Below are 57,671 nucleotides of genomic sequence, written 5' to 3' on the forward strand. Positions count from 1 at the left end.
ATTCAGCAGCAGGACCCGCCACGAGAGCGCGTCGATCTGGAGCCGTCGGCGGGTCCTGCTGCTGAATTCCACCTACGAGCCGCTGACCGCCCTGCCGATGCGCCGCGCGATCGTCATGGTGATCTGCGGCAAGGCCGACGTCGTGCACCACGATCCGGCCGGGCCCGTGATCCACTCGGCGACCAGGTCAATCGTGGTGCCGTCGGTCATCCAGTTGCGCACCTACGTCCGGGTGCCATACCGCGCCCGCGTCCCGATGACCCGCGCGGCGCTCATGCACCGCGACCGTTTCTGCTGCGCCTATTGCGGGGCGAAGGCCGACACCGTCGACCATGTGGTGCCACGCAGCCGCGGCGGCGACCACTCCTGGGAAAACTGCGTCGCGTGCTGCTCGACGTGCAACCACCGCAAGGGCGACAAGCTGCTCACCGAACTCGGCTGGGCACTGCGGCGGGCGCCGGTGCCGCCCACGGGACAGCACTGGCGATTGCTGTCCACCGTCAAGGAATTGGATCCCGCCTGGGCTCGATACCTCGGTGAAGGCGCCGCCTGACCCGACTTGGGTCCTGAATGCGTCGGTTCGTCGCGCCGTGGGATACGGTTTGCGTCGTGAACGTTATGCAGATCCATCTGTTGTTCATTGGGATCCCGTTATCGCTGGTGATCGTGCTTGTGGGGCTGATCTGGAGGCACAAGGGCCCACACCCGGCGACCTACAAGATGTCGGAGCCCTGGACACATCCGCCCATCCTGTGGGCCGCCACCGACGAAGCCGTCGGCGGCGAGCACGGCGGGCACGGCACATCGGAGTTCTCGGTTGGGGGTGGCGCCAGTGGCACGTGGTGAGGTAGCGACGATCGAGCCTGCCGAGCTGCCCAAGGGCTCGGTGATCACCACCAGCGGACGCATCTCGGGGGTGATCGAGCCCGGGACGGTATCGGTGCACTACCCGTTCCCGATCAAAGACCTCGTTGCCATCGACGACGCGCTGAAATACGCGTCGCGGTCCTCGATGGCGCGGTTCGCCATCTATCTCGGCGACCTGGGCAGCGACACCGCCGCGCGGGCCCGCGAAATTCTGGCCAAGGTGCCCACGCCCAACAACGCGGTCTTGCTCGCGGTCTCGCCCGACCAGTCCGTCATCGAGGTCGTCTACGGCGCGCAGGTCCGCGGTCGCGGCGCCGAGTCGGCCGCACCGCTGGGGGTGGCCGCCGCGGCGTCGGCATTCAAGCAGGGGAACCTGGTCGACGGGCTCGTCAGCGCCATCCGCGTACTCAGCGCCGGGATATCGCCGGCCTGACGCGCGTTCGACTAGCCCGCCGAGCCGTCGAAGCGGCGGGCCCTCAGTGACCGCTTGATCCCCGCCTGGCCCTCCAGCACCAGCCGGCGCAGCGCGGGCGGCACTTCGGACTCCGGGGATTGCAGGAATCGGTCGGCGGCCGCAACACCCTCCTCGCTGATATCCCAGTGCGGGTACAGCCCGATCACCACAGTTTGGGCGACCTCGCTGGACCGTCGCGTCCAAACTCCGGGGATGGCGTCGAAGTAGCGCTCGGTGAACGGCTTGAGCAGCGCGTGCTGGCCCGGCGGCGCGATGCCCGCGATGATCGAGCGGGCCGTGATGTTGGCCAGCGTGTCGTCGTCGACCACCGTCGTCCACGCCTGCTCCTTGACCTGCGTTTGGGGCCGGGCGGCGGCAGCCTGGGCGCCGTGGCGCTTACCGGCCGCGGTGGGGTCGCGCTGAACCTCCGTGTCGATGAACGGTGTCGCCGGCCCGTCGGCGTCGATCTTGCCGGCGGTGGCCAACGCGATCACGATGCGCCAGCGCAGGTCGGTGTCGATCTGCAGGCCCGCCAACCCCAATTCGGCGGGGTCGTGATCGAGCAGCTCGGCCAGCGTCTCGACGTGCCGGGAGGACAGCACCGACGTGCACAGCGCGTTGAGGAACGCGAGCTGGTGATCCGATCCGGGCTCCGCAGCACGGGCCAGCTCCAGCAGCCGATCGGCGAACTGCGCCCAGCCGTCCTCGTGGGCCCAGGCCGGGTCGGCGTAGGAGGCCAGCGCCGTCTGCGCCTGCATCAGCAGTCGTTGCAACACCGCGACCTCCGTTTCGGCGTGCACGCCGCGCGACACCAGTGCGACGAAGTCACGGGCCCGCAGTTCGGCCTCGCGGGTCATCTCCCACGCTGCCGACCACACGAGTGAGCGCGGCAGCGGCTCGGTGATGTCGGCGATGCGTTCCAGCGCGGTCCGCAGCGACTGCGGGTCCAGCCGCAGCGAGCAGTAGGTCAGGTCGTCGTCGTTGACCAGAATCAGCTTGCCGCGCGAAACACCAACCAGCGCAGCAACTTCCGTGTCCGGACCATCGACGTCGAGTTCCTCCCGGTGTACCCGGATCAGCTTGCCGGCCCCGCTGGGATCACTGTCGTCATAGATGCCTACCGCCAGCCGATGCACCCGCGTCTCGCCCGCACCCGGCGCCGCACCGCCTTGCTGCAGCGTGAACCGGGTGAATTTGCCGTCGGCGTCCAGGTCGAAATCCGCGCGCAGCGTGTTCAGCCCGGTGGTTTTCAGCCACTGCTGGCCCCAGGTCGACAGGTCGCGGCCGGACGCCTTCTCCAGCGCGGCGATCAGATCGCCGAACGTGGCATTGCCGTACGCATGGGTGCGGAAGTAGTCGCGCAGCCCGGCCAGGAAGTGCTCCAGCCCGACGTAGGCCACCAGCTGCTTGAGCACCGAAGCGCCCTTGGCGTAGGTGATTCCGTCGAAGTTGATCTCGACCGCGGCCAGGTCGGGGATGTCGGCGGCGATCGGGTGCGTCGAGGGCAGCTGGTCCTGGCGGTAGGCCCACGATTTCTCGACGGTGGCGAAAGTCGTCCAGGCCTCGGTGAATTCGGTTGCCTCGCTTTGACATAACACCGATGCGAACGTCGCGAACGACTCGTTCAGCCACAAGTCGTCCCACCACGTCATGGTGACCAGGTCCCCGAACCACATGTGCGCCATCTCGTGCAGCACCGTCTCGGCGCGCCGCTCGTAGGATGCGCGGGTGACCTTGCTGCGAAAGACATAGTCCTCGAGGAATGTCACCGCGCCGGCGTTTTCCATTGCGCCGGCGTTGAATTCGGGCACGAAGAGCTGGTCGTACTTGCCGAACGCATACGGCAGGCCGAAGTTCTTGTGGTAGAAGCCAAAGCCCTGCTTGGTCTGGGTGAACAACCGCTCGGCGTCCATGTACGGAGCCAGCGAGGCCCGGCAGTAGATGCCCAGCGGAATCTCGCCGTGTTCGTCGGCGTAGGCGTCCTTCCACTCGGCGTACGGCCCGGCGATCAACGCGACCAGATAGGTGCTCATCCGCGGAGTGGTGGCGAAGGTGTGCACGCCGTCGGCGACGCCGGTCGTCGCGCCGTTGGAGATCACCTTCCAATGCTTCGGCGCGGTCACCTGCATGGCGAACGTGGCCTTGAGGTCGGGCTGGTCGAAGCAGGCGAACACGCGCTTGGCGTCGGCGGTTTCGAATTGCGAGTACAGATACGTCTCGTCGTCCACCGGGTCGACGAAGCGATGCAGACCCTCACCGGTGTTGGAGTAGGCGCAGTCGGCATCGACAACGACGACATTGCGGTCGGCCAGTCCGCTCAGCGCTATGCCGGTCGATTCGTCGTAGCCGGATACGTCCAGTTCGCTGCCGTTGAGCGTGGCGCTGTGGATGACCTCTGCGGCGATGTCGATGACCGTGTCGGCGCCCGCGAGCGCGTCGAATACCACGGTGGTGGTGGACCGGAACGTGCGTTTGGCCGGAGGACCCCCAACATCCGAGCCGTCGGTGAGATCGATCTTGATCTGGTAGCTGTCGACGGTGATCAGGGCGGCGCGCTCGACGGCCTGGTCCCGGGTGAGGTTAGGTAGGGCCACGCGTCCAACTTAAAGCGTGCAGGCCCGGCGCCGCAGAGCGGGAACAGGCGGGCGGCGACTACGGTTGTGCTGGACGGTGTTCTAACCGTTGATGAGAGGACTGCGCAATGCCCGAGAAGGCCCCCGTGAAAAACCAAGCCGATTTCTGGTTCGATCCGCTCTGCCCGTGGTGCTGGATCACGTCGCGCTGGATCCTCGAGGTGGAGAAGGTTCGCGACATCGAGGTGAACTTCCACGTCATGAGCCTGGCGATACTCAACGAAAACCGCGAAGGCCTGCCCGACAAATATCGCGAAATGATGAAGCATGCGTGGGGCCCGGTGCGGGTGGCGATCGCCGCCGAGCAGGCCCACGGCGCGGACGCGTTGGGGCGGTTGTACACGGCGATGGGTACTCGGATTCACAACGAGGACAACAAAGAGCTCGAAGAGGTCATCAAGCTGTCCCTTGCCGACGCCGGTCTGCCCGCCGAGCTTGCCAAGGCCGCGCAGAGCGACGCCTACGACGACGCGCTGCGCAAGAGTCACCACGCCGGGATGGACGCGGTCGGTGACGATGTCGGGACACCGACGATCCACGTCAACGGTGTGGCGTTCTTCGGGCCGGTCCTGTCGAAGATCCCGCGCGGCGAGGAGGCCGGCAAGCTGTGGGACGCCTCGGTGACCTTCGCGTCCTATCCACACTTCTTTGAGCTCAAGCGGACCCGCACCGAGCCGCCCCAGTTCGACTGACCCGTGCGTGCGCCTGTGTAAGGATTGCGGGCATGCGCGTTTACCTCGGCTCTGATCACGCGGGATTCGAGCTCAAACAACAGATCATCGCCCACCTCGAGAAGTCCGGGCACGAGCCGATCGACTGCGGTGCCTACACCTACGACGCGGACGACGACTATCCGGCGTTTTGCATCGCCGCCGCGACGCGCACGGTGGCGGACCCCGACAGCCTCGGTATCGTGCTGGGCGGATCGGGCAACGGCGAGCAGATCGCGGCCAACAAGGTCCCCGGGGCACGCTGCGCCCTGGCGTGGAGCGTCGAGACCGCAACGCTGGCGCGGGAACACAACAACGCGCAGTTGATCGGCATCGGTGGCCGCATGCACGCCGTCGCCGAGGCATTGGCCATCGTGGACGCTTTCTTGAACACGCCGTGGTCGAAAGCCGAACGCCACCAACGGCGTATCGACATTCTCGCCGAATACGAACGCACTCACCAAGCGCCGCCGGTGCCCGGCGCCCAGGGCTGAGGGAGTCCGGTGCCCGAAGGGCATACCCTGCACCGGTTGGCCCGGCTGCATCAGCGTCGATTCCGCGGCGCACCCGTGGCGGTGTCCAGCCCGCAGGGCCGATTCGCCGATTCGGCCGCCGTTGTCGACGGCCGGGTGCTGCGCCGCGCCAGCGCCTGGGGCAAGCATCTGTTCCATCACTACGCCGGCGGCCCGATCGTGCACGTGCACCTCGGTCTCTATGGCACCTTCACCGAATGGGAACGCCCCGCCGAAGGCACACTCCCGGAAGCGGTGGGACAGGTGCGGATGCGGATGGTCGGCGCCGACTACGGCACCGACTTGCGCGGCCCGACGGTGTGCGAGTTGATCGACGAAGCACAGGTCGCCGACGTGGTCGCCAAGCTCGGTCCCGACCCGCTGCGTGGCGATGCCGACCCGTCGTGGGCATGGGCCCGGATTGCGAAGTCCCGCAGGCCCATTGGCGCGCTATTGATGGACCAGACGGTTATCGCCGGCGTCGGAAACGTCTACCGCAGCGAGTTGCTGTTCCGCCACCGCATCGACCCGTTCCGGCCCGGCCAGAAGATCGGCGAGGCCGAATTCGGCGCGGCGTGGACCGATTTGGTGGCGCTGATGAAGGTTGGCCTGCGCCGCGGCAAGATCATTGTGGTGCGGCCCGAACACGACCACGGCCCGCCGTCGTATCGGCAAGGGCGGCCGCGGACTTACGTGTACCGGCGCGCCGGCGAACCCTGCCGGGTGAGCGGGGATCCGATCCGCACCGCGGTGCTGGAGGGCCGAAACGTGTTCTGGTGCCCCACTTGTCAAACCTGAGCGGCCTGGGACTGACAGGAAACTGACAGGAGGAAACGCTGGCGTCTCCTGTTTGAGATTCGTGTCCGGTGGGTAAAAGCCGCGTCGTGAAAAATATTCCGCGTTTAACTGCAACGCTTTTCGCGATGAGTATCGGTTTGGGCCTGGCAGGATTGGGCGCCGCAACCGAAGCCCAGGCCCAGCCGGGGCCGTTCCCGCAATGGTGTCCGGGCGAGTTTTGGGACCCGGGCTGGGGCAACAACTGGGACTGGAACAACTGCCACGACTGGCGCAATCAGGGTTGGGGACAGGGCAATCCCGGTTGGGACCGCGACCACCCGGGCGGGCCCGGATGGGATCACGACCACCCGGGCGGCCCTTGGGGTCCGCCGCCACCTCCAGGCTGGCACCCCTGAGTCGTTACACCTGCCCGACACCCCGCCCCGCCGATACAGGTGGGGCGGGGTGTTGATCGACTGCCGAAACGTGTTCTGGTGCCCCACTTGTCAAACATGACGGGGCGGGCGTCTACTGGTTGGAATTCCTCTCGAAAGTGGGTGGCGCCGTGACGACAATTCCGCGGATAACCGCAACGCTTTTCGCGTTGATCGTCGGCCTGGGGCTGGCTGGATTGGGCGCCGCAACCGACGTTCAGGCGCAGCCGGGGCCGTTCCCGCAATGGTGTCCGGGCGAATTCTGGGACCCGGGCTGGGGCAACAACTGGGACTGGAACAACTGCCACGACTGGCGTGCGGCGCCGCCGGACCGTCCGTGGGAAGCGCCACCGCCGCCACCGCCACCTGCCTGGCACCCCTGAGATCACCAAACGCGCCCTGCCGATATCGGCGGGGCGCGTTTTTAGCCTGCGTCAGTCCGCCGTGACTCCCAGCGCGGCGTAGACCTCGTTGCTGAGCGCGAGGCTGCGCGGGTCCGCATTGGACTTGGTGGCGTCGAAGCGATTCGCCACATACGCGTAGCCGATGCGGTGCTCCAGATCGACGAAGCCGAATGAGCCCCCCAGCCCTCCGTGGCCGAAGATCCGACGGTTGGGGCCGTTCACGCCGCGCTGATTGAGCATGTACCCCAGGCCCCACCCGTGGTCGGCGACCCGGGGTCCGAGCACCAGGTCGGTCTCATAGCCGCCCTGGCACACGCGGACCAGGTCCATGTGCTCCCTGCTGAGCAGCTTCTCCTGGGCAAGCGCGTTGTAGAACGTCGCCAGTCCCAGCGCCGACACCTGACCGTTGGTGCCCGGGAACTCGAGCTGGCGCCACAGCTGCAGGTCGTGGGAGCCGAGTTCGTCGTCGGGCGCGAAACCCATCGAGATCGACAACCCCGCCTTGGGGTGTTCGGCCAGGCTGGTCGGGTAGCCGGGGGCTTGCACGTCGGCCAACAGGTCGCGGGCGTGGGGCTTGTTGACCCGCTCGGCGCAGCGGCGTTGTTCGGCGGGGGACAGGCCGATGTGGACGTCGGCGCCGAGCGGTTCGGCGATCTCGGTGCGCAGGTACTGACCGATCGTGCGACCGGTGATCCGCCGGAATACCTCGCCGACGATGAAACCGAAGGTGGTCATGTGGTAGCCCTGGGCGGTGCCCGGCTCCCACCACGGTTCGGCGGCGGCCAACTGCTCGCAGACGAAGTCCCAGTCGGCGACCTGCTCCCAAAGCATTCGGGTGCGCGGTCCGATCACGCCGGACCGATGGCCCATCACCATGGCCAACGTGATGTCCTGCTTGCCCGCCTGCGCGAACTCGGGCCAGTAGCGCGCCACCGGCGCGTGCAGATCCAGCTCGCCGCGGTCGGCAAGCTGATGGACGCACGTGGACGAGAGGCCCTTGGTGCCGGAAAGCACGGTGGTGAGGGTGTCTTGCCGCCACGGGCGCGTGCCCGCCGCGTCGGCTGAGCCGCCCCACAGGTTGACGACGAGGTCGCCGTCGACCCAGACGGCAACGGCCGCGCCGACCTCGTGGCTCGTCGCGAAGTTGCGCGCAAACGCATCGCGTACGCCGGCGAAGTCCGGTGCGCATGAGCCCTTGATGTCGACGTCGCTCATGGCGCCTTTCTGTCGAGCAGTTGCCCAGCAGAGCGGGCGACGGGAATCGAACCCGCGTAGCTAGTTTGGAAGACTAGGGCTCTACCATTGAGCTACGCCCGCATATATAAGTCGAGCGAGACTGTATCTGGCGACGAACATCAAATCTAATCGAAGCGGGTCTGTTATCGCACCGTGAGGTCGTGAGGTCGCTGCGAAGCCGGCGCCGCCGGGCCGTAGGATCGCGAGGTCAGCGCGGGGTGTAGCGCAGCTTGGTAGCGCATCCGCTTTGGGAGCGGAAGGCCGCAGGTTCAAATCCTGTCACCCCGACCAGACCGCAAACGACCACCGAGGAGCACACCCCGTGAAGAGCAGTGTCGAGCAGTTGAGCCCCACCCGGGTGCGCATCAATGTCGAAGTGCCGTTCACCGAGCTCGAACCCGATTTCCAGCGGGCTTACAAGGAGCTGGCCCGGCAGGTGCGGCTACCGGGTTTCCGGCCCGGCAAGGCGCCCGCGAAGTTGCTGGAGGCCCGGTTCGGCCGGGAGGCGATGCTCGACCAGGTCGTCAGCGAGGCGCTGCCCGCCCGGTATGGGCAGGCCGTCGCGGAGTCGGAAGTCCATCCCCTGGGCCAGCCCGACATCGAGGTGACCAAGAAGGAGTACGGGCAGGAGCTGGCGTTCACCGCCGAGGTCGACATCCGTCCCGAGATCACCCTCCCGGACCTGAGCGCGCTGAAGGTCTCGGTCGATCCGATCGAGGTCAGCGACGACGACGTCGACTCCGAACTGCAGTCGCTGCGCGCCCGGTTCGGCACCCTGACCGGGGTGGACCGCCCGGTGGCCGACGGTGACTTCGTTTCGATCGACCTTTCGGCGACCGTCGACGGGAAGGAGGTGCCGGGCGCCGCCGCGCAGGGACTGTCCCACGAGGTCGGCTCCGGCCGGCTGATCGCGGGCCTCGACGAGGCAGTGGTCGGTTTGTCCGTCGACGAGTCCAAGGAGTTCACCGCGAAGCTGGCGACCGGCGAGCATGCCGGGCAGGACGCGCAGGTCACCGTCACCGTCAAGTCCGTCAAGGAACGCGAATTGCCTGAGCCCGACGACGAGTTCGCCCAATTGGCAAGCGAATTCGACACCATCGAGGAGCTGCGGTCCAACCTCCGCGACCAGGTGGCCCGGCTCAAGCGCGCCCAGCAGGCCGACCAGATCCGCAACGCCACGCTGGACGCTTTGCTCGAGCAGGTTGACGTGCCACTGCCGGAGGCGGTCGTCCAGGCCCAGTTCGACAACGCGATGCACGGCGCGCTGCACGGCCTGGACCACGACCAAGCCAAGTTGGACGAGGTGCTCGCCGCCCAGGGCAAGTCGCGTGAGGAGTTCGAGACCGAGACGCGCGACGCCGCGGAGACGGAACTGCGCAAGCAGCTGCTGCTGGATGCGCTGGCCGACGACTTGGAGGTCCAGGTCGGGCAGGTCGACCTGACCGAGCGGCTGGTGATGACGTCACGGCAATACGGCATCGAGCCGCAGCAGCTGTTCGCCTATTTGCAGGAGAACAACCAGCTGCCGGCCATGTTCGCCGATGTGCGGCGCGGGCTGGCCATCGCCGCGGCGGTCGAGGCGGCGACGGTCAGCGATACCGCGGGCAACGCGATCGATACCAGTGAGTTCTTCGGCAAGCGCGGCCAGTCCGCCGAGGAGGCCACGGATGAGGGCGGCGACGACGAGGCGCCGGAGGTGCAGGACGCCTCGGACGAAGCCTCGGACGAAGCCTCGGACGAAGCCGAGAAATGACGCTGTGAGCGAACGCGCCCATTTCAAGGGGTGCGTGGCCAGCGCGCAGTGGGCTCGGTTGGTTAGTGTCGGTGCATACGGATTTCGAGAAAGCAGGTAACCCAGTCGTGACTGACATGCGTTCGAACTCGCAGGGTCTCAACCTCACGGACTCGGTCTATGAGCGCTTGCTCACCGAGCGCATCATCTTCCTGGGTTCGGAGGTGAACGACGAAATCGCCAATCGGCTGTGCGCGCAGATCCTGTTGCTCGCGGCCGAGGACTCCAGCAAGGACATCAATCTCTACATCAACTCGCCGGGCGGATCGATCAGTGCCGGGATGGCGATCTACGACACGATGGTCTTGGCGCCCTGCGACATCGCCACCTACGCGATGGGCATGGCCGCCTCGATGGGGCAGTTCCTGCTCGCCGCGGGCACCAAGGGCAAACGCTATGCGCTGCCGCACGCCCGGATCCTGATGCACCAGCCGCTGGGCGGCGTGACCGGCAGCGCGGCCGACATTGCCATCCAGGCCGAGCAGTTCACGCTGATCAAGCAAGAAATGTTCCGGCTCATCGCCGAATTCACCGGCCAGTCGATAGAGCGGATCGTGACCGACTCCGATCGCGATCGCTGGTTCACAGCGCAGGAAGCCCTGGAATACGGCTTCGTCGACCACATCATCACCCGCGCCGCACACCTCACCAACGGAGAAGTCCAATGAATCCCCAGATCCAGCCGCAGGCGCGCTACATCCTGCCGTCGTTCATCGAGCACTCCAGCTTCGGCGTCAAGGAATCCAACCCCTACAACAAGCTCTTCGAGGAGCGCATCATCTTCCTCGGCGTCCAGGTCGATGACGCGTCGGCGAACGACATCATGGCTCAGCTGCTGGTGCTGGAGTCGCTGGATCCCGACCGCGACATCACCATGTACATCAACTCCCCGGGTGGCGGGTTCACGTCGTTGATGGCGATCTACGACACCATGCAGTACGTGCGTGCCGACATCCAGACGGTGTGCCTGGGCCAGGCCGCTTCGGCGGCGGCGGTGCTGCTGGCGGCGGGAACGCCTGGCAAGCGGATGGCGCTGCCCAACGCGCGGGTGCTGATTCACCAACCGTCCCTTCAGGGCGTGATCCAGGGCCAGTTCTCCGATCTGGAGATCCAGGCCGCCGAGATCGAGCGGATGCGCACGCTGATGGAGACGACGCTGGCTCGTCACACCGGCAAGGACGCCTCGGTGATCCGCAAGGACACCGACCGGGACAAGATCCTGACGGCGGAAGACGCCAAGGACTACGGGATCATCGACACCGTTCTCGAGTACCGGAAGCTCTCGGCTCAAACGGCCTAACGGTCGAGTACGGTCGCCAACTCGGCGATATCGGCCGGCCCCACTCGGCAACATCCGCCGATGATGCGCGCCCCGGCCGCCGCCCACCGCACGGCGCGTTGCGCGGAAAAGCTGCGCGGCCCGGTCCAACCCGTGCCGTCCCAACGCTCGCCGCTGTTCGGGTAGACGATGATCGGCTTGCCGATGTCGGCGATCGCGATGGCGGCGAGAACATCGTCGGGCGCACAGCAATTCACGCCGACCGCGACGATCTCGTCGACGCCTGCCGCCACCGCGAACGCGTCGGCGAGCGGTTGACCGGCGCGGGTCTTCGTCCCGTCGATGGTGTAGCTGAGCCAGGCCGGCACGCCGAGCGAGCGCACCACGTTCACCAGTGCTTCGGCCTCGTCGACGTCGGGCACCGTTTCCAGCGCGAGCACGTCGGCCCCGGCGCTGGCCAATACCTCCAGCCGGGGACGATGCCAGCGCGTCAGCTCCGCGACGGACATGCCGTAGCGGCCGCGATATTCGGACCCGTCGGCCAGCGCCGCGCCGTACGGTCCGACCGAGGCGGCGACGCAAAGGTTCTCGGCACCGGCCGCGTCACGCGCGGTCTTCGCGAGATCGACGCTGCGGCGCAGCAGCGCGACGGCCTCGCCGCGGGCGATCCCGCGGGCCGCGAAACCCTCGAACGAAGCCTGGTAGCTGGCGGTCGTCGCGATCGAGGCGCCTGCGCGAAAGTACGCCGCGTGCACCGCGACGATCTGCTCCGGGTCATCGGCCAGCAGCCGCGCCGACCACAGCGGGTCGGACAGGTCGTGACCGCGCGCTTCCAGCTCGGTGGCCAGGCCGCCATCACTGATCAGCACGGATTCGCTGGGCCAGGTAAATCCCACAGCCAAACCCACACCGCCACTGTAGGGTGGGTTGCCTGGTGGTCAGCCAGAAAACCACCGGGTTCGGGGGCGCACAAGCCTCGGTCGGGTAACGACCGCGACACGCCAAAGACACGCTATGCGCGTCTTTGACGAGTGACAGGCGTCGTCGGGCTATATGTTTCATTCAGACGGACAGGCGTGAATACCACCGACGCGATTCGGCGCTAACGGTCGCGAGGGGCCCGAGCAAGCGGGTAGCGTCGGGGATTACACGCGGCACAGCACGACGAACGGCGAAAAGGAAGTAGGCACTTAAGCACCATGGCGCGCATCGGAGACGGCGGTGACCTGCTGAAGTGCTCGTTCTGCGGGAAGAGCCAAAAGCAAGTCAAGAAGCTCATTGCTGGCCCCGGTGTGTACATCTGCGACGAGTGCATCGATCTGTGTAACGAGATCATCGAAGAGGAACTCGCCGACGCCGACGACGTCAAGCTCGACGAACTGCCCAAGCCCGCCGAGATCCGGGAATTCCTGGAGGGATACGTCATCGGGCAGGACACCGCGAAGCGAACGCTGGCGGTCGCGGTCTACAACCACTACAAGCGGATCCAGGCGGGCGAGAAAGGTCGTGACTCCCGGTACGAGCCGGTCGAGCTGACCAAGTCCAACATCCTGATGCTCGGACCCACCGGGTGCGGCAAGACCTACCTGGCGCAGACGCTGGCCAAGATGCTCAACGTCCCGTTCGCCATCGCCGACGCCACCGCGCTGACCGAAGCCGGTTATGTCGGTGAGGATGTCGAGAACATTCTGCTGAAACTCATCCAGGCCGCCGACTACGACGTCAAGCGCGCCGAGACCGGGATCATCTACATCGACGAGGTCGACAAGATCGCGCGCAAGAGCGAGAACCCGTCGATCACGCGCGACGTCTCCGGGGAGGGTGTGCAGCAGGCCCTGCTGAAAATCCTCGAGGGCACGCAGGCGTCGGTTCCCCCGCAGGGTGGCCGCAAGCACCCACACCAAGAGTTCATCCAGATCGACACCACCAACGTGCTGTTCATCGTCGCGGGTGCGTTCGCCGGCCTGGAGAAGATCATTTACGAGCGGGTCGGCAAGCGGGGCCTGGGCTTCGGTGCCGAGGTTCACTCGAAGGCCGAGATCGACACCACCGATCACTTCGCCGACGTGATGCCCGAGGACCTGATCAAGTTCGGCCTGATTCCCGAATTCATCGGCCGTCTCCCGGTGGTCGCCTCGGTCACCAACCTGGACATGGAGTCGTTGGTGAAGATCCTGTCCGAACCGAAGAACGCTCTGGTGAAGCAGTACACGCGGCTCTTCGAGATGGACGGCGTCGAACTCGAGTTCACTGACGACGCGCTGGAGGCGATCGCCGATCAGGCGATCCACCGCGGCACGGGTGCTCGAGGCCTACGAGCCATCATGGAAGAAGTCCTGCTGCCGGTGATGTATGACATCCCGAGCCGCGACGACGTCGCCAAGGTCGTGGTGACCAAGGAGACCGTGCAGGACAACGTGTTGCCGACGATCGTGCCGCGTAAGGCTTCGCGCTCCGAGCGTCGCGACAAGAGCGCGTAGGCCACAACCCCTCAACATTCATGTCGCCGGCGGTTTGCCGGTAGGGGCTTCGCGGAACCCCACCGACGTGACGAACAACACAGTTTGTGTCGTACCCATCAGTAGCACCCCGCTGACTTCGGCATTGGCCCCAAACCCGCTGCGTGCGAGGGATATGAGACGGTCATACTCGCCGAAAACCAGTGCCATAATTGGTACTACCAGTGACACACAAGCTTCAGGGCGCGGGAGTCACTCCATCGGCGCGTACCCTAAAGCTCCAGTGGAGTGCCTATCCGATTGACAAATGGAGGGCGGAGACGTGGATCCGAACGGCAGCGGAGCCGGATCAGATTCTCATAGCGAGATCCGTCATAACGGGTCCGACCGTCAGCGGCTGGAACAAGTTGTCATCCGCTTCGCCGGAGACTCCGGCGACGGTATGCAGCTGACCGGCGACCGGTTCACGTCGGAGGCAGCGCTTTTCGGCAACGACCTGGCGACGCAGCCGAACTACCCCGCGGAGATCCGCGCCCCCGCAGGCACCCTGCCCGGCGTCTCGTCGTTCCAGATTCAGATTGCCGATTACGACATCTTGACCGCGGGTGACCGACCCGACGTGCTCGTCGCAATGAACCCCGCGGCGTTGAAGGCCAACATCGGCGACCTGCCGCGTGGCGGAATGGTGATCGCGAACTCCGACGAATTCACCAAGCGCAACCTGACGAAGGTCGGTTACATCACCAATCCGCTGGAGTCCGACGAACTCGACGACTACGTCGTGCACTCCGTTGCGATGACCAACCTGACCCTTGGGGCCGTCGAGGCGATCGGCGCGTCGAAGAAGGACGGCCAGCGCGCGAAAAACATGTTCGCCCTTGGCCTTTTGTCGTGGATGTACGGGCGCCCGATCGAAGCCAGCGAGAAATTCATCCGGGAGAAGTTTGCCCGCAAGCCCGACATCGCGGAGACCAACGTGCTCGCCCTCAAGGCGGGCTGGAACTACGGCGAAACGACCGAGGCGTTCGGCACCACCTACGAGGTCTCGCGCGCGACCTTGCCGGCCGGTGAATACCGGCAGATCTCCGGCAACACCGCGCTGGCCTACGGCATCGTGGCTGCCGGGCAGCTGGCCGACATCCCGGTGGTGCTCGGCAGTTACCCCATCACGCCGGCCTCGGACATCCTGCACGAGCTGTCCAAGCACAAGAACTTCAACGTGATCACCTTCCAGGCTGAGGACGAGATCGGCGGCATCTGTGCGGCGATCGGCGCCTCCTACGGCGGGGCGCTGGGCGTCACCAGCACATCGGGGCCGGGGATTTCGCTGAAGTCCGAAGCGCTGGGCCTGGGTGTGATGACCGAGTTGCCATTGCTGGTCATCGATGTGCAGCGAGGCGGACCGTCGACCGGGCTGCCCACCAAGACCGAGCAGGCCGACCTGCTGCAGGCGTTGTACGGCCGCAACGGGGAGTCGCCGGTGGCCGTGCTGGCGCCGCGGTCGCCGTCCGACTGTTTCGAGACCGCCCTCGAGGCGGTGCGCATCGCGGTGTCGTATCACACCCCGGTGATCCTGCTGTCCGACGGTTCGATCGCCAACGGCTCTGAGCCATGGCGGATTCCGGACGTCGGCTCGCTGGAGCCGATCAAGCACATCTTCGCCAAGCCCGACGAGCCCTTCCAGCCGTACAACCGCGACCCGGAAACCCTGGCGCGCCAGTTCGCCGTGCCGGGCACTCCCGGACTGGAACACCGCATCGGCGGTTTGGAAGCGGCGAACGGCAGCGGCAACATCTCCTACGAGCCGATCAACCACGACCTCATGGTCCGGTTGCGCCAGGCCAAGATCGACGGCATCTCCGTTCCCGACCTGGAAGTCGACGATCCGAGCGGAGACGCCGAGCTGCTTTTGATCGGCTGGGGCAGCTCCTATGGCCCGATCGGCGAAGCCTGCCGTCGCGCTCGGCGCAAGGGCATCAAGGTCGCGCACGCCCACCTGCGCTACCTCAGCCCGTTCCCGGCCAACCTCGGCGAAGTGCTGCGGCGCTACCCGAAGGTGGTGGCACCGGAGATGAACCTGGGCCAGCTGGCGCTGATCCTGCGCGGCAAGTATCTGGTCGACGTGCAGTCGGTGACCAAGGTCCAGGGCGTGTCGTTCTTGGCGGACGAGATCGGGCGCGTCATCCGCGCCGCGCTGGGCGGGACATTGGCCGAAATCGAGCACGACAAGACGATGGTCGCCAGAATGGCGGCAGCAACAGTTGGAGCGGGAGCTATCGAATGACAGGCGCGGTGCAGGGCACAGACCTCGGCTTGACGCCGAGGTTGACGAAGAACGACGGCGTGCCCACGACGGATCAGCCGCAGAAGGGCAAGGACTTCACCAGCGACCAAGAGGTCCGCTGGTGCCCGGGCTGCGGCGACTACGTCATCCTCAACACCATCCGCAACTTCCTGCCCGAGCTGGGGCTGCGCCGGGAGAACATCGTCTTCGTCAGCGGTATCGGCTGCTCCAGCCGGTTCCCCTACTACCTGGAGACCTACGGGTTCCACTCGATTCACGGCCGGGCCCCGGCCATCGCGACCGGGCTCGCGCTGGCCCGCGAGGACCTGTCGGTGTGGGTGGTCACCGGCGACGGCGACGCCCTGTCGATCGGTGGTAACCACCTGATCCACGCGCTGCGCCGCAACGTCAACATCACGATTCTGCTGTTCAACAACCGGATCTACGGCCTGACCAAGGGGCAGTACTCGCCGACGTCGGAGGTCGGCAAGATCACCAAGTCGACGCCGATGGGATCGCTGGATCACCCATTCAACCCGGTGTCGTTGGCGCTGGGCGCCGAAGCGACCTTCGTCGGTCGCGCACTGGACTCCGACCGCAACGGGCTGACGGAGGTCCTGCGCGCGGCCGCCCAGCATCGTGGCGCCGCCGTGGTTGAAATCCTGCAGGACTGCCCGATTTTCAACGACGGTTCTTTTGACGCGCTGCGCAAGGAGGGCGCCGAGGAGCGGGTGATCAACGTCCGCCACGGCGAGCCGATTGTCTTCGGCGCCAACGGCGAATACTGCGTGGTGAAATCCGGCTTCAGCCTCGAGGTGGCCAAGACCGCCGACGTGGCGGTCGAAGAGATCGTGGTGCACGACGCGCAGGCCGACGACTCGGCCTACGCGTACGCGCTGTCGCGGTTGTCGGACCAGAACCTGGAGCACACGGTGCTAGGCATCTTCCGCAACATCAACAGGCCGACTTACGACGACGCGGCGCGCTCCCAGGTTCACGCCGCTCAGTCGTCCAAGCCGTTCGACACCGCCGCGCTGCAATCGCTGTTGCGCGGGCGCGACACCTGGACCGTCGACTAAGGTGGCCCAGCTCGTGCCCGACGCAGTCTCACTGGCCGGGGTAGTACTCGCTGGAGGCGAGTCGCGGCGGATGGGCCGCGACAAAGCAACCCTGCCCTTCCCGGGTTCTTCGGGTGCCGGTGCGACCACGATGGTGGAGCACGTGGTCGGCATCCTCGAGCAGCGCTGCGAGCCGGTTTTGGTGATGGCCGCGCAGGGACAACCGCTGCCAGCACTGCAGGCCCGCGTCATCCGCGACGAGTTGGGCGGCCAGGGGCCGTTGCCGGCGACCGCGCGCGCACTGCGCGCCGCCGCCGAGGCGGGCACCCGCCTCGCTTTCATCTGCGCCGTGGACATGCCGCTACTGGGCGCCGACCTGATCGATGACCTCGCCCGCCGCGCGCTGGAGACCAACGCGGAAGTCGTGTTGCCGTGGGACGGCCGGGATCATTTTCTGGCCGCGGTGTACCGGACCGATCTCGCCGCCCGGGCAGAGGCGCTGGTGGCCGCCGGTGAGCGCAAAATGCGTGCCCTGGTTGATGTTTCGGACACGCAGCGGATCGTCACGTCGGATTCGCGTCCGTTGACCAATGTCAACAGCGACGCCGACTTGCGTGCTCTGGTGCGGTCCGGCGCCTGACGCGCGCCGACGGCTCGAAAAACTGCGCCACGTAATCGGTGCGCTTATTTCATTTCGCCGAAACAATTGCTTAACTCGGGTTTGACAAATGGCGTTGAATTCCGAAATCAGCAATATCTGGCGATCAGAAACTATTGCCTCTAGTTAGTGTTTGAACACTTCGAAAAGCCAATCGCCAGGCCATTCCTTAATGCCGCCGTAATACGTTGGCGCAGTGGCGATTTGGGATGACCCCCGACGTACATCGTACCAGGTCGGGTACGGCGTCGCCCGACGCGGCAGTCTGGCGCCGCGAGTTAGGGCGGCAAATTGCGTACCGCAAATTGTCGATCCCAAAACGCGTCTTCTCGGTGGGCCGCGGCGGATCGTCGCCGCGACTGGGCCTCGGATCGCGGAGCGCCCCAAAAGCGTTGGGGCAGTGGATAAGTCGTGTAAACACAGACGGTGCGGCGGCCCGGGCGGTATCCGTGCAAGCGCTTGTCCGTGGCCTTCCGCCGCGCTAACATGAGCCGACCAATTGGGCTGAGACACTTCGGCTTTCGAAGTTACATCACGTCCGAATTTGTCAACTTGCGCGTGTCGGGCGCCTAGTGGGCTCGGGCGCCGTGTACCCTGCGCGGCTCGCCCCGGCGACGCGCGTCTGCGCATCGCCGCAAACCGTGTGCCAGCTCACAAAATGTACGTGATTCGGCTCACGGAAACGGGGTACCGATCGTGGTCGGGCGGGCTCGGATAAACGGTTGCTGACCTGCAAAATTATTTGCGCTATCGCGCCGAGATCGCCTCGTTACCAAACTGAGATGTCCATTCTCTCAAGATGACGAATGCAATCGGTTCTCGTACGGTCCCTGGTAGCCCGAATCGGGTGACGGAAAGTACCGAAAAAATTGAATCCACGGACCCGCGTGTGAGCGGGGCTGCGGTCGGCGACAGCCGGCCCGCCGTCGGTGGGCGCTAGCTCGCCGGCCCAGACCAGTCCCGCTGTCGTGCCTGAACGAGACGGCACGTCCCGAAGCACTTTTCCGCTTGGACAACTGCACCCCAAACCCACGGCTGTGGGTTTGCTTTGGCGCGCGCGCACCGCGAAAGGAACGATATTGAAGAACGTCCGTAAGACGCTCATCCTCGCTGCGATCACAGGCACGCTGGTGACGGTGCCGTCCGCACACGCCGAGCCGATGGGCTTTGACCCGAACGTTCCCCCGGCCGGACAGGGCCCCGACGCGCCCCCGCCTCCGGCTCCCGACGCCGCGGCCCCTGTGGGCTTCAACCCGAACGTTCCGCCGCCGCCTGCGGTGCCGGAGGCCTTGGCGCCCGTTGACGCGCCGGCCGGCTTCGACCCGAACGTTCCGCCGCCGCCTGCGGCACCTGAGGTTCCGCCGCCGCCCGCCCCCGCGGGCTTCGACGGCAACCCGCCGATGCCTCCGGTACCGGACGCACCGCCGCCGCCGGCTCCGGACGCTCCGCCGCCTCCGGCTCCGGACGCGCCCCCGGCCCACAAGGCCTACAGCGTGAACTGGGACGCGATCGCGCAGTGCGAGTCGGGTGGTAACTGGGGCATCAGCACCGGTAACGGCTTCTCCGGTGGGCTGCAGTTCACGTCGAGCACGTGGCACGCCAACGGTGGGTCGGGCTCCCCGTCCAGCGCCAGTCGTGAGGAGCAGATCCGGGTGGCCGAGAACGTTCTGCACTCGCAGGGCATCGGCGCCTGGCCGGTCTGCGGCCGCCGCGGCTGACCAACCGCCGAAAACTGACGGCCTCGCCGTCGCACGTATAAGTAATGCCGGGCCTCGGGCCCGGCATTACTTATCTGCGGGTCGGGGTAGCGTCGGGCCCGTGACCGCAACGCCGCGCGAATTCGACATCGTGTTGTACGGCGCGACGGGCTTTGTGGGGAAGCTGACCGCCGAGTATCTGGCCCGCACCGGCGGTGAGGCCCGGATCGCGCTGGCCGGCAGGTCACCGGACCGGCTGCGCGCCGTCCGGGACACCCTCGGCGCATCCGCGCGGGACTGGCCGATCCTGAGCGCCGACGCCACGTCGCCGTCGTCGCTGGAGGAGATGGCCGCCCGCACACGAGTCGTCGTCACGACCGTCGGGCCCTACACCCGCTACGGGCTGCCGTTGGTGGCCGCGTGCGCCGCGGCCGGCACCGATTACGCCGACCTGACCGGCGAGCCGCCGTTCATGCGACAGAGCATCGACCTGTACCACAAGCAGGCCGCCGACACCGGCGCCCGCATCGTGCACGCCTGCGGCTTCGATTCCATCCCGTCAGATCTGACCGTTTATGCGCTGCATCTCGCGGCCCAGGCCGACGGCACCGGCGAGCTCGGCGACACCCATTTCGTCGTGCGCTCCCTGCGGGGCGGGTTCTCCGGCGGCACCTACGCTTCGCTGCTGGAAGTCCTGCACACCGCCTCGAGCGACCCCGACGCGCGCCGCCAGCTCGCCGACCCCTACACGTTGAGCACCGACCGCGGCGCGGAGCCCGAACTCGGCCGGCAGCCCGACCTGCCGTCGCGCCGTGGCCGAGACCTCGCGCCGGAACTATCCGGCGTGTGGACCGCGGGATTCTTGATGGCGCCCACGAACACCCGGATCGTGCGGCGCAGCAACGCATTGCTGGACTGGGCCTACGGCAGGCGTTTCCGCTACGACGAGAACATGAGCCTCGGGTCGTCAGCCATCGCGCCGGTGGCATCGGCCGTCTTCGGCGGCGTCGGCAACGCCATGTTCGCGGTGGGCAGCCGCTACTTCCGGCTGCTGCCGCGGCGCCTGGTGGAGCGGGTCCTGCCCGAGCCGGGCACCGGCCCCAGCGCGGAGGCCCGGGAGCGCGGCTACTACAAAGTTGAGACGTACACCACAACGACCGGCGGCGCTCGCTATGTGGCCAGAATGGAGCAGCGCGGGGACCCCGGCTACAAGGCGACCTCGGTATTGCTGGGAGAGAGCGCACTTGCGCTCGCGTTCGATCGCGACAAGCTCTCCGACCTGCGGGGCGTGTTGACCCCGGCGGCCGCGATGGGTGATGCCCTGCTGGCGCGGTTTCCGGCCGCCGGTGTGTCGTTGCGCGTCGACCGGCTGGCCGGGTGACCCGCGCCAATCCCTAGAATTGACCGGTGACCGCCAGTCCTAGTTCCGCTGCCGACCTGCCCAAGTCGTGGGAGCCGGGCGCGATGGAGAGCGCGATCTACCAGAAGTGGCTGGACGCCGGTTACTTCGCGGCGGACTCGGCCAGCACCAAACCCGGGTACTCGATCGTGCTGCCGCCGCCGAACGTGACCGGCAGCCTGCACATGGGTCACGCGCTGGAGCACACCATGATGGACGCCCTGACGCGCCGCAAGCGCATGCAGGGCTATGAGGTGCTGTGGCAGCCGGGTATGGATCACGCGGGTATCGCGACCCAGAGCGTGGTGGAAAAACAGCTCGCGGTGGACGGCAAGACCAAGGAGGACTTCGGTCGAGAGCTGTTCATCGACAAGGTCTGGGATTGGAAGCGCGAGTCGGGCGGCGCCATCGGTGGCCAGATGCGCCGTATCGGTGACGGTGTGGACTGGAGTCGCGACCGGTTCACCATGGACGAGGGCCTGTCCCGCGCGGTGCGGACCATCTTCAAGCGGCTCTACGACGCCGGACTGATCTATCGGGCCGAGCGCTTGGTCAACTGGTCGCCGGTCCTGCAGACGGCGATCTCCGACATCGAGGTCGTCTATGACGAGGTCGAGGGCGAGCTGGTGTCGTTCCGCTACGGGTCGCTCGACGACGACGAGCCACACATCGTCGTCGCCACCACCCGCGTCGAGACGATGCTCGGCGACACCGCGATCGCCGTCCACCCCGACGACAAGCGCTACCGGCATCTGGTTGGCACCACATTGCCGCATCCGTTCATCGACCGGCAACTCATCGTCGTCGCCGACGACCACGTCGATCCCGAATTCGGCACGGGTGCGGTCAAAGTCACGCCCGCGCATGATCCCAACGACTTCGAAATCGGACTGCGTCACGAGCTGCCGATGCCAAACATCTTGGACACCAAGGCCTTTATCGTCGACACCGGAACCGAGTTCGACGGCATGGACCGCTTCGACGCGCGGGTCGCGGTGCGGGGGGCGCTCGCCGCGCAGGGCCGCATCGTCGAGGAGAAGCGGCCGTACCTGCACAGCGTCGGGCATTCGGAGCGTAGCGGCGAAATCATCGAACCGCGTCTGTCGCTGCAGTGGTGGGTCAGGGTCGAATCGCTGGCCAAGGCCGCCGGTGACGCGGTGCGCAACGGGGACACCGTGATTCACCCCGCCAGCATGGAACCGCGCTGGTTCGGCTGGGTCGACGACATGCACGACTGGTGTATCTCGCGACAGCTGTGGTGGGGCCACCGCATCCCGATCTGGTACGGGCCCAACGGCGAACAGGTGTGTGTCGGCCCGGACGACACACCCCCGGATGGCTGGGCGCAGGACCCCGACGTGCTGGACACCTGGTTTTCGTCCGCGCTGTGGCCGTTTTCGACACTGGGTTGGCCGGAAAAGACTGCCGAACTGGAAAAGTTCTATCCGACCAGCGTTCTGGTGACGGGCTACGACATCCTGTTCTTCTGGGTGGCGCGGATGATGATGTTCGGCACCTTCGTCGGCGGTGACGACGCGATCACCGTGGACGGCAGCCGCGGCCCGCAGGTGCCGTTCACCGATGTGTTCCTGCACGGGCTGATCCGCGACGAGTTCGGCCGCAAGATGAGCAAGTCGCGGGGCAACGTCGTCGACCCCCTCGATTGGGTGGAAAAGTTCGGGGCCGACGCGCTGCGGTTTACCCTCGCGCGCGGTTCCAGCCCCGGCAGTGACCTGGCCGTCGGCGAGGATCACGTCCGGGCGTCGCGCAGTTTCGTCACCAAGCTCTTCAACGCCACGCGGTTCGCGCTGCTCAACGGCGCGAGCCCGGCGCCGTTGCCCGATCTTGCCGACCTGACCGATGCCGACCGCTGGATCCTGGGAAGGCTGGAAGAGGTTCGCGCCGAAGTCGATTCGGCGTTCGACGGCTACGAGTTCAGCCGGGCCTGCGAGTCGCTCTACCACTTCACCTGGGACGAATTCTGCGACTGGTATGTCGAATTGGCCAAGACGCAGCTATCCGAAGGGCTCGCCCACACCACCGCCGTGCTGGCGGCGGTACTCGACACGCTGCTGCGGTTGCTGCACCCGGTCATCCCATTCGTCACCGAGGCGCTGTGGCAGGCCCTGACCGACCAGGAGTCGCTGGTCATCGCCGAATGGCCGAAGCCCTCGGGTATCGCGCTGGATCCGGTTGCCGCGCAACGGATTAGCGACATGCAGAAGCTCGTCACCGAGATCCGCCGGTTCCGCAGCGATCAGGGCCTGGCCGATCGGCAGAAGGTGTCGGCGCGCTTGAGTGGTGGGGGAGAGCTGAGCGCGCAGGTGATGGCCCTGACCTCGCTGACCGCGCCGGGCCCCGACTTCACCCCGTCGGCGTCGCTGGAGGTCCGCCAAGGATCCGGCACAGACATGCTCGAACTCGACACGTCGGGCACCATCGACGTGGCGGCCGAGCGCCGTCGTCTCGAAAAGGATTTGGCCGCAGCGCAAAAGGAGCTGGCATCCACCGCCGCGAAATTGGGCAACGACGACTTTCTGGCCAAGGCCCCCGAACAGGTCGTCGGCAAGATCCGCGACCGTCAGCGGGTAGCCCAAGAGGAAACCGAACGGATCACCGCCAGGCTGGCCGGGCTGCAATGACCGAGCCGCCGGGACCAGGGCGCTTCGAAACCGACGCCATGGCGCCCACACCGGACGAGATCGCGTCCCTCCTTCAGGTCGAGCACCTGCTGGATCAGCGCTGGCCCGAGACCAAGATCGAGCCGAGCCTGACCCGGATCACCGCGTTGATGGATCTGCTGGGCTCGCCCCAGCGCGGCTACCCGTCGATCCACGTCGCGGGCACCAACGGCAAAACCTCGGTGGTGCGGATGATCGATGCGCTGCTCACCGCGTTGCACCGGCGGACCGGTCGAACCACCAGCCCGCACCTGCAGTCGGCGGTCGAACGCATCGCGATCGACGGCGAACCCATCAGTCCCGCGCGGTATGTGGCGACGTATCGGGAGATCGAACCGTTCGTGCAGATGATCGACGAGCAATCGCAGGCCGCCGGCGGGCCGGCGATGAGCAAGTTCGAAGTGCTGACCGGCATGGCATTCGCGGCGTTCGCCGACGCACCCGTCGAGGTCGCGGTGGTCGAGGTAGGCATGGGCGGACGCTGGGACGCCACCAACGTGATCGACGCGCCCGTGGCCGTCATCACCCCGATCGACATCGACCACGTCGACTATCTGGGCGACGACATCCGCGGAATCGCCGGCGAAAAGGCGGGCGTCATCACCAAAGCACCGGACGGCTCACCCGACACCGTCGCCGTCATCGCGCGCCAGCCGCCCGAGGCGATGGAAGTGCTGTTGGCCCAATCCGTACGCGCCGATGCCGCGGTCGCTAGGGAGGATTCCGAGTTCGCGGTGTTGGATCGCCAGGTGGCGATCGGTGGGCAGGTGTTGCGGCTGCAGGGCCTTGGCGGGGTGTACTCCGACATCTTCCTGCCGCTGCACGGCGAACATCAGGCGCACAATGCGGCCGTCGCACTGGCGGCGGTCGAGGCGTTCTTCGGCGCGGGCGCGCAGCGTCAGCTCGACATCGACGCCGTCCGGGCCGGTTTCGCCGCGGTCAGCAGTCCCGGCCGGCTGGAACGCATGCGCAGCGCGCCGACGGTGTTCATCGACTCCGCGCACAACCCGGCCGGGGCCGCCGCGCTGGCGCAGGCGCTCGCCGACGAGTTCGAATTCCGTTTCGTCGTCGGCGTGCTCAGCGTGCTGACAGGCAAGGATGTGGACGGCATCCTGGCCGCGCTGGAGCCGGTGTTCGACTCCGTCGTGGTGACCCACAACGGGTCGCCGCGGGCGCTGGATGTCGAATCGCTGGCGGTGGCGGCGCGGGCGCGGTTCGGGCCGGAGCGCGTGACGACGGCCGAGGACCTGCGTGACGCCATCGACGTCGCGACCGCCCTCGTCGACGACGCGGCCGCGCACGGGGACGCCGAGGGAGGCGCGTTCTCCGGCACTGGGATCGTCATCACCGGATCGGTCGTCACGGCCGGGGCCGCCCGCACCTTGTTCGGTCGTGATCCGCAATGACCGCCCCAAGCCAGCAGGGACCCGTGCCACCCGCGGATCCGTGGAAGAGTTTCGGTGCGGTGATGGCCGCGACGCTGCTTCTGGAAGCGATCGTGGTGCTGCTGGCGATCCCGGTGGTCGGCGCCGTCGGCGGCGGCCTAAATCCGGTATCGCTGGGCTACCTGATCGGGCTGGCCGCGCTGTTGGTCCTGCTCACCGGGCTGCAGCGCAGGCCGTGGGCGATTTGGGTGAACGTGGGCGTGCAAGCGGTGCTGGTCGCCGGGTTTCTGATCTACCCCGGCGTGGGCTTCATCGGTTTGCTGTTCGCCGGTGTGTGGCTGCTGATCGCCTACCTGCGCGCCGAGGTCAGGCGGCGGCAGCAATATGGACAGGCGCAGGGCCAGCCGCCACCCGACTGATCGCCGCCGCATTCTGTACGCTGTCCGCCGTGACGGAACGGACCCTCGTACTGATCAAGCCGGATGGCGTCGAGCGGCGGCTTGTCGGCGAGATCATCGGCCGCATCGAGCGCAAAGGGCTCGCGATTGCCGCGCTGGAACTTCGCCACATCGACGCGGAGCTGGCGAGTCAGCATTACGCCGAGCACGAGGGCAAACCCTTCTTCGAGTCGTTGCTGCAGTTCATCACCTCGGGTCCGGTGGTGGCAGCAATCGTGGAGGGTCCGCGAGCGATCGCGGCGGTCCGCCAACTCGCCGGAGGGACCGACCCGGTCGACCAGGCCACCCCCGGCACCATCCGCGGCGATTTCGGGCTGGAAACGCAGTTCAATCTGGTGCACGGCTCCGACTCGGCCGATTCGGCCAAGCGCGAGATCGCGCTGTGGTTTCCCGGCGTTTAGCCAGGCGACGATAGCGAGCCACGCGCGAACCGGGGCGGGTTTGCGGAGCGCCGAAGTCGGGTGGGGCTGGAGCCTGGCCGTGATGTGGGATACTTATAGTTGGGTGAACGTCGCCGGACCGGCGTCGGACACCCGAATGAAGACTTAGACAAGCGCGACCATCGCGAACCCGTGGTGTTGCGCGGCATGTCAGGCCGACATTCAGCACGGCGCCGAGTGAGTTCTACCTGAGCCGCCCGGGGCGAGACCATCACAAGTCCGGGGGAAGTGGACCCGGGCCCATAGCGAAGCCCTCGCGTGGCCGCGTCGAAAGGACGCGCCCGGGGGCTTGAGGAGACTACGTGGTAAACGGTGCACCACCTTCAGACCCATCACACGAGCCGATCCAGCACGAGGAATTGCCGGAAAGCTTAAAAGTCCATTCGCTGGCACGAACGCTGGGAACCACCAGCAAGCAGGTGCTGGACGCGCTCAACGCGCTGGATGGACGGGTCCGCAGCGCACACTCGACCGTGGACCGCGACGACGCGATCCGGGTCCGCGATCTGCTGGCCGCCCAACCGGAGGCCACGGCGGCCGTCGCGGCCGGCGAACCCGCGGAGGAGCCCGAATCCCGGCTGATGCTGCAGAGCCCAGATCCCGTGGAACGGCCGCACTACATGCCGCTGTTCGTCGCGCCGCAACCGATCGAGCGGGGTGACGACGACCGCAGCGCCGACGACGCTGCCGACTCCGACGACTCCGACTCCGACGATGACGACGAGGACGATCAGGCCGATCGGCCCGCCAACCGGCGGCGCCGCCGCGGCCGCCGGGGCCGCGGGCGCGGCCGCGGCGAACAGGGTGGGTCCGATAACCACTCCGACAGGGACTCTTCCGACTCCGACTCGGACGACGACGACCAGGACTCCGACGATTCCGACGACGACAACGTCGGCGACGACGAGAACGGCTCGTCCGAGGCGGGCAACCGGCGCCGGCGGCGGCGACGGCGCCGCAAGTCGGGTTCGGGCGACGACAACGAAGACGGGCCGTCACCCGACGATCCGCCCAACACCGTCGTGCACGAGCGGGCCCCGCGTTCCGGCAAGGGCGACGACAATGACTCGAACGGCTCGGCCGGCGCCGAGATCAAGGGCATCAACGGCTCGACCCGACTCGAGGCCAAGCGGCAACGGCGCCGCGACGGCCGCGATGCCGGGCGCCGTCGCCCGCCGGTGCTGACCGAGGCGGAATTCCTGGCGCGACGCGAGGCCGTCGAACGGATGATGGTGGTGCGCGATAGGGTCCGCACCGAACCGCCGCACCCGGGCGCGCGCTACACGCAGATCGCGGTGCTCGAAGACGGCATCGTCGTCGAGCACTTCGTCACATCGGCCGCCTCGGCGTCCCTGGTGGGCAACATCTACCTGGGGATCGTGCAGAACGTGCTGCCGTCGATGGAGGCGGCCTTCGTCGACATCGGCCGCGGCCGCAACGGCGTGCTCTACGCCGGGGAGGTCAATTGGGAAGCCGCGGGCCTGGGTGGCGCCGACCGCAAGATCGAGCAGGCGCTCAAGCCCGGCGACTATGTCGTCGTCCAGGTCAGCAAGGACCCCGTCGGACACAAGGGTGCCCGGCTGACCACTCAGGTGTCGCTGGCGGGCCGCTACCTGGTTTACGTGCCGGGTGCGTCGTCGACCGGGATCAGCCGCAAGCTGCCCGACACCGAACGCCAGCGGCTGAAGGAGATCTTGCGGGAGGTGGTGCCGTCGAACGCCGGCGTGATCATCCGCACCGCGTCGGAGGGCGTCAAGGAAGAGGACATCCGCAAGGACGTCACCCGCCTGCAGGAGCGCTGGGAGCAGATCGAGGCCAAGGCGACCGAGATCAAGGGGAAGGCAGCCGGCGCCGCGGTGGCGCTCTACGAAGAGCCCGATGTCTTGGTGAAGGTCATCCGCGACCTGTTCAACGAAGACTTCGCCGGGCTCATCGTCTCCGGCGACGAGGCGTGGAACACAATCAACGAGTACGTGAATTCCGTTGCCCCGGAACTTGTTTCGAAGCTGACCAAGTATGAGCCCGCCACCGGGCCGGACGATTCGGCCGGGCCGGATGTGTTCGCGGTGCACCGCATCGACGAGCAACTGGCCAAGGCGCTGGACCGCAAGGTGTGGCTGCCGTCGGGCGGCACGCTGGTCATCGACCGGACCGAGGCGATGACGGTGATCGACGTCAACACCGGGAAGTTCACCGGGTCGGGGGGCAACCTCGAGCAGACGGTCACCAAGAACAACCTCGAGGCGGCCGAGGAGATCGTTCGCCAGCTGCGACTGCGTGACATCGGCGGCATCGTGGTCATCGACTTCATCGACATGGTGCTGGAGTCCAACCGCGATCTGGTGCTGCGCCGGCTCACCGAGTCGCTGGCCCGCGACCGCACCCGCCACCAGGTCTCCGAGGTGACCTCGCTGGGCCTGGTTCAGCTGACCCGCAAGCGTTTGGGAACCGGGCTGATCGAGGCGTTCACCACACCCTGTCCGAACTGCGCCGGGCGCGGGCTCCTGCTGCACGGCGACCCGGTCGATTCGGCCCCGGCGTCCGGGCGCAAGTCCGAGTCCGGCGGCCGGCGGGGCAAGCGGTCGAAGAAGAGTCGATCCGATGAGCCCGCGGTGGCCAAGGTGCCGGCGCACGCTCCCGGCGAGCACCCGATGTTCAAGGCGATGGCGGCCGGCCGTGGCGACGGCGAAACCGGCGAATCCGACGAGGACACCGACACCACCACCGATATCGACGAGCGGACCGAGGAAAGGGTTCCCGCCGATCTCGAGGACACCGACCGGACCGAGTTCGAGGACTCCGACGAAGACGTCGAGGAGTCTGACGAGGACGTCGACGATTCCGACGAGGCCGACGAGGACTCCGACGACGAAGACGATGAGGACGAGCTCGACGACGAGGACCTCGATGACGAGGACCTTGATGACGATGACGAGGATCTCGACCTCGACGACGACGACCTGGATGTCGAGGATTCCGACGACGACTCCGAGGCCGAGACGGGCCGCGGGGAATCCGGGGTGGTCGCGGGACGCCCGCGGCGGCGCCGCGCGGCGGGTAGGCCGGCCGGCCCGCCGATCCACGTGGACTGACGCCGGTCAGGCGAGCCGGTTTGACCCTGTAGCCGCTGGTCACGTACCCTTGGACAGTTGTCGTCAGGCCTGCCGGGCCGACGACAGCGGGAGAGATAAGGCCCGCGCCCCAGACTCCCGTGACCCAGACCCACCACGCGCACGCAACCGGTGACGCGTGCCCACGAGTAAACAGAGGTGCACCCACGATGGCGACCTACGCAATCGTCAAGACCGGCGGTAAGCAGTACAAGGTCGCCGTCGGAGACGTGGTCAAGGTCGAGAAGCTCGACTCGGAGCCGGGCGCCAAGGTGTCGCTGCCGGTCGCGCTCGTCGTCGACGGCGCCAAGGTCACCTCGGACGCCGCCGCGCTGGCCAAGGTCGCGGTGACCGGTGAGGTGCTCGAGCACACCAAGGGCCCCAAGATCCGCATCCACAAGTTCAAGAACAAGACCGGCTACCACAAGCGTCAGGGACATCGTCAGCAGCTGACGGTCCTGAAGGTCACCGGGATCAAGTAGCGGAGGCGACAGATATGGCACACAAGAAGGGCGCATCGAGCTCGCGCAATGGTCGCGATTCGGCGGCACAGCGGCTGGGCGTTAAGCGGTTCGGTGGCCAGGTCGTCAAGGCCGGCGAGATCATCGTCCGCCAGCGCGGCACCAAGTTTCACCCCGGCGCCAACGTGGGCCGCGGCGGTGACGACACGTTGTTCGCAACGGCGGCCGGTGCGGTCGTGTTCGGCGTCAAGCGCGGCCGCAAGACCGTCAACATCGTCGCGGCCGGGCAGACCACCGACTGAGGTCGCCGCGCCCGTGCATGCGGGTAGCTGAGAGGACCCCCGATGCCTCGGTTTGTCGATCGAGTCGTCATCCACGCGCGGGCGGGTTCCGGCGGTAACGGCTGCGCGTCGGTCCACCGCGAGAAATTCAAGCCGCTGGGCGGACCCGACGGCGGCAACGGCGGCCGCGGCGGCAGCATCATCCTGATCGTCGACCCGCAGGTGCACACCCTGCTGGACTTTCATTTCCATTCGCACGTCACCGCGCCGTCGGGCAAGCAGGGGATGGGCAACAATCGCGACGGTGCCGCCGGCGCGGACCTGGAAGTCAAGGTGCCAGACGGCACCGTCGTGCTGGATGAAAACGGGCGGCTGCTCGCCGACCTGGTGGGGGCGGGCACCCGCTTCGAGGCCGCCGCCGGTGGCCGCGGCGGCCTGGGCAACGCCGCGCTGGCGTCGCGCGCCCGCAAAGCCCCCGGCTTCGCGCTGCTCGGCGAGCCGGGCCAGGCCCGCGACCTCACCCTCGAACTCAAAACCGTCGCGGACGTCGGCCTGGTCGGATTCCCGTCCGCCGGAAAGTCGTCGCTGGTGTCGGTTATCTCGGCGGCCAAGCCCAAGGTGGCCGACTACCCGTTCACCACGCTGGTTCCCAATCTGGGCGTGGTTTCCGCCGGCGAGCACGCATTCACGGTGGCCGACGTGCCCGGCCTGATACCGGGCGCGTCGCAGGGACGCGGCCTGGGCCTGGATTTCCTCCGGCACATCGAGCGCTGTGCGGTGCTCGTTCACGTCGTCGACTGTGCGACCGCGGAACCCGGTCGCGACCCGATCTCCGACATCGACGCGCTCGAGGCCGAACTCGCGGCGTATACCCCCACGCTGCAGGGGGATCCGGCGCTGGTCGACCTGGCCGAGCGGCCGCGAGCGGTGGTACTCAACAAGGTTGACGTGCCGGAGGCGCGTGAGCTTGCGGAGTTCGTCCGCGACGAGATCGCCGAGCGTGGCTGGCCGGTTTTCCTGGTATCAACAGCAACCCGGGAAGGGTTGCAGCCGTTGATCTTTGGGCTCTGGACGATGATTTCGGAGTACAACGCATCGCGACCGGCGCCGATTGCGCGGCGCCCGGTGATCCGCCCGGTGCCGGTGGACGACAGCGGCTTCACCGTCGAGCCCGACGGGCAGGGCGGTTTCGTCGTCACCGGCGCCCGCCCCGAGCGCTGGGTGGGCCAAACGAATTTCGACAACGACGAGGCCGTCGGCTATCTCGCCGACCGGCTGGCACGCCTCGGTGTGGAGGAGGAGCTGCTGCGGCTCGGCGCGCAACCGGGATGCGCGGTGACCATCGGCGACATGACGTTCGACTGGGAGCCGCAAACCCCGGCCGGCCATCAGGTCGCGCTCTCGGGCCGCGGCACCGATGCGCGGTTGGAACGCACCGAGCGGGTCGGCGCCGCGGAGCGCAAGGCCGCCCGGCGTCAGCGGCGCGAGCACGGTCCCGAAACGGGTGGGGCCTCGTGAGCGCGCAGCGAGAAGCTGTCCGGACCGCGCGCAGTCTGGTCGTCAAGGTGGGGACGAACGCGCTGACCACTCCGTCGGGGGCGTTCGACGCCGGCCGGTTGGCCGGACTGGCCGACGCGATCGAGGCGCGCATGAAGGCGGGTACCGACGTCGTCATCGTGTCCTCCGGCGCCATCGCCGCCGGCGTCGATCCGCTCGGATTAGCCCGTCGTCCAAAGGATTTGGCGACCAAGCAGGCGGCCGCCAGCGTCGGGCAGGTCGCGCTGGTGAACGCGTGGAGCGCGGCGTTCGCGCGCTATGGCCGCACAGTCGGGCAGGTGCTGCTGACCGCACACGACATTTCGGTGCGGGCCTCACACACCAACGCGCAGCGCACCCTGGATCGGCTGCGCGCGCTGCATGCGGTGGCGATCGTCAACGAAAACGACACGGTCGCCACCAACGAGATCCGGTTCGGCGACAACGATCGGCTCTCGGCGCTGGTGGCCCACCTCGTCGGCGCCGAGGCGCTGGTGCTGCTCTCCGACATCGACGGCCTCTACGACGCCGATCCCCGGAAGGTGCCGGCGGCGCGCTTCATTCCCGAGGTAGCGGGGTCGGCGGACCTGGACGGTGTGGTCGCCGGTCCGGGCAGCCACCTGGGCACCGGGGGGATGGCGTCGAAAGTGTCGTCGGCGCTGCTGGCCGCCGACGCCGGGGTCCCGGTGCTGCTGGCCGCCGCGACCGACGCCGCGACGGCGCTCACCGACGCCTCGACGGGAACCGTGTTCGCCGCGCGGCCCGCCCGGATGTCGGCACGCCGATTCTGGGTGCGCTATGCCGCGGAGTCGACCGGCACGCTGAGCCTCGACGAGGGAGCGGTGCGCGCGGTGGTGCACCAACGCCGTTCGCTGCTGGCCGCGGGTATCACCGCGGTGTCGGGCCGGTTCTACGCCGGAGATGTCGTCGAGTTGCGCGGACCGGATGCGACCATGGTGGCCCGCGGTGTGATCGCCTACGACGCGGCCGAGCTCGCCACCATGATGGGGCGGTCTACGTCCGACCTACCCGGCGAGCTTCGCCGCCCCGCGGTGCACGCCGACGATTTGGTTACCGTCTAACTCGGCGAAATCGGTTTGAGATAGAGTGCGCCCCAAATGATTTCGGTCAGGGTCGCGGCAAGCTCCGCGTCGTAGGAGGCCGGGGCGTTCGGAAGATTCTGCTGGCACGCCCGCTCGACCATCCACGTCAGTGCGCTCGCCGCGGTGGCGGCGGACAGCTCACGCCGAATGGAACCGTCGGCCTGGCCGTCCTCGATGACACGGGCCAACCGCCCGGTAATCGCGGTCAGCAGATTGCGATAGGTCGCGCCGACCAAGGGATCGTAGGCGGCCATCTCGTTCAGTGCGACGAGCACCGGTTGATGACGGCGATAGCTTTCAATGATGGCGGCCATCCCCGCCCGCACGTCGTCGGGATCGTGCCGCCCCGCCACGCTCCACCAGCGTTCGGCGCCCTCGGCGAGGTCGGCGAATACCTGCCCGGCGAGCCGGCGCAGCAGGTGGCCCTTGTCCTCGAAGTAGATGTAGAAGCTCGCCCGCGACATGCTCGCCGCGGTCGCCAGTCGGTCCACGCTGAGCTCGGTGAAGCTGGCGCCGTCGCGCATCAGCCGCTCAGTGGCGTCGAGCAGCCGGCGCTCGATCTGCTCGCGCCGCTGCTGGCGCGTGTGCTCGCGCCTGGCCTGCGGCTTTCGGGTGACCGACGGCATTCACCGAGCATAGCCGACAGTTTGACATATTGACTAGACAAAGTGTCTAGGCATATCGTCGGTCAACGGTTCTCGGTTCGTTGGAGGATTCCATGACGGCTACGCCTGCCATTGCCCGCGCCTACGACCCCATCGATCTGTCCTCGCGCGCGTTTTGGTCGACCACCGCGGCGGACCGGGAACGCGCGTTCGCCGTGCTGCGCGCCGAGCGTCCGGTGAGTTGGCATCCGCCGGTCGAAGACGCCCTGATGCCCGATCCCGACGACCCCGGCTATTGGGCCGTCACCCGGCGTGCCGACATCGTCACGGTCAGCCGCAACAACGACGTGTTCTTGTCGGGCAAGGGCGTGATGTTCGAGAACATCCCGGTGGAGCTGCTCGAAGCGTCGCAGTCCTTCCTGGCGATGGACCCGCCGCGGCACACCAAGCTGCGCAAGCTCGCCCACGCCGCGTTCACCCCGAGGCAGGTCCGCCGCATCGAAGATTCGATCAAGGCGAACGCCAAGACCATCGTCGAAGAACTCCGGGCCGCCGGCAGCGGCGCCGATTTCGTCGATCTGTGTGCCAAGGAACTGCCCATCCGCACGCTGTCGGACATGGTGGGTATTCCGGAATCCGAGCGTCAGCAGGTGGCGCACGCCGTGGATGCCATGGTGTCGTGGGCCGACCCCGCCTACCTCGACGGTCGTCACCCGATGGAAGTCTTGTTCGAGAACCAGATGTATCTGCACCAGGTCGCCGCGATGCTGGTCGCCGAGCGTCGCGCGCGTCCCGGCGACGATCTGTTCAGCAGCATGGTCAATGCCGAGGTGGATGGCGACCGCTTGACCGACGCGGAGGTGGCGGCGTTCTTCGTGCTGCTTTCGGTGGCGGGCAACGACACCACCCGGCAGACCATCAATCATGCGATGAAGGCGCTCAGCGACTTCGGAGACCAAAGGGCCTGGCTGCTGGAGGATTTCGACAACCGGATCGGGACCGCGATCGAGGAATTCATCCGTTGGGCCACGCCGGTCATGACCTTCCGTCGCACGGCCGCTACGGATTTCGAGCTGGGCGGTCAGACCATCCTGGCCGGGGAGAAGGTGGTCATGTTCTATTCGTCCGGCAACTGGGACGAAGAGGCGTTCGACCATCCGGAGCGCTTCGACCTGAGCCGAAATCCCAACCCGCACTTAGGCTTGGGCGGTGGCGGAGTGCACTTCTGCCTGGGCGCCCACGTGGCCCGTGCGCAACTGCGCGCCATCTTCGGCGAGCTGCTCCGCCAGCTGCCCGATATCCAGGCCGGCGATCCGAGCTACGTGGCAGGCAATTTCGTCCACGCCGTGCACAGCATGCCCTGCACCTTCTAGCGGAGTGCCAAGGGCGACAGCTCGTCCGCCAGCAGGGTCAGTAGTTCCGAGCAGCCACCGTCGACCTTGACGTTGGCCAGGTCATCGCCGCGGGTGGGGCCGCGGTTGACGATCGCGACCGGTATGCCCAGTGCGGCGGCGTGCCGCACGAACCGGTAGCCGGAGAACACCGTCAGCGACGATCCCACGACCAGTAGCGCCTCGGCTTGATCGACCACTGAGTAAGCCTGGGCCACAGTATCTTTGGGCACGCTCTCGCCGAAGTAGACGATGTCGGGCTTGAGCATGCCGGCGCAGCGCGGGCAGTCGAGATAGCGGAACGACGCGGTATCGGCGACGACGGCGTCGGCGTCGGGCGCCACCGCCAACCCGCCGATGGCTTCGGCGCGCTCGATGAATCCCGGGTTGAGCGCCTCGAGTCGTTCGGCCAGTGCGGCACGGCTCATGGTGTAGCCGCAGCTCAGGCAGATCACCTGGGCGTAGGTGCCGTGCAAGTTGACCACGTTCGCGCTGCCGGCCTTGGTGTGCAGCAGGTCGACATTCTGGGTGATGATTCCGGTCACTACGCCGGCGCGCTCCAGTGCGGCCAACGCGCGGTGCCCGGCGTTCGGCTGCGTTGCGTCCATGTGCCGCCAGCCGACATGATTGCGCGCCCAGTATCGCTGCCGGAACACCGGATCCGACGTGAACTGGCCGATGGTCATCGGATTGCTCGGCGGCGAATCGGGACCGCGGTAGTCCGGAATGCCCGAGTCGGTGGAAATCCCCGCGCCCGTGAGCACCGCGACCCGGCATCCCGCCAACAGCGCGACCAACTGCGGAGCGTCCACGGCTCAAGGCTAGCCACCGCTGCGATCCGTGCGCGAGCGTGCGTGTCTGTGCACCAACACGCCGCCAACGCCGGCATTCTGCGCACGCTCGCGGCGGTGGGTCAGCCAAGACCGGATGATGGCGTCAATGCTGACCTCGGCTTATGGTGAGTGACATGGGTCCGAATGTCGCCGAGTACTTCGACGTACTGATCATCGGCGCCGGATTCTCGGGCATCGGTGCTGCCCACCGCATACACGAGCGCAACCCGCAGCTGAGCTATGCGGTACTCGAACGGCGCGCGCGAGTCGGCGGAACATGGGACCTGTTCCGTTACCCGGGCGTGCGCTCAGACAGCGATATCTACACGCTGTGCTTTCCGTGGGAGCCCTGGACACGGCCCGAGATGATCGTCGACGGTGACCATATCTGGGAGTATCTCGACGAGACGGCGCGCAAGCATCACATCGACGAGCACATCCGATTCGACACGCACGTGCGTTCGGCCGACTGGAGCTCCGACACCGACACCTGGACGGTGCAGACCGGGCGGGACGGCGCCGAAAAGACGTACCGATGCCGATTCCTGTTCTTCGGGACCGGCTATTACGACTATGACTGCCCATATAACCCGACGTTCCCGGGTATTGCGGAGTTCGCCGGAGAGGTGATCCACCCGCAACACTGGCCGGAGTCATTCGAGTATGCCGGCAAGCGAATCGTGGTCATCGGCAGCGGCGCTACGGCGGTCAGTCTGATCCCGTCGTTAGCCGAAAAAGCGGCGCACGTGACGATGCTCCAACGCACGCCGTCCTACATGATCTCCGCGGTGAAGAAGGAGCCGACGGCGATTGCGCTGCGGAAAGCGTTGCCGCTGCGGGTCGCTCACTGGATCGTTCGGTGGCGCAACGCATTCGTCGCCCAGCTGATGTGGGTTGTCGCGCGCAAGACGCCCGAATTCAGCAAGCGGGCGCTGCGCCGCATCGCGGAGCGCAATCTGCCCGAAGGCTATCCCATCGACACCCACTTCACGCCGCCGTACGACCCGTGGGATCAGCGCTTGTGCTTCATCGTGGAGGGTGACCTGTACAAAGCGATCAGTGACGGCAAGGTCGAGGTGGTGACCGACCACATCGATCACTTGGACGCCACCTGCATCGCGCTGAAGTCGGGGCGGCGCGTCGAAGCCGACATCGTTATCACGGCGACCGGGCTGCGGTTGCAAGCGCTGGGCGGCGTCACCGTTAGCATCGACGGCGAGAAGATCGATCCCCACGAGCACTTCCTGTACAGGCGACACATGCTCGAGGATGTTCCGAACATGGCCTGGAGCTTCGGTTACATCAACGCGTCCTGGACATTGGGCGCTGACCTGACTGCACGGTCTGTCGCAAATCTATTGGAGTACATGAACTCTCGCGGCTACACCCACGCATATCCGCACCTGGGCGAAACGGAGATGCCTGAGCAGCCGACGTTCCATCTGGAATCGGGTTACGTGAAACGTGGTCGACATGTGCACCCGAAATCCGGCACGCGTCGGCCGTGGAAGGTGAGCCACAACTTTTTGAGTGACGTACTGAGCAGGCGCTTCGAGCGCATCGAGGACTCAATGGTGTTCGGCCGTGCCCCGGCTGAACGCCGGGAGCCGCTTAGCGCGCCACACTCTGCAAGTGGATGAGTCTCGACGGGTGATAGGCCATGCCGGCGGTGTGCTCAGCCGAGGCAGTCGGCCGCGGTGGTGAGTTCGGCGGCCATGTTCTGCTCCATCATCCTCAGCGCCGCCGCACCCAGGTCGGCGTCGATGTGGGCGACGGCGTCGGTGGGAATCACCACCTGGAAGTGCCGCACGTAGGCATCGAGCGCGGTGTAGAGGATGCACTGCTCGGTGACCTGGCCGGTCAGGATCAACCGCTTGGTCTCGAGGCGGGCGAGTAGATACGCCAGCGCGGTCGCGTAGAAGGCGCTGTGACGGACCTTGGTCATGACGCGGCAATCCCCGGACGGCACGATCGGTTTCACCAGATCGGGCCGCGCGCCGTCGAGCGCGGAGCGAACGATGTCGGAGAACTGCGCGGTGAAATCGCCGTAGTTGTCGTTGACGTACACCAGGTCGACGTCGCCGGATTCGCGTGCGCGCCGGACCAAATCGGCCAGCGGGTCAATGATCTTGCCGACATTGGGTATTAGATCTTCAGCGTCGGGATGCTGATACGTATTCATCATGTCGATGACGACGACGGCGGTGTCGCTCATCTGTTGGGGATACCCGGCGCGTGCTTATTGACACCGGCCAGGCGACAATGGAAGGGCGATGGACTTTTACAACTGCTACAGCCAGGGGTTTGTCCGGGTTGCCGCGTGCACACACCACACCACGATCGGCGATCCGGCGGCCAACGCCGAGTCGGTCTTGCGGTTGGCCCGCGAGTGTCACGACGACGGCGTGGCCCTGGCGGTCTTCCCGGAGCTGACGCTGTCCGGTTACTCCATCGAAGACATCGTGCTGCAAGACCTGTTGCTCGACGACGTCGAAGCCGCCGTGTCCGACATCGTTGCCGCCTCGACCGATCTATTGCCGGTGCTGGTGGTCGGCGCCCCACTGCGCTATGGGCAGCGCATCTACAACACCGCCGTCGTCATCCACCGGGGCACGGTGCTCGGGGTGGCGCCCAAGTCGTACCTGCCGACCTACCGGGAGTTCTACGAGCGACGCCAGATCTCGCCGGGAGACGACGAGCGCGGCGTCATCCGGTTCGGCGATATCGAGGCTCCGTTCGGGCCCGATCTGCTGTTCGCCGCGTCGGACCTAGCCGACTTCGTGCTGCATGTCGAAATCTGCGAGGACATGTTTGTGCCGATTCCGCCCAGCGCGGAGGCGGCCTTGGCGGGCGCGACGGTGCTGGCGAACCTGTCCGGTAGCCCGATCACGATCGGGCGCGCCGAGGACCGCTGCCTGCTGGCCCGCTCGGCATCGTCGCGTTGCCTGGCCGCGTACGTCTACGCCGCCGCGGGGGAGGGCGAATCCACCACCGACCTGGCCTGGGACGGCCAGACCATGATCTGGGAGAACGGCGTGCAGCTCGCCTCGTCCGAGCGGTTCCCCAAGGGAGAGCGCCGGTCGGTCGCCGACGTCGACACCGGGCTGCTTCGCGCAGAGCGGATGCGGATGGGGACGTTCGACGACAACCGCCGTCACCATCGCGCGTCGGCGGAGTCGTTCCGCCGCATCGAGTTCAGGGTGGACCCGCCGGCCGGAGACATCGGACTGCGGCGCGTGGTCGAGCGCTTTCCGTTCGTCCCCGCCGATCCGCAACGGCTGCAACAGGATTGCTACGAGGCGTACAACATCCAGGTCGCCGGCCTGGAGCAGCGGCTGCGTGCCCTGAACTACCCGAAGGTCGTCATCGGGATTTCCGGTGGGCTGGATTCCACACATGCGCTGATCGTCGCCGCGCGGGCGATGGACCGCGAAGAGCGACCGCGCAGTGACATTCTGGCGTTCACGCTGCCCGGCTTCGCCACTGGAGATCGCACCAAGCGCAATGCGATCGAGCTGTGCCGCGCGCTCGATGTCACCTTCTCCGAGATCGACATCCGCGACACCGCGGCGCTGATGCTCAAGGAGATGGATCACCCGTTCTCGCGCGGCGAGAAGGTCTACGACGTCACCTTCGAGAACGTGCAGGCCGGATTGCGCACCGACTACCTGTTCCGGCTGGCCAACCAGCGCGGCGGCATCGTGCTGGGCACCGGTGATCTCTCCGAGCTCGGGCTGGGCTGGTCGACATACGGTGTCGGCGACCAGATGTCGCACTACAACGTCAACGGCGGCGTGCCCAAGACCCTGATCCAGCACCTGATCCGCTGGGTCATCTCGTCGGGCCAGTTCGAGTCGCAGGTCTGCGAGGTGCTGCAGTCGGTGCTCGACACCGAGATCACTCCGGAACTCGTCCCCAGTGGCGAAGAGGAGGAGCTGCAGAGCAGCGAGGCGAAGGTCGGACCATTTGCCCTGCAAGACTTTTCACTGTTCCACGTGTTGCGCTTCGGATTCCGGCCGTCGAAGATCGCGTTTCTGGCCTGGCATGCGTGGAGCGACCCCGAGCGTGGCAACTGGCCGGCCGGATTCCCCGAAGACAAGCGACCGTCCTATTCGCTCAAGGAGATCCGGCACTGGCTGGGCGTCTTCGTGCAGCGGTTCTACTCGTTCAGCCAGTTCAAGCGCTCGGCGTTGCCCAACGGGCCCAAGGTGTCTCACGGCGGAGCGCTGTCGCCGCGTGGGGATTGGCGCGCTCCGTCGGACATGTCCGCGCGCATCTGGCTCGACGAGATCGAGCGCGAAGTGCCCGAGGATTAGCACGCGAGCTCATGAGCCCGCCCGATAGCTGAGCGGGCCCTGAACTTTCAGGCCTTAGGCCTTTGCCCGGCGCCAACCCTGGTATTGCAGTTCGGCCAACACCAGCGTGCCGGCGCCGGCGGCCAAGTTCAAAACGACGCCGGCCGACGTCAACGGGAAGACATCGGTGAGCACGAAAGCAGTGGCACCGGCCGTGTATGCCAGGTTGGCGATGATGACGCCCATGCCGGCGCGCCGCACCGACGGCAAGGTGGCGAGCCAGAACACCACCATGCCGTAGGAAATCAAGAACGCGGCCATCCCGTATTCGAATGCCTTCGTGGTGCCCGAGATCTCGGCGAGCCAGCCGGCCAGCGGGATACCGGCTAGGCCAACCACTCCGCTGATGGCAGCGTCGGCCCGCATGACAAGGCGAAGCAAGCCGTCCCGGGCACTCGTACGGTCAATCGTGGTAGCGGACATGATGTTCCTTTCTCGATGGCAAACAGCGATCGCCGCCGACGTTGCCCGCAAACCACTGCCAGATCGACGCCAGGCACTGCCAAACTCTGCCAACCGCAGGTCACCCGGTGATGCACGCCGCGTGGGCGCGCCAGTCAGCACATCTCAGCTTCGCAACGCGGCCTCGATCGCCGAGGCGTCCGGTGCGCAGTCGCCGGCGCCGGGCACCTGTGTCGACAGCGCCGCCGCGGTACAGGCGCGCTGCAGCGCGCGCAGCCGCTCGGCTCGTGCGCCAGGGTTGCGTTGCCAGCTCGCGGCCAATACTCCGGCGAAGACGTCGCCGGCGCCGGTGGTGTCCGCCGCTTTGACGGCCGGGGCAGGTACCCAGAACTCGTCGTCGGCACTGACGCAGGTGGCGCCGCGTGCCCCCAAGGTGGTCACCAAGTGAGTTGGGCGCCAGGGCCATTCGTCGGCCTCGGCTTCGTTGGCGATCACCACGTCCGCCATGGAGGCCAATTCGGCCAGCATGCTTTGGTCCTGGCCGGCCGGAGAGGCATTGACCATGACGACGGCTCCCGCCGATCGGGCCGCACGAGCGGCGGCGACCGCCGTCGGAACCGGAATTTCCAACTGGGTCAACAACACCTCGCAACCGGTGATCACCGAGCGCGCGGCGGCGTCTAGCGTCAACCGCCCGTTAGCGCCCGGTGCCACCACGATGGTGTTCTCGGCGTCGGCGTCGACCACGATGATCGCCGTTCCGCTCGGTCCGGGAATCGCGATGGTGCCGTCGAGCCCAACCCCGTTGACCGAGAGGTGCGCCCGCAACTGTTCGGCGGCCGGATCGTCGCCGAGGGCGCCGACGAATTGCACGCTTGCGCCGGCGCGGGCGGCGGCAACCGCTTGGTTGCCGCCCTTGCCGCCGGGCGCGTAGCTCAACGACGACGCCAACACCGTCTCGCCGGGCCGCGGCAGGGCATTGACGTCGAATGTCAGGTCCATGTTCACGCTGCCAACGACGCAAACGCGTGCCATCCCGCCGACGTTAGTCGCGTCGCTCCCGCGTTGCGACGTCGAACGCTTAGTGCAAACGCCAATTTCTTGAGTTCCGCGCGCTAGTCTGCTGCGTTAGCGATGCCGAATCCAGAAAGGCGGAAGGCATTGACGTCGAGCGAGCTAAAAGACACCGAGCCGGCCCCCGATACGGCGACGGAAACCGCGCCGGAATCCGCCCCGGCCGAAAAGACCCCATGGCGCGCGCGGCGGCCGTTTGTGTGGCGCCGTTTCCGGTTCGGCATCCAGTCCAAGATCTTGGTGGCCATGCTGCTCGCGGGCATCCTCGGCGTCGCGGTGATCGGCCTCATCGGGGCGTTGACCGGCCGCGGCGCATTGCGGCAGGTGGAGTCCGAGCGGCTGATCGAATTGCGCGAGTCGCAGCGGCGGCAGATGGAGGCGCTGTTCAGGGAAGTGACGAATTCACTGGTCGTCTACAGCGGCGGATTCAGCATCAACGAGGCGACGGCGGCGCTTACCGCGGGCTTTAACCAATTGGCCAACGCCACGATCACGCCCGCGCAGCAGCAGGAGCTCGTCAATTACTACGACACTCAAATGATTCAGCCGATCAAACGCACAACCGGCGACATGATCGATGTGAACGCCGTGCTGCCGACTTCGCCCGCGCAGAAATACATTCAGGCGCACTACACCGCACCGCCCCGGCCGACCGCCGATTCGCTGCCCGTCGCGGATGCCGGCGACGGCAGCGCATGGTCGGCGGCGAACGCCCGCTTCGACTTCTACCTTCGCGATATCGTCACCCGCTTCGACTATCGGGACGCACTGCTGATCGACCTGCAGGGCAACGTCGTCTACAGCGTCATGAAAGGCCCCGACCTCGGCACCAATATCCAGACTGGCCCGTACCGGGAATCGAACCTGCGCGATGCCTACGAAAAAGCGTTGCGCTCCAACGACCTAGAGTTCGTCTGGATCACCGACTTCCAGCCCTATCAGCCGCAGCTCGACGCGCCGACCGCGTGGGTGGTGTCGCCGGTGGGCATGAACGGCAAAATCGACGGCGTGATGGCGCTGCCACTGCCGATCTCGAAGATCAACCAGATCATGACCGCCAACAAACATTGGCAAACCGCCGGCATGGGCCCCTCGACCGAGACGTATCTGGCCGGCCCCGACAACTTGATGCGTTCCGATTCACGGCTTTTCCTTGAGGACCCGAAGGAGTACCGGCGCGAGGCCATAGCCGCCGGCACCCCGCCCGACGTCGTGGACCGGGCGATCCGGCTGGGCGGCACCACCCTGGTCCAACCGGTTCCGAGCGCGGGTCTGCGCGCCGCCCAACGGGGCGAAACCGGCACCGTCACCGGAACCGATTACACCGGCAACCGGGAACTGGAAGCCTACGCTCCGCTGAACATTCCCAACTCCGACCTGCACTGGTCGATCCTGGCGACGCGCGACGATTCCGACGCCTTCGCGCGGCTGGGCCACTTCAGCAAGACCCTCGTCATTGCGGTCACCACGCTGGTTTTCGTCATCTGCGTGGCGTCGATGTTCATCGCCCAGGCGGCGGTGCGACCTGTCCGGCGCCTCGAGGAGGGCACGAGAAAGATCAGCTCCGGCGATTACGACATCAACATTCCGGCACGGGGACACGACGAAATCGGTGAGCTCACCGCGGCTTTCAATGAAATGAGCCGCAACCTCGCGATCAAGGAAGAGCTGCTCAACGAGCAACGCAACGAAAACAATCGCCTCCTGCTGACGCTGATGCCCGAGTCGGTTGTCCAGCGCTACCGCGAGGGTGAGGCGACCATCGCACAGAAGCATCAGGACGTCGCCATCATCTTCGCCGACATCGTCGGGCTCGACGAGCTATCCAACGATCTTGCGGGCCATGAATTGATCGGCATCGTCGAAGACCTGTTCCGCCAGTTTGACTCGGCGGCCGAAACCCTTGGCGTGGAACGGATCCGCACGTTCCACAACAGTTACCTGGCCACCTGCGGAGTGATCACCCCGCGACTGGACAGCATTCACCGAAGCGTGGACTTCGCGGTCGAAATGCGTCGCATCATCGATCGGTTCAACAGCCAGACAGGTCACGAGCTTGGCCTTCGGGTCGGCATCAACACCGGCAACGTGATCAGCGGACTGGTCGGCGGCTCGAGCCTGGTCTACGACATGTGGGGGGCCGCGGTAAGCCTGGCCTACCAAATGCACAGGGGCGCACCGCAACCCGGCATCTACGTCAGCTCCCAGGTATACGAAGCGATGCGAGACGTGCGCCAGTTCACACCTGCCGGAACGATTTCGGTGGGCGGAACCGATCAACCGATGTACCGGCTCTCGGAGCGATGATGAACACTTTTCACTCCTCGTGGTTCTACTGGTCGATCGGTATCGCGGTCGGATTTCCGCTCGGGCTGATCATTCTGACCGAGCTGCAGCAAACGCTCGCCCGCCGGCATAGTCACCTGGCTCGGCAGGTCAGCCTGCTGCGTAACTACCTGCTGCCGTTGGGCGCGCTGCTGCTGTTGCTCGTCAAGGCTTCGCAGATCCCGGCCGGGGAAGTCCCGGTGCGCATGCTCACCACGCTGTTCGGCTTCCTGGTGCTGGTGCTGCTGCTGTCCGGGCTCAACGCCACCGTTTTCGCGGCCGCGCCCGAAGAGAGCTGGCGCAAACGGCTGCCCGCGATCTTCCTCGACGTCGCACGCTTCGCCCTGATCGGTGTGGGCCTGGTTCTGATCCTGTCCTACATCTGGGGCGTCCGGATCGGCGGCTTGTTCACGGCCCTCGGCGTGACGTCGGTCGTCATCGGCCTGATGTTGCAGAACTCCGTCGGCCAGATCGTCTCGGGCTTGTTCATGCTGTTCGAGCAGCCCTTCCGGCTCGACGACTGGCTGGACACCGGGACCGTGCGCGGGCGCGTCGTCGAAGTGAACTGGCGGGCCGTGCACATCGACACCGGCAGCGGGATGCGGATCACGCCGAACGCGGTGCTGGCCACGACGGCGTTCACGAACCTCAGCCGCCCGCCGGGCTCCCACAAATTGGCGATCACGACCACATTTTCGGCGGCCGATCCGCCCGACCGCGTTTGCGCGATGCTGTCGCGGGTCGCCCGCGGGCTGCCGCAGCTCATGAGCGACAGCGTGCCGCGGTCGGTGCCGGTCGGCGGCGGCGAATACCGAACGACCATCCGGTTGGGCTCGCCGGCCGACGATGGCGCCGCGCGAACGACGTTTCTGCGCTGGATCTGGTACGCCGCCCGGCGCGAAGAGCTGCACCTCGACAACTGCGACGACGACTACTCGACCATCGAGCGTGTGGAGAAAGCGGTGCGCACCGTGGTGGCACCGGCATTGCGGCTCAACACCGACGAGCAGCGATCGCTGTATTCCTCGGCCAGGCTCGTCCGATACGGCGCCGACGAAACCGTCGAGTACGTAGGCCAGGTACCCGACGGGATGACGTTCTTGGTCGCGGGGCGCGTTCAGCTCATCGCGACCGCCGACGACGGGTCGGTAGTGCCGATCAGCACGCTCGTCGAGGGCTCGTTCCTCGGGTTGACGGCGCTGACTCGGCAACCGAACACCGCGAGCGCGTACGCTCTCGAGGAAGTGACCGCGTTGGAGATCGATCGCGAACACCTCGCGCATCTCGTCATGCGTGAACCGTTGCTGCTACAGAACTTTGGCCACATCCTCGAAGAACGCCAAAGCAAGGTGCGGCAGGCGCGGCGCGGTGAGCGCGTCGCGTGAGCCGGCGCCACCGGGCGCTGACGTGGGGCAGCCAAACTTGCCCAGGTAACGACCGATACCCTGGTTAAATGAGTCTGCAAGCACCGTCGCTTCCCGACTTGCGCCGAGAAGTCCATGATGCCGCCCGCCGCGCCCGGGTCGCTTCGCGCGTCCTGGCTTTGTTGCCGACGGTGGCCAAGGACCAGGCGCTCGAGTCCGCCGCCCAGGCGATAACCTCCCACGTCGATTTGATCCTGGCCGCAAACGCCGAGGATCTCGAGGGCGCCCGCGCCGCGGGCACACCGACCGCGATGCTCGACCGGCTGGCGTTGGACTCCAAGCGTGTCGACGGGATCGCCGCCGGCCTGCGCCAGGTCGCCGGGCTGCCGGACCCCGTGGGCGAGGTGCTGCGCGGCTACACGCTGCCCAATGGGCTGCAGCTGCGCCAGCAGCGGGTTCCGCTGGGCGTGGTCGGCATGATCTACGAGGGCCGGCCCAACGTCACCGTCGACGCGTTCGGTTTGGGGCTCAAGTCCGGCAACGCCGTATTGCTGCGCGGAAGTTCCTCGGCGGCGAGGTCGAACCAGGTCCTGGTCGAGGTGCTGCGGGCTTCGCTGGTGAGCGAGGATCTGCCCGCCGACTCGGTTCAGCTGCTTTCGGCCACGGACCGGTCCACCGTGACGCACCTGATTCAGGCCCGCGGCCTGGTCGACGTGGTGATTCCGCGTGGGGGAGCCGGCCTGATCGACGCCGTGGTCCGCGACGCGCAGGTGCCCACCATCGAGACCGGTGTGGGCAACTGTCACGTCTACGTGCATGAAGGCGCCGACCTGGAGGTGGCGGAACGGATCTTGCTGAACTCCAAGACCCGGCGGCCCAGTGTCTGCAACGCCGCCGAGACGCTGTTGGTGGACGCCGCGATCGCCGCGGAGGCCGTGCCGAGGCTGGTCGCCGTCCTGCAAGACGCCGGAGTGACGGTGCACCTCGACCCCGACGAGGAGAACCTGCGGCGCGAATACCTCTCGATGGACATCGCGGTGGCGGTGGTCGACGGCGTCGACGCCGCGATCGCCCACATCAACGAATACGGCACCGGACACACCGAGGCCATCGTGACTAGCAATATGGCTGCCGCACAACGATTTACCGATGGCGTCGATTCCGCGGCGGTGATGGTCAACGCGTCGACGGCGTTCACCGACGGCGAGCAGTTCGGTTTCGGTGCCGAGATCGGTATCTCCACTCAAAAGCTGCATGCCCGCGGGCCGATGGGATTGCCGGAATTGACCTCGACCAAATGGATCGCGTGGGGAGACGGCCACGTCCGTCCGGCCTGACGGCCAGTGCTTTAGGAGAACTGAGATTGTGAGTGTGCCCGCCCGGCCCGTGCCGCTGTTCGCGGACATCAATGACGTTTCGCGACGGCTGGCCGAAACCGGTTATCTGCCGGACACCGCCACCGCCACGGCCGTGTTCCTGGCCGATCGGCTCGGCAAGCCGCTGCTGGTGGAAGGCCCAGCTGGAGTGGGCAAGACCGAGCTGGCCCGCGCCGTCGCCCAGGCCACCGGGTCGGGTTTGGTCCGGCTGCAGTGCTACGAGGGCGTCGACGAGGCGCGGGCGCTGTACGAGTGGAACCACGCCAAGCAGATCCTGCGGATCCAGGCCGGCTCCGGAGACTGGGATGCGACCAAGAGCGACGTGTTCAGCGAGGAGTTCCTGCTGTCCCGGCCGCTGCTCACCGCCATTCGGCGCACCGAGCCGACCGTGTTGCTGATCGACGAGACCGACAAGGCCGACATCGAGATCGAGGGCCTGCTGTTGGAGGTGCTATCCGACTTCGCGGTGACCGTGCCGGAACTGGGCACACTGACGGCCGAGCGGGCGCCGTTCGTGTTGCTCACCTCCAACGCCACGCGCGAACTGTCGGAAGCACTCAAGCGCCGCTGCCTGTTCCTGCACATCGACTTTCCCAGCCCCGACCTGGAACGGCGCATCTTGTTGTCGCGAGTCCCCGAGCTGCCCGCGCATCTCGCCGAGGAATTGGTGCGCATCATCGGTGTCCTGCGCGGGATGCAGCTCAAGAAAGTGCCGTCCATCGCCGAAACCATCGACTGGGGCCGCACGCTGCTCGCGCTGGGCCTGGACACCATCGACGACGCGGTAGTCGCCCAAACGCTCGGCGTGGTCCTCAAGCACCAATCCGACCAACAACGCGCCAGTGGCGAGTTGCGGCTGAACTAGGGAGCTCCGATGGCCGTCCGCCGCATCCGCCCCACCAGGCCGCTCGCCCCGCACGGGCTGCCCGGCCATCTGGTGGGATTCGTGGAAGCGCTTCGCGGACAAGGAATTTCGGTCGGGCCGTCGGAGACGGTGGACGCGGGCCGGGTGATGGCCACCCTTGGGCTGGGCGACCGCGAGGTGCTGCGCGAGGGTATCGCCTGCGCGGTGTTGCGCCGCCCCGATCACCGTGAAACCTATGACGCCATGTTCGACCTGTGGTTTCCGCCGGCCTTGGGGGCGCGCGCGGTGGTCACCGAGGACGAGGCCGGAGACGCGGCGGCCGACGACTCCCTGCCGCCCGACGACGTCGAGGCGATGCGCCAGATGCTGCTGGACCTGCTAACGGAGAATCCCGACCTCTCCAACATGGACGAGCGCCTGGTCGCGATGATCGCGCGGATCGTCGAGGCCTACGGCAAATACAGTTCCAGTCGCGGCCCGTCATTCTCGTCGTACCAGGCGCTCAAGGCGATGGCGCTGGATGAGCTGGAAGGCAAGCTGCTGGCCGGACTTCTCGCCCCCTACGGTGACGAGCCCACGCCCACCCAGGAGCAGATCGCCAAAGCGCTTGCCGCGCAGAGGATCACCCAGCTGCGCAAGCTGGTCGACGCCGAGACCAAGCGGCGCACCGCCGAGCAACTTGGCCGCGACCACGTCCAGATGTACGGCATCCCACAGCTTTCCGAGAACGTCGAGTTCCTGCGCGCCTCCGGCGATCAGCTGCGCCAGATGCAGCGGGTGGTGGCTCCGCTGGCCCGTACCCTCGCGACCCGGCTCGCGGCCCGTCGGCGCCGCGCCCGCGCCGGGTCGATCGATCTGCGTAAGACGCTGCGCAAGTCGATGTCCACCGGCGGCGTGCCGATCGACGTGGTGTGGGCCAAACCGCGACCGGCGCGCCCGGAACTGGTCGTGCTATGCGACGTGTCGGGTTCGGTCGCCGGGTTCAGCCACTTCACCCTGTTGCTGGTACACGCGTTGCGCCAACAGTTTTCGCGCGTCCGGGTGTTTGCCTTCATCGACACCACCGACGAGGTGACCCACATGTTCGGGCCGGAAGCCGACCTGGCCGTGGCGATCCAGCGGATCACGCGGGAGGCGGGCGTCTACAGCCGCGACGGTCATTCCGATTACGGCAACGCTTTCGTTTCGTTCCTGCAGGCGCACCCGAATGTGCTGTCGCCGCGCAGTTCCCTGCTGGTGCTCGGGGACGGCCGCACCAACTACCGCGACCCGGCCATCGACGTCCTGACCGACATGGTGACCGCCAGCCGGCACGCGCACTGGCTCAACCCCGAGCCCAAACACCTGTGGGGTAGCGGCGACTCGGCGGTGCCGCGCTACCAAGAGGTGATCACGATGCACGAGTGCCGGTCCGCCAAGCAGCTGGCCGCGGTGATCGACCAGCTGCTACCCGTCTGACTTGTCGGGAACAACCGCCCGCCCGCGGGCCCCCGAGCTGCGGAATCGGACCTGATCGCGCGCTCAAGTAAGCTGGCAAATCGTGCAAAAGCAGCTGCGCAGGCTCGGAGTGATGGGTGGGACGTTCGATCCCATCCATTACGGCCACCTGGTCGCTGCCAGCGAGGTCGCCGACCTGTTCGACCTCGACGAAGTGGTGTTCGTGCCCAGTGGCCAGCCGTGGCAAAAGGACCGGCATGTGTCGGCCGCCGAGGACCGCTACCTGATGACGGTGATCGCCACCGCCTCCAACCCCCGCTTCTCCGTGAGCCGCGTCGACATCGACCGCGCCGGGCCCACCTACACCCGCGACACGTTGCGCGATCTGCATGCCCTGAACCCGGATTCCCAGCTGTACTTCATCACCGGCGCCGACGCGCTGGCCTCCATTCTGTCGTGGCAGGGCTGGGACGAGCTATTCGAGCTGGCGCGCTTCGTCGGGGTCAGCCGGCCGGGGTACGAGTTGCGCCACGACCACATCACCGGTGTCCTGGGCGAACTGGCCGAGGACGCGCTGACCCTGGTCGAGATTCCGGCGCTGGCGATTTCGTCTACCGACTGCCGTCAGCGCGCCGAACAACGCCGCCCTCTGTGGTACCTGATGCCCGACGGTGTCGTGCAGTATGTCTCGAAGCGCGGGCTTTACAGCAAGCCGGGCGCCGAGGGGTCGGCATGACCGCCACCCCGGAAGCCATCGGCATGGCGACGGTGGCGGCCGGCGCGGCCGCGGCCAAGCTCGCCGAGGATGTCGTCGTCATCGACGTCTCCGGCCAATTGGTGATCACGGATTGCTTCGTCATCGCCTCGGCGTCCAACGAGCGGCAGGTCAATGCGATCGTCGACGAGGTCGAGGAGAAAATGCGCAAGGCGGGCTACCGGCCCGCGCGCCGCGAGGGTGCCCGCGAAGGCCGCTGGACGCTGCTGGATTACCGCGACATCGTCGTGCACATCCAGCATCAGGATGACCGCAACTTCTATGCGCTGGACCGCCTCTGGAGCGATTGCCCCGTGGTGCCGGTGGATTTGGGCGAGAACGACGACTCGGCGAGCGCGCGATGAGGGTGCGTCGTCTGGTGATGTTGCGGCACGGGCAAACCGACTTCAACGCCGGTAGCCGCATGCAGGGGCAACTGGACTCCGCGCTGACCGACCTGGGCCGCGCGCAGGCGGTCGCCGCCGCCGAGGTGCTGGGCAAGCTGCAGCCGCTGCTGATCGTGTCGTCTGACCTGCATCGCGCCTACGACACGGCGATCAAGCTGGGGGAGCGGACCGGGCTGCAGGTTCGGGTGGATCGGCGGTTACGGGAGACCCACCTCGGCGACTGGCAGGGCCTGACGCACGCCCAGATCGATGCCGATGCCCCGGGCGCCCGCCTCGCGTGGCGCGAGGACGCGACGTGGGCGCCGCACGGCGGGGAAAGCAGGGTCGACGTCGCCGCGCGCAGTGTGCCGTTGATCGCCGAACTGGTGGCCGGCGAACCGGAATGGGGTGGGGCGGGTGAGCCTGGCCGGCCGGTGGTGCTGGTGGCCCACGGCGGGCTGATCGCCGCGTTGTCGGCCGCGCTGCTGAAGCTTCCTGTGTCGAGCTGGCCGGTCTTGGGCGGCATGGGCAACGCCAGTTGGGTTCAGCTGTCCGGCCATTCCGACGACTCCGACGTTCGCGACCTCGAGAGCATCCGCTTCCGCCTCGACGTGTGGAACGCCTCGGCTCAGGTGCCCAACGATGTCCTCTAAAACACGTCCGGTGCTGCTGATCTTCGCGGACTCGCTGGCCTACTACGGCCCAACCGGCGGATTACCCTCCGACGATGCTCGCATCTGGCCCAATATCGTTGCCTCACAACTGGATTGGGATGTGGAACTGATTGGGCGCATCGGCTGGACATGCCGCGACATCTGGTGGGCGGCGACCCAGGATCCCCGCGCGTGGGCGGCGCTGCCCCGGGCCGGGGCGGTGATATTCGCCACAGGCGGGATGGATTCACTGCCCTCGGTGCTGCCTACCGCGCTGCGCGAGCTGATCCGCTACGTGAGGCCACCGTGGCTGCGGCGCTGGGTCCGCGACGGCTATGGTTGGCTGCAGCCCAGGCTTTCGCCGGTGGCCAGGTCCGCGTTGCCGCCGCACTTGAGCGCCGAATACCTCGAACAGACCCGCGGCGCAATCGATTTCAATCGCCCCGGAATCCCGATCGTGGCGTCGCTGCCGTCGGTGCACATCGCGCAGACATATGGCAAGGCCCACCACGGTCGCGCGGGCACCGCCGCGGCGATCACCGAATGGGCGCAAAGCCACGACGTTCCCCTGGTCGATCTCAAAGCCGCTGTGGCCGAGCACATTATGAGTGGACGCGGCAACCCCGACGGAATTCACTGGAATTTCGAGGCCCACCAGGCCGTCGCGGAGCTGATGCTCAAGGCGCTGGCCGAGGCCGGCGTGTTGACCGAGAAACCACGCGGGTAGCGCATGTCCGTCGTGGTGGTAACCGATGCGTCGTCGCGGCTGCCGGCCGAGTTGCTCGAAAAGTGGTCGATACGCGTCGTTCCGCTGCACGTCTTGCTCGACGGCGACGACCTGCGCGACGGCCTCGACGAGATCCCCGACGATATCTACAAGCTGCACGCGACGACCGCGGCGGCCACGCCGGCCGAGCTGGCCAACGTCTACCAGGAGGCGCTTGCCGACAGCGACGGGAGCGGCGTAGTGGCAGTGCACATTTCGTCGGCGCTGTCGGGCACCTACGGCAACGCCGAACGGACCGCGGCCGATCTCGATCCGGCGATACGGGTCATCGACTCGAGGTCAGCCGCGATGGGCACCGGCTTCGCGGTGCTCGCCGCCGCACGTGCCGCGGCCACCGGCGGCGACCTGGAGACCGTAGCCGCCGCCGCGAATTCGGCCGTGGGCCGCAGTCACGCGTTCATCGTGGTGCACCGTCTGGACAACCTGCGGCGCAGCGGCCGGATCGGTGGCGCCACGGCGTGGCTTGGCACCGCTCTGTCACTCAAGCCATTGCTGCGCGTCGACGACGGCAAACTCGTTCTGGCCCAACGGGTGCGCACGGTGAGCAACGCGACCGCGGCGATGATCGATCGGGTCTGCGGGATCGTCGGCGATGGCCGTGCCGCGTTGGCGGTGCACCACGTCGCCAATCCCGACGGCGCGAGCGAGGTGGCCGCGACACTGGCGCGGCGGCTGCCGGCGTGCGAGCCGGCGATCGTCACCCCGCTCGGGCCGGTGCTCGCGCTGCACGTCGGTGCGGGAGCCGTCGCGGTGTGCCTGGAACTCCCGGAGGGCTAGTCCTCGGCCGAATTCGGGGGCTCGGCAAAGGGGACTTCCACGCCTTTTTGAAATGACAAAGCCCCACTTTGGACGATCAGCGCGGCGGCAAGCAGGGCAAGCCACAGCCAGGCTTCGGCCGGGGCGATATGTACGGACGGACTTGTATAGCGCAACCCCATGATGGAGCGCACCAAAGCGGCGGCTACGACGCCGACGGTGATGTACGGGACGACCGTTCGGACAAGTAGCGCAACACGTCCGGGCGGCGACTGCGACCGCCGTCCCCCAATTCCGGCGAACCACACCGCGGCGCACACGACCAGAATCGCCAGCGGCAGCGGAATCGCGAGCCGGTTGGCCCAGTCCCACAGCGGTTGAAGGGGCCGGTGTGTTTCCGGATCCCCCAGCGAGAGAGCGAGATGCGTGAGCGTGTCTTCGACGAAGAACACGGTAATCGGGGGAACGAATATTGCCAGGATGAAAACGCAGTGCTTGGCGAGCAGGCCGGCGGTGCCCGAAAAGAACTGCACGACAGCGTAAAGCAACATATAGATGGACGCCGCGAACGAAACGGCGGTCAGCACCTCCGCGGACGCGGCCCGGCCGGAGATCAGCGCGCACCCGTTCTCACCGGCAAGCAAGCTATAGCGCAGGGTCGTCAGCAACAGGCCCAGAAACGCACACACCAGTGCGATTCCCACTTGGGTCTCATGTTCCACCTCGCGCGGCTCCAGCGAGCGAGCGTCCGAGCGGCGCCGATAGGCGCGGTCAATCACGAGATTGACGACGACAAAGGCAAAACCGGCGAGGATGCCAGTTAACTGCGCGTAGCTCCTGGCCACGAGCGATATGTCGAAGCCAGTCCACAGGAAGCAGGAGTCAGCGAGGTGCACCGTGCCCATTGTCGGGATAATAGCGGCACCGAACGGCCCAGTGCGTCAAGTTCGTCGGGCGTTGTCACCGCGCGGATGGACAACCTGCGGCCACCAGAACCAACGTCCCAGCAGGGTAGCGATCGACGGCATCAACAGCGTGCGCACAATCAGCGTGTCGAGCAACAGACCAATGCAGACGGTCGACCCGAACTGACCCAACACCCGCAGGTCGCTACCCAGCATGGACGCCATGGTGAACGCGAACACCAGACCCGCCGCGGTCACCACCCCGCCGGTCCCGGCCATCGACCGGATGATTCCGGTCTTCAGGCCACCATGGATCTCCTCCCTGAACCGGGAGACCAGCAGCAGGTTGTAGTCGGAACCGACGGCCAACAGGATGATGACCGATAGCGCCGCGACGATCCAGTGGATCTTGATGCCGAACAGATCCTGCCAAATCAGCACGGACAGGCCGAATGACGCCGCGATGGAGCTGGCGGCGGTGCCCACGATCACCATCGCCGCGACCACGCTCCTGGTGAGCAGCAGCATGATCATGAAGATCAGCGTGAGGGCCGACACCACCGCGATCATCAGGTCGAATTTCGCGCCGTCGTGCATGTCCTTGAAGGTCGCGGCCGTGCCGCCGAGATAAACCTTGGCGTCCGACAGCGAGGATTGCTTCAGGCCCTCCTGCGCGGCGGTCCGCTCCGCGGCGACGCGCGAGATCCCTTCCGGGGTCATCGGATCGCCCTGATGGGTGATGAAGAAGCGCGCCGACTTACCGTCCGGCGACAAGAACATTCGCAGGCCCGTCTGGAAGTCCGGATTCTGGAAGGCCTCCGGCGGCAGGTAGAAGAAGTCGTCGTTCTTGGAGGCGTCGAAACTCTGCCCCATCACGATCGCGGTATCGCTCATGGCCTCCATCTGATCGATCATCGCCTTGAACGTCTGATACAACGTCAGCGTGATTCCCCGGGTCGTCTTCAGCGTCGCAATCAGCATGGGGAACAGCGCCATCAGGTCGTGTGTGGCCGAGGCGGTGTGCTGGATGTCGGCCGTGAGGTCGTGAAACTTCTCGGCAAGCTGGTCGAAGCCGTCCAACGAGTCGAACAGAGACCGGGTCGACCAGCAGAGGGGAATGTCGTAGCAGTGCTTTTCCCAGTAGAAGTAACTGCGCATCGGCCGCCAGAAGTCGTCGAAATCCGCGATGTGGTTGCGCAACGTATCGGTGATTTCCGACGTTTCTGCCGTGGTCCTCGCGCTGTCGTCAGCGGCCTTGGAAAGATCTTGCGACACTTCGTATTGGCGCTGCGTGACGTTGATTTGGTCCTGCAGCAAGTCCGCCATCTTGAGGATGTCAGCCATGCGGTCCTTGAGGAAGGCCATGTTTTGCATCGTCGTCTGACTCTGCATGCTGTTCTGGAACGGAATCGAGCTGTGCTGGATCGGAATGCCCAGCGGCCTTGTGATGTCCTGGACCATCGCGATGCCCACCGTGCGCATCACGTTCTTGGCCACCCTGTCCAACACCAGCATGTCGGCCGGATTTCGCATGTCGTGGTCGGCTTCGACCATCAACATGTCGGGATTCATCCGCGCCTGCGAGAAATGCCGGTCCGCCGCCGCTTGCCCGAGATTGGACGGGGCGGAGGTCGGCAGGTAGTACCGGTCGTTGTAGCTCGTGACGTAGCTGGGCAGGGCGACCATGCCGACCAGCACGACCGCTGTGCTGATCGCCAGAACCGGTGCGGGCCAACGCACTACCGCGGTGCCCACCCGCCGCCACAGCCGACCCCGCTTGACCGCCCGCTTGGACTCGAAGAAATGGAAGCGACTGCCCACGAACACGACCGCCGGTCCCAGCGTGAGGCCGGCCAACACCACGACCAGCATGCCGATCGCGACGGGTGCGCCCATGGTGTTGAACCAGGGCAGGCGCGCAAAACTCAGGCAGTACGTCGCCCCGGCGATCGTCAGGCCTGACCCCAGGACGACCGGAGCCACCCCGCGAAATGTGGTGTAGTACGCGGTTTCTCGGTCCTCGCCAGCGCGCAGCGCCTCTTGATAACGGCCGACGAGGAAGATCCCGTAGTCGGTGCCCGCCGCGATCGCCAACATGGTCAGGATGTTGGCGGCGAACGTCGTCAGCCCGAATGCGTTGTGATAGGCCAGAACCGCGACGACTCCCCGCGAACACGCCAATGCGACGAAGGTCATGAACAACTGAACCAGCGTCGTGACGATGGAGCGGTAGACCAGCAGCAGCATGATCGCGATCGCGCCCAGCGTGAACAGAGTGATCTTGGCCAGGCTCGCGTTACCGATGAGGTGCATGTCATCGGACAGCGCGGCGGGACCGGTGACGTAGGCCTTCACCCCGGGCGGCGCCTGATTGCGATCGATCACCTTGCGGACGGCGTCCACCGATTCGTTCGCCTGCGTCGTGCCTTGGTTGCCGGCGAGGTTCAACATGACGTAGGCGCCCTTGGCGTCGGCGCTCTGCGCCCCCGCCGCGGTTAGCCGGTCTCCCCAGAAGTCCTGGATGTGCTGGATGTGCTGGGGATCCTGGCGCAGTTGGCGGATCAGGTTGTCGTAGTAGCGATGCGCGTCGTCGCCGAGGGGTTTCTGACCTTCCAGCACGATCATCACGGTGCTGTTGGAATCGAATTCGTGGAAGTTGTGGCCCAGCAGCATCATCGCCTTCATGGACGGCGCGTCCAGTGGCGTCATCGGCGCCGAGTGCGCCTCGCCGACGACTTCCAAACGCGGGACGATGACGTTCACCAGAACCGTCACGAAGACCCAGCCCAGGATGATGGGCACCGCGAAGATGCGGATCGTGTGGGGGAGGGCCGGGCGGTGGCCGCGCGCCGGCTTGCCGGGACTCTGCGCGCGGATTGGGCCGGTGTCCGCGTCCGCGGCGGTCATCTGGCTCCTGTTGTTCACCTCGCTCATGCGGACTTCACCAGGCAGAAGGTCTGGGCGTTGTGGCCGTCGGAGTTCTGCTGTTCGCGCACGACGCCGTCCACGGTGATTTTGCAGCCGATGGTGCTGCCGTCACTTTGCGCCATGATGTTGGCGCTGACCGAGGGCAGTGTCGTCGAAATCGTGGTGGACCATGGCAGCGGCGCGGCGTTGACCTGGTGAGTGTTGGCGTTCTCGTCCCAGTAGTTGATGTTGGCGGTGGCGCCCGGTGGGCCGGACACCTCGTACACGACCACCTTGGGGTTGAACTGCACGATCTCGATCCCCGCGCCGGCGTTCGCGTTGAGGTCCTGCGAGCCGAAGATCTTGTGCAGGCGCATCACGACCAGGCCCGAGACGGCGAGGACGACGACGAGCAGCAGCGGTATCCAGGCTCGTTTCAACACGCGGGTCAGCGCACCGGTCGTTGAAGCTGGACTCGTCATCACCGGACCGCCTTCCGCTCACCGCTGGCGGGCCTGCCGTCCCGCCCGAAAGCTCACCACCGTCGTCGGCGACGTCCATTGTCGCCAGGAACCTTTGCTCGGCTAAGTATGCTAACTCTTAGAGGACGGAAGCGTTCCTCCGGGTGTGCCGGATGTGACAGAGATCTAGCGCGCTACCCGTCCCGTCACCGGCGGCAAGTCCGCCAAGGTCGCGATGCCGGGCTTTGCGGCCACCACCGCCGGGACTGCATTGGTAACCGGCATCGCGGTGTAGATCATTCCCAGACCCATGAACCCGGGCTCAGTCCAATCCTTCGGTGGCAGGCAGTGCAGGACGGTGCGCATGTTCGGCAGCCCGAAAACCTGGATGACGTGGCCGTGCTCGAGCGGCTTGGGCGGCACCACATGGCTGCCCATGACCCAGTTGAATCCCACGCTGACGACGTTGCGGTCGCCTTCCCAGCCGCGGTGGTAGCCATAGACGCTGCCGACCGTCCCCGCAGGAATCTTCATGAAGCCCAGATCGGAATCGGCGGTGGCCGCGGTGAAGGTGACATCGAAGGTCATCTTGTCCAGCTTCGCGCCGATCGCGTCGGCCATCATCGCCGCGGACTCCGCGAAGACCTCGCTTTCCCGGCGAACGCTGTCGGCCAGTCCCGGGGTGTCGGGATCTTGCGAGAACCCCATCGCCGTCTGGGTTTCCGCCGACTCGTAGGTCGAGCAGTCCACCGATTCGGTGATCCGGATCTCGTCGACGCGCTCGCAGGACGCGGACAGCACCATGCCGACCATGTTCGTCATCCCGGGGTGCGCGCCGCTGCCGAAAATCGTCGAATTGCCTTTCCGGCAGGCGTCCTCGATGCGCGTACGGTCCTGCGGTGTGTGCTTGCCGCCGGTGATCCACGCCGCGCTGGTGCACACGTTGACGCCGGATTCCAGCAAGCGGACTAGTTCGTCGACGTTGGGCCACAACGGGTTATAGCAACACGCGTCGGGCCTCAGCGCGAGCAGCGCGTCGACGTCGTTGGTCGCCTCCACTCCGGTCGGCTCCGGCCAGCCGGCCAGTTTGGCGGCGTCGACACCGACCTTGTCCTGCCCATGCGCGTAGACACCGACCAGCTCCATGTCGGGCCTGCCGATGATGGCGTGCAGCGATCGCCGCCCGATATTGCCGGTCGTCCACTGGATCACGCGCAGCGGACGGTCTTCTCCAGTGGCGCTCATCGGGTGCTCCTTTGTCGTAGGCGCTCTGCGTTCAGTCGCTGATATCGAATCCGGCGACCACCTTGGTCGGGCGCACGCGCACCACCAGTTCGCCGGGAACGGCGTTGCGGCGGCCGAACTCGTCGGCGCGGTCGGCGCCCATGTACCGCGCGCCGGTCCTGGTGGTGAAGTCCAGCACGTCCGCGGGATCGTCGCTCGTCGTCGCCACGCCCTGCACCTGCACGAACGAATAGGGCGGGTGCGGGTCGTCGACGCAGACGGCGACCCGCGAATCACGCGCCAGGGCACGGCCTTTCGAAGTATCGCGGCCGGTTGTGAACACCAGCTGGCCGCCGTCTTGCTCCATATCCAAGACAAACCACACCGGCGCGACCAGCGGCCTGCCGTCGGCGGCAACGTAGGCCAGCATCCCGGTGCGGGTGCCGGCCGACAGGAACTCGACGACCCTGTCTGACAGCTGCGGCGGCTCGGACATGGCGCTAGAGCCGAGCCAGGTCGTAGTCGGCGATGTGATCGATGAGCACCTGCAGGTGGTCCTGCGAGGAGCCCAGCGTGTGCTCGATCGCGGTGAGCCGGGCGGCGTAGTGGGCGACCGGATACTCGGCGGTCATGCCGATGCCGCCGTGCAACTGGATGGCCTCCTGCGCGATGTGCCGTGCGGACCGGCCGATCTGCAGCTTGG

The 57,671-nt window shown here is 66.6% G+C and carries 53 protein-coding genes and 2 tRNA genes (1 of these 55 running past the window's edge); 40 read left to right on the forward strand and 15 right to left on the reverse strand.

All coding sequences use genetic code 11. From position 1 onward, the window contains the following. The 3 genes from ACQI5H_RS21435 to ACQI5H_RS21445 all read left to right on the forward strand — a co-directional run. On the forward strand, positions 1-553 hold a 553-nt coding region (locus tag ACQI5H_RS21435; RefSeq protein ID WP_427081305.1), incomplete at its 5' end, for an HNH endonuclease. Between the two features lie 65 nt (positions 554-618). After that, positions 619-846: an aa3-type cytochrome oxidase subunit CtaJ gene (locus ACQI5H_RS21440; protein ID WP_076057762.1), complete on the forward strand. Its 228-nt coding sequence runs from the start codon at positions 619-621 to the stop codon at positions 844-846. After that, positions 833-1,300, forward strand: a complete 468-nt coding sequence (locus tag ACQI5H_RS21445) for a DUF5130 domain-containing protein (protein ID WP_076057761.1) — start codon at positions 833-835, stop codon at positions 1,298-1,300. The genes ACQI5H_RS21440 and ACQI5H_RS21445 overlap by 14 nt, the downstream gene beginning before the upstream one ends. Before the next feature lie 11 nt (positions 1,301-1,311). Here ACQI5H_RS21445 and pepN read toward each other — a convergent pair whose 3' ends face one another. Further along, positions 1,312-3,915 (reverse strand): aminopeptidase N, encoded by a 2,604-nt coding sequence (pepN, locus tag ACQI5H_RS21450; protein ID WP_427081306.1) that lies wholly within the window; start codon positions 3,913-3,915, stop codon positions 1,312-1,314. Positions 3,916-4,022: 107 nt separating this feature from the next. Here pepN and ACQI5H_RS21455 point away from each other — a divergent pair, with 107 nt between their 5' ends. The 5 genes from ACQI5H_RS21455 (at position 4,023) to ACQI5H_RS21475 (ending at position 6,770) form a co-directional block, all read left to right on the forward strand. Further along, the gene (locus tag ACQI5H_RS21455; protein WP_427081307.1) at positions 4,023-4,646 is read left to right on the forward strand and encodes an Rv2466c family mycothiol-dependent reductase; all 624 of its coding nucleotides are present in this window, start codon (positions 4,023-4,025) and stop codon (positions 4,644-4,646) included. A gap of 32 nt (positions 4,647-4,678) precedes the next feature. Continuing rightward, positions 4,679-5,158, forward strand: a complete 480-nt coding sequence (locus ACQI5H_RS21460; protein ID WP_427081308.1) for a ribose-5-phosphate isomerase — start codon at positions 4,679-4,681, stop codon at positions 5,156-5,158. Positions 5,159-5,167: 9 nt separating this feature from the next. Then, a complete protein-coding gene (locus ACQI5H_RS21465; RefSeq protein WP_427081309.1) occupies positions 5,168-5,974 on the forward strand; it encodes an Fpg/Nei family DNA glycosylase in 807 nt (268 codons plus the stop codon). A gap of 125 nt (positions 5,975-6,099) precedes the next feature. Continuing rightward, positions 6,100-6,369 carry a hypothetical protein gene (locus ACQI5H_RS21470; protein ID WP_427081310.1) on the forward strand — a complete coding sequence of 90 codons (270 nt, stop codon included), beginning with the start codon at positions 6,100-6,102 and terminating at the stop codon, positions 6,367-6,369. A gap of 149 nt (positions 6,370-6,518) precedes the next feature. Next, positions 6,519-6,770 (forward strand): hypothetical protein, encoded by a 252-nt coding sequence (locus tag ACQI5H_RS21475; protein ID WP_427081311.1) that lies wholly within the window; start codon positions 6,519-6,521, stop codon positions 6,768-6,770. Positions 6,771-6,821: 51 nt separating this feature from the next. Here ACQI5H_RS21475 and ACQI5H_RS21480 read toward each other — a convergent pair whose 3' ends face one another. Together ACQI5H_RS21480 and ACQI5H_RS21485 are read right to left on the reverse strand one after the other, a co-directional pair. Further along, on the reverse strand, positions 6,822-8,006 hold the full coding sequence (locus tag ACQI5H_RS21480) for a serine hydrolase domain-containing protein (RefSeq protein ID WP_427081312.1): 1,185 nt from the start codon (positions 8,004-8,006) through the stop codon (positions 6,822-6,824). Between the two features lie 31 nt (positions 8,007-8,037). Continuing rightward, positions 8,038-8,108 (reverse strand) — tRNA-Gly (locus ACQI5H_RS21485). A 133-nt stretch (positions 8,109-8,241) separates the two neighbouring features. Between ACQI5H_RS21485 and ACQI5H_RS21490 the strand changes: the two genes are divergently transcribed. From ACQI5H_RS21490 to clpP2, 4 genes are all read left to right on the forward strand, one after another. Continuing rightward, positions 8,242-8,318, forward strand: a tRNA-Pro gene (locus tag ACQI5H_RS21490). A 31-nt stretch (positions 8,319-8,349) separates the two neighbouring features. Then, the gene (gene tig, locus ACQI5H_RS21495; protein ID WP_427081313.1) at positions 8,350-9,780 is read left to right on the forward strand and encodes a trigger factor; all 1,431 of its coding nucleotides are present in this window, start codon (positions 8,350-8,352) and stop codon (positions 9,778-9,780) included. 116 nt (positions 9,781-9,896) lie between these two features. Then, positions 9,897-10,487: an ATP-dependent Clp protease proteolytic subunit gene (locus tag ACQI5H_RS21500; RefSeq protein WP_427081359.1), complete on the forward strand. Its 591-nt coding sequence runs from the start codon at positions 9,897-9,899 to the stop codon at positions 10,485-10,487. Next, positions 10,484-11,119, forward strand: a complete 636-nt coding sequence (gene clpP2 / locus ACQI5H_RS21505; RefSeq protein ID WP_427081314.1) for an ATP-dependent CLP protease proteolytic subunit ClpP2 — start codon at positions 10,484-10,486, stop codon at positions 11,117-11,119. The genes ACQI5H_RS21500 and clpP2 overlap by 4 nt, the downstream gene beginning before the upstream one ends. Here the strand turns inward: clpP2 and mmuM are convergent. Further along, positions 11,116-12,006, reverse strand: coding sequence for a homocysteine S-methyltransferase (gene mmuM / locus ACQI5H_RS21510; RefSeq protein WP_427081315.1), 891 nt, complete (start codon positions 12,004-12,006; stop codon positions 11,116-11,118). The genes clpP2 and mmuM overlap by 4 nt on opposite strands. A gap of 291 nt (positions 12,007-12,297) precedes the next feature. On the opposite strand from mmuM, the gene clpX reads away from it, so the two are divergent. The 15 genes from clpX (at position 12,298) to proB (ending at position 32,087) form a co-directional block, all read left to right on the forward strand. Continuing rightward, the gene (gene clpX, locus ACQI5H_RS21515) at positions 12,298-13,578 is read left to right on the forward strand and encodes an ATP-dependent Clp protease ATP-binding subunit ClpX (RefSeq protein ID WP_427081316.1); all 1,281 of its coding nucleotides are present in this window, start codon (positions 12,298-12,300) and stop codon (positions 13,576-13,578) included. A gap of 301 nt (positions 13,579-13,879) precedes the next feature. Further along, entirely contained in the window at positions 13,880-15,841 is a 1,962-nt protein-coding gene (locus ACQI5H_RS21520) for a 2-oxoacid:acceptor oxidoreductase subunit alpha (protein WP_427081360.1), read from the forward strand. Next, positions 15,838-16,920, forward strand: coding sequence for a 2-oxoacid:ferredoxin oxidoreductase subunit beta (locus ACQI5H_RS21525; RefSeq protein WP_427081317.1), 1,083 nt, complete (start codon positions 15,838-15,840; stop codon positions 16,918-16,920). Before ACQI5H_RS21520 ends, ACQI5H_RS21525 begins: the two co-directional genes overlap by 4 nt. Position 16,921: 1 nt before the next feature. Then, positions 16,922-17,539: a molybdenum cofactor guanylyltransferase gene (gene mobA, locus ACQI5H_RS21530; protein WP_427081318.1), complete on the forward strand. Its 618-nt coding sequence runs from the start codon at positions 16,922-16,924 to the stop codon at positions 17,537-17,539. Positions 17,540-18,636: 1,097 nt separating this feature from the next. Next, on the forward strand, positions 18,637-19,275 hold the full coding sequence (locus ACQI5H_RS21535; protein WP_427081319.1) for a transglycosylase family protein: 639 nt from the start codon (positions 18,637-18,639) through the stop codon (positions 19,273-19,275). A gap of 100 nt (positions 19,276-19,375) precedes the next feature. Further along, on the forward strand, positions 19,376-20,635 hold the full coding sequence (locus ACQI5H_RS21540; protein ID WP_427081320.1) for a saccharopine dehydrogenase family protein: 1,260 nt from the start codon (positions 19,376-19,378) through the stop codon (positions 20,633-20,635). A 26-nt stretch (positions 20,636-20,661) separates the two neighbouring features. After that, positions 20,662-23,295, forward strand: coding sequence for a valine--tRNA ligase (locus tag ACQI5H_RS21545; protein ID WP_427081321.1), 2,634 nt, complete (start codon positions 20,662-20,664; stop codon positions 23,293-23,295). Further along, complete coding sequence (gene folC, locus ACQI5H_RS21550) at positions 23,292-24,740, forward strand: bifunctional tetrahydrofolate synthase/dihydrofolate synthase (RefSeq protein WP_427081322.1); 1,449 nt, start codon at positions 23,292-23,294, stop codon at positions 24,738-24,740. The genes ACQI5H_RS21545 and folC overlap by 4 nt, the downstream gene beginning before the upstream one ends. Next, entirely contained in the window at positions 24,737-25,138 is a 402-nt protein-coding gene (locus ACQI5H_RS21555; protein ID WP_427081323.1) for a DUF4233 domain-containing protein, read from the forward strand. The genes folC and ACQI5H_RS21555 overlap by 4 nt, the downstream gene beginning before the upstream one ends. A gap of 29 nt (positions 25,139-25,167) precedes the next feature. After that, positions 25,168-25,578 (forward strand): nucleoside-diphosphate kinase, encoded by a 411-nt coding sequence (gene ndk, locus ACQI5H_RS21560; protein ID WP_076057742.1) that lies wholly within the window; start codon positions 25,168-25,170, stop codon positions 25,576-25,578. A 341-nt stretch (positions 25,579-25,919) separates the two neighbouring features. Beyond that, positions 25,920-28,709, forward strand: coding sequence for an Rne/Rng family ribonuclease (locus tag ACQI5H_RS21565; RefSeq protein WP_427081324.1), 2,790 nt, complete (start codon positions 25,920-25,922; stop codon positions 28,707-28,709). A gap of 188 nt (positions 28,710-28,897) precedes the next feature. Beyond that, positions 28,898-29,209 (forward strand): 50S ribosomal protein L21, encoded by a 312-nt coding sequence (gene rplU, locus ACQI5H_RS21570; protein WP_076064380.1) that lies wholly within the window; start codon positions 28,898-28,900, stop codon positions 29,207-29,209. A gap of 14 nt (positions 29,210-29,223) precedes the next feature. Then, positions 29,224-29,490, forward strand: coding sequence for a 50S ribosomal protein L27 (gene rpmA, locus ACQI5H_RS21575; protein WP_076128676.1), 267 nt, complete (start codon positions 29,224-29,226; stop codon positions 29,488-29,490). 42 nt (positions 29,491-29,532) lie between these two features. Beyond that, positions 29,533-30,987, forward strand: a complete 1,455-nt coding sequence (gene obgE / locus ACQI5H_RS21580; RefSeq protein ID WP_427081325.1) for a GTPase ObgE — start codon at positions 29,533-29,535, stop codon at positions 30,985-30,987. Next, on the forward strand, positions 30,984-32,087 hold the full coding sequence (gene proB, locus ACQI5H_RS21585) for a glutamate 5-kinase (protein ID WP_427081326.1): 1,104 nt from the start codon (positions 30,984-30,986) through the stop codon (positions 32,085-32,087). The genes obgE and proB overlap by 4 nt, the downstream gene beginning before the upstream one ends. Here the strand turns inward: proB and ACQI5H_RS21590 are convergent. Continuing rightward, the gene (locus tag ACQI5H_RS21590) at positions 32,084-32,734 is read right to left on the reverse strand and encodes a TetR/AcrR family transcriptional regulator (RefSeq protein WP_427081327.1); all 651 of its coding nucleotides are present in this window, start codon (positions 32,732-32,734) and stop codon (positions 32,084-32,086) included. The two genes, proB and ACQI5H_RS21590, sit on opposite strands and share 4 nt — an antisense overlap. A gap of 92 nt (positions 32,735-32,826) precedes the next feature. On the opposite strand from ACQI5H_RS21590, the gene ACQI5H_RS21595 reads away from it, so the two are divergent. Then, entirely contained in the window at positions 32,827-34,086 is a 1,260-nt protein-coding gene (locus ACQI5H_RS21595; RefSeq protein WP_427081328.1) for a cytochrome P450, read from the forward strand. On the opposite strand, the gene ACQI5H_RS21600 is transcribed toward ACQI5H_RS21595, so the two are convergent. Next, a complete protein-coding gene (locus tag ACQI5H_RS21600) occupies positions 34,083-34,916 on the reverse strand; it encodes an SIR2 family NAD-dependent protein deacylase (RefSeq protein ID WP_427081329.1) in 834 nt (277 codons plus the stop codon). The two genes, ACQI5H_RS21595 and ACQI5H_RS21600, sit on opposite strands and share 4 nt — an antisense overlap. Positions 34,917-35,071: 155 nt before the next feature. Between ACQI5H_RS21600 and ACQI5H_RS21605 the strand changes: the two genes are divergently transcribed. Continuing rightward, the gene (locus tag ACQI5H_RS21605; RefSeq protein ID WP_427081330.1) at positions 35,072-36,577 is read left to right on the forward strand and encodes a flavin-containing monooxygenase; all 1,506 of its coding nucleotides are present in this window, start codon (positions 35,072-35,074) and stop codon (positions 36,575-36,577) included. Between the two features lie 35 nt (positions 36,578-36,612). Here the strand turns inward: ACQI5H_RS21605 and ACQI5H_RS21610 are convergent, their stop codons facing one another. Next, positions 36,613-37,152 (reverse strand): cysteine hydrolase family protein, encoded by a 540-nt coding sequence (locus tag ACQI5H_RS21610; protein WP_427081331.1) that lies wholly within the window; start codon positions 37,150-37,152, stop codon positions 36,613-36,615. A gap of 58 nt (positions 37,153-37,210) precedes the next feature. Between ACQI5H_RS21610 and ACQI5H_RS21615 the strand changes: the two genes are divergently transcribed. Next, the gene (locus tag ACQI5H_RS21615) at positions 37,211-39,253 is read left to right on the forward strand and encodes an NAD(+) synthase (RefSeq protein WP_427081332.1); all 2,043 of its coding nucleotides are present in this window, start codon (positions 37,211-37,213) and stop codon (positions 39,251-39,253) included. Positions 39,254-39,307: 54 nt separating this feature from the next. On the opposite strand, the gene ACQI5H_RS21620 is transcribed toward ACQI5H_RS21615, so the two are convergent. Both ACQI5H_RS21620 and ACQI5H_RS21625 read right to left on the reverse strand, forming a co-directional pair. Then, a complete protein-coding gene (locus ACQI5H_RS21620) occupies positions 39,308-39,715 on the reverse strand; it encodes a hypothetical protein (RefSeq protein ID WP_427081333.1) in 408 nt (135 codons plus the stop codon). Between the two features lie 144 nt (positions 39,716-39,859). After that, positions 39,860-40,729 (reverse strand): ribokinase, encoded by an 870-nt coding sequence (locus ACQI5H_RS21625; RefSeq protein WP_427081334.1) that lies wholly within the window; start codon positions 40,727-40,729, stop codon positions 39,860-39,862. A gap of 126 nt (positions 40,730-40,855) precedes the next feature. On the opposite strand from ACQI5H_RS21625, the gene ACQI5H_RS21630 reads away from it, so the two are divergent. The 10 genes from ACQI5H_RS21630 (at position 40,856) to ACQI5H_RS21675 (ending at position 51,492) form a co-directional block, all read left to right on the forward strand. After that, positions 40,856-43,075 carry an adenylate/guanylate cyclase domain-containing protein gene (locus tag ACQI5H_RS21630; RefSeq protein ID WP_427081335.1) on the forward strand — a complete coding sequence of 740 codons (2,220 nt, stop codon included), beginning with the start codon at positions 40,856-40,858 and terminating at the stop codon, positions 43,073-43,075. Beyond that, positions 43,075-44,478: a mechanosensitive ion channel domain-containing protein gene (locus tag ACQI5H_RS21635; protein WP_427081336.1), complete on the forward strand. Its 1,404-nt coding sequence runs from the start codon at positions 43,075-43,077 to the stop codon at positions 44,476-44,478. Before ACQI5H_RS21630 ends, ACQI5H_RS21635 begins: the two co-directional genes overlap by 1 nt. 68 nt (positions 44,479-44,546) lie before the next feature. Then, on the forward strand, positions 44,547-45,794 hold the full coding sequence (locus tag ACQI5H_RS21640) for a glutamate-5-semialdehyde dehydrogenase (protein WP_427081337.1): 1,248 nt from the start codon (positions 44,547-44,549) through the stop codon (positions 45,792-45,794). A gap of 28 nt (positions 45,795-45,822) precedes the next feature. Continuing rightward, on the forward strand, positions 45,823-46,698 hold the full coding sequence (locus tag ACQI5H_RS21645) for an AAA family ATPase (RefSeq protein ID WP_076064394.1): 876 nt from the start codon (positions 45,823-45,825) through the stop codon (positions 46,696-46,698). Between the two features lie 9 nt (positions 46,699-46,707). Further along, the gene (locus ACQI5H_RS21650) at positions 46,708-48,156 is read left to right on the forward strand and encodes a vWA domain-containing protein (protein ID WP_427081338.1); all 1,449 of its coding nucleotides are present in this window, start codon (positions 46,708-46,710) and stop codon (positions 48,154-48,156) included. A gap of 94 nt (positions 48,157-48,250) precedes the next feature. Then, positions 48,251-48,871 carry a nicotinate-nucleotide adenylyltransferase gene (nadD, locus tag ACQI5H_RS21655; RefSeq protein WP_427081361.1) on the forward strand — a complete coding sequence of 207 codons (621 nt, stop codon included), beginning with the start codon at positions 48,251-48,253 and terminating at the stop codon, positions 48,869-48,871. Then, positions 48,868-49,254, forward strand: a complete 387-nt coding sequence (gene rsfS / locus ACQI5H_RS21660) for a ribosome silencing factor (RefSeq protein ID WP_427081339.1) — start codon at positions 48,868-48,870, stop codon at positions 49,252-49,254. Before nadD ends, rsfS begins: the two co-directional genes overlap by 4 nt. Further along, entirely contained in the window at positions 49,251-49,928 is a 678-nt protein-coding gene (gene gpgP / locus ACQI5H_RS21665; RefSeq protein WP_427081340.1) for a glucosyl-3-phosphoglycerate phosphatase, read from the forward strand. The genes rsfS and gpgP overlap by 4 nt, the downstream gene beginning before the upstream one ends. Continuing rightward, entirely contained in the window at positions 49,918-50,655 is a 738-nt protein-coding gene (gene octT / locus ACQI5H_RS21670; RefSeq protein ID WP_427081341.1) for a diglucosylglycerate octanoyltransferase, read from the forward strand. Before gpgP ends, octT begins: the two co-directional genes overlap by 11 nt. A 3-nt stretch (positions 50,656-50,658) precedes the next feature. Further along, positions 50,659-51,492, forward strand: a complete 834-nt coding sequence (locus tag ACQI5H_RS21675) for a DegV family protein (RefSeq protein WP_427081342.1) — start codon at positions 50,659-50,661, stop codon at positions 51,490-51,492. Here the strand turns inward: ACQI5H_RS21675 and ACQI5H_RS21680 are convergent. The 6 genes from ACQI5H_RS21680 to ACQI5H_RS21705 all read right to left on the reverse strand — a co-directional run. After that, positions 51,489-52,376, reverse strand: a complete 888-nt coding sequence (locus tag ACQI5H_RS21680; protein WP_427081343.1) for a hypothetical protein — start codon at positions 52,374-52,376, stop codon at positions 51,489-51,491. The genes ACQI5H_RS21675 and ACQI5H_RS21680 overlap by 4 nt on opposite strands. A gap of 36 nt (positions 52,377-52,412) precedes the next feature. Beyond that, positions 52,413-55,310, reverse strand: a complete 2,898-nt coding sequence (locus tag ACQI5H_RS21685; protein WP_427081344.1) for an RND family transporter — start codon at positions 55,308-55,310, stop codon at positions 52,413-52,415. After that, a complete protein-coding gene (locus tag ACQI5H_RS21690) occupies positions 55,307-55,765 on the reverse strand; it encodes an MmpS family transport accessory protein (protein WP_427081345.1) in 459 nt (152 codons plus the stop codon). Before ACQI5H_RS21690 ends, ACQI5H_RS21685 begins: the two co-directional genes overlap by 4 nt. A 165-nt stretch (positions 55,766-55,930) precedes the next feature. Continuing rightward, positions 55,931-56,989 (reverse strand): dihydrodipicolinate reductase, encoded by a 1,059-nt coding sequence (locus tag ACQI5H_RS21695; RefSeq protein ID WP_427081346.1) that lies wholly within the window; start codon positions 56,987-56,989, stop codon positions 55,931-55,933. Between the two features lie 31 nt (positions 56,990-57,020). After that, positions 57,021-57,464, reverse strand: coding sequence for a PPOX class F420-dependent oxidoreductase (locus ACQI5H_RS21700; RefSeq protein ID WP_427081347.1), 444 nt, complete (start codon positions 57,462-57,464; stop codon positions 57,021-57,023). A 4-nt stretch (positions 57,465-57,468) separates the two neighbouring features. After that, positions 57,469-57,671, reverse strand: partial view of an acyl-CoA dehydrogenase family protein gene (locus ACQI5H_RS21705; RefSeq protein WP_427081348.1) — the end only. Its footprint extends 904 nt past the window's final position; the window shows 203 of its 1,107 coding nt (coding positions 905-1,107); the start codon falls outside the window, past its right edge; it ends in the stop codon at positions 57,469-57,471.

The sequence above is a fragment of the Mycobacterium heidelbergense genome, from assembly GCF_050205645.1.
Lineage (GTDB): Bacteria > Actinomycetota > Actinomycetes > Mycobacteriales > Mycobacteriaceae > Mycobacterium > Mycobacterium heidelbergense_A.

What these genes read in the sequence shown, in the direction of transcription:
- ACQI5H_RS21635 (WP_427081336.1), top strand. Translation starts at nt 43,075, where the DNA reads ATGAACACTTTTCACTCCTCGTGGTTCTACTGGTCGATCGGTATCGCG.
- ACQI5H_RS21555 (WP_427081323.1), top strand. Translation starts at nt 24,737, where the DNA reads ATGACCGCCCCAAGCCAGCAGGGACCCGTGCCACCCGCGGATCCGTGG.
- folC (WP_427081322.1), top strand. Translation starts at nt 23,292, where the DNA reads ATGACCGAGCCGCCGGGACCAGGGCGCTTCGAAACCGACGCCATGGCG.
- ACQI5H_RS21590 (WP_427081327.1), bottom strand. Translation starts at nt 32,734, where the DNA reads ATGCCGTCGGTCACCCGAAAGCCGCAGGCCAGGCGCGAGCACACGCGC.
- ACQI5H_RS21690 (WP_427081345.1), bottom strand. Translation starts at nt 55,765, where the DNA reads ATGACGAGTCCAGCTTCAACGACCGGTGCGCTGACCCGCGTGTTGAAA.
- ACQI5H_RS21460 (WP_427081308.1), top strand. Translation starts at nt 4,679, where the DNA reads ATGCGCGTTTACCTCGGCTCTGATCACGCGGGATTCGAGCTCAAACAA.
- octT (WP_427081341.1), top strand. Translation starts at nt 49,918, where the DNA reads ATGTCCTCTAAAACACGTCCGGTGCTGCTGATCTTCGCGGACTCGCTG.
- ACQI5H_RS21650 (WP_427081338.1), top strand. Translation starts at nt 46,708, where the DNA reads ATGGCCGTCCGCCGCATCCGCCCCACCAGGCCGCTCGCCCCGCACGGG.
- ACQI5H_RS21610 (WP_427081331.1), bottom strand. Translation starts at nt 37,152, where the DNA reads ATGAGCGACACCGCCGTCGTCGTCATCGACATGATGAATACGTATCAG.
- ACQI5H_RS21695 (WP_427081346.1), bottom strand. Translation starts at nt 56,989, where the DNA reads ATGAGCGCCACTGGAGAAGACCGTCCGCTGCGCGTGATCCAGTGGACG.
- gpgP (WP_427081340.1), top strand. Translation starts at nt 49,251, where the DNA reads ATGAGGGTGCGTCGTCTGGTGATGTTGCGGCACGGGCAAACCGACTTC.
- ACQI5H_RS21625 (WP_427081334.1), bottom strand. Translation starts at nt 40,729, where the DNA reads ATGGCACGCGTTTGCGTCGTTGGCAGCGTGAACATGGACCTGACATTC.
- ACQI5H_RS21675 (WP_427081342.1), top strand. Translation starts at nt 50,659, where the DNA reads ATGTCCGTCGTGGTGGTAACCGATGCGTCGTCGCGGCTGCCGGCCGAG.
- rpmA (WP_076128676.1), top strand. Translation starts at nt 29,224, where the DNA reads ATGGCACACAAGAAGGGCGCATCGAGCTCGCGCAATGGTCGCGATTCG.
- ACQI5H_RS21640 (WP_427081337.1), top strand. Translation starts at nt 44,547, where the DNA reads ATGAGTCTGCAAGCACCGTCGCTTCCCGACTTGCGCCGAGAAGTCCAT.
- ACQI5H_RS21480 (WP_427081312.1), bottom strand. Translation starts at nt 8,006, where the DNA reads ATGAGCGACGTCGACATCAAGGGCTCATGCGCACCGGACTTCGCCGGC.
- ACQI5H_RS21620 (WP_427081333.1), bottom strand. Translation starts at nt 39,715, where the DNA reads ATGTCCGCTACCACGATTGACCGTACGAGTGCCCGGGACGGCTTGCTT.
- obgE (WP_427081325.1), top strand. Translation starts at nt 29,533, where the DNA reads ATGCCTCGGTTTGTCGATCGAGTCGTCATCCACGCGCGGGCGGGTTCC.
- ACQI5H_RS21680 (WP_427081343.1), bottom strand. Translation starts at nt 52,376, where the DNA reads ATGGGCACGGTGCACCTCGCTGACTCCTGCTTCCTGTGGACTGGCTTC.
- ACQI5H_RS21595 (WP_427081328.1), top strand. Translation starts at nt 32,827, where the DNA reads ATGACGGCTACGCCTGCCATTGCCCGCGCCTACGACCCCATCGATCTG.
- ACQI5H_RS21685 (WP_427081344.1), bottom strand. Translation starts at nt 55,310, where the DNA reads ATGAGCGAGGTGAACAACAGGAGCCAGATGACCGCCGCGGACGCGGAC.
- rplU (WP_076064380.1), top strand. Translation starts at nt 28,898, where the DNA reads ATGGCGACCTACGCAATCGTCAAGACCGGCGGTAAGCAGTACAAGGTC.
- ACQI5H_RS21500 (WP_427081359.1), top strand. Translation starts at nt 9,897, where the DNA reads ATGCGTTCGAACTCGCAGGGTCTCAACCTCACGGACTCGGTCTATGAG.
- rsfS (WP_427081339.1), top strand. Translation starts at nt 48,868, where the DNA reads ATGACCGCCACCCCGGAAGCCATCGGCATGGCGACGGTGGCGGCCGGC.
- ACQI5H_RS21700 (WP_427081347.1), bottom strand. Translation starts at nt 57,464, where the DNA reads ATGTCCGAGCCGCCGCAGCTGTCAGACAGGGTCGTCGAGTTCCTGTCG.
- ACQI5H_RS21440 (WP_076057762.1), top strand. Translation starts at nt 619, where the DNA reads ATGCAGATCCATCTGTTGTTCATTGGGATCCCGTTATCGCTGGTGATC.
- clpX (WP_427081316.1), top strand. Translation starts at nt 12,298, where the DNA reads ATGGCGCGCATCGGAGACGGCGGTGACCTGCTGAAGTGCTCGTTCTGC.
- clpP2 (WP_427081314.1), top strand. Translation starts at nt 10,484, where the DNA reads ATGAATCCCCAGATCCAGCCGCAGGCGCGCTACATCCTGCCGTCGTTC.
- ACQI5H_RS21455 (WP_427081307.1), top strand. Translation starts at nt 4,023, where the DNA reads ATGCCCGAGAAGGCCCCCGTGAAAAACCAAGCCGATTTCTGGTTCGAT.
- ACQI5H_RS21605 (WP_427081330.1), top strand. Translation starts at nt 35,072, where the DNA reads ATGGGTCCGAATGTCGCCGAGTACTTCGACGTACTGATCATCGGCGCC.
- ACQI5H_RS21470 (WP_427081310.1), top strand. Translation starts at nt 6,100, where the DNA reads ATGAGTATCGGTTTGGGCCTGGCAGGATTGGGCGCCGCAACCGAAGCC.
- ACQI5H_RS21615 (WP_427081332.1), top strand. Translation starts at nt 37,211, where the DNA reads ATGGACTTTTACAACTGCTACAGCCAGGGGTTTGTCCGGGTTGCCGCG.
- ACQI5H_RS21525 (WP_427081317.1), top strand. Translation starts at nt 15,838, where the DNA reads ATGACAGGCGCGGTGCAGGGCACAGACCTCGGCTTGACGCCGAGGTTG.